General features: G+C 56.9%; 59 protein-coding genes, 3 tRNA genes and 1 pseudogene (2 of these 63 only partly in view). 28 read left to right on the top strand and 35 right to left on the bottom strand.

Annotated elements, in window-relative coordinates:
* The 4 genes in view from flgE to flgB are tightly spaced (at most 26 nt apart) and all read right to left on the bottom strand, a layout consistent with a single transcriptional unit that may run on beyond the window.
* Positions 1-335 carry the start of a flagellar hook protein FlgE gene (flgE, locus tag ACR6A7_RS09565; protein WP_434124643.1) on the bottom strand. The gene continues 883 nt to the left of window position 1, outside the view, so the window shows 335 of its 1,218 coding nt (coding positions 1-335); the start codon lies at positions 333-335; its stop codon lies beyond the left edge, outside the window.
* 26 nt (positions 336-361) lie between these two features.
* Positions 362-1,033: a flagellar hook assembly protein FlgD gene (gene flgD / locus ACR6A7_RS09560; RefSeq protein ID WP_434124642.1), complete on the bottom strand. Its 672-nt coding sequence runs from the start codon at positions 1,031-1,033 to the stop codon at positions 362-364.
* A gap of 12 nt (positions 1,034-1,045) precedes the next feature.
* Positions 1,046-1,450, bottom strand: coding sequence for a flagellar basal body rod protein FlgC (flgC, locus tag ACR6A7_RS09555; protein WP_033789486.1), 405 nt, complete (start codon positions 1,448-1,450; stop codon positions 1,046-1,048).
* Positions 1,451-1,452: 2 nt separating this feature from the next.
* Positions 1,453-1,866: a flagellar basal body rod protein FlgB gene (gene flgB / locus ACR6A7_RS09550; RefSeq protein WP_033750987.1), complete on the bottom strand. Its 414-nt coding sequence runs from the start codon at positions 1,864-1,866 to the stop codon at positions 1,453-1,455.
* A 154-nt stretch (positions 1,867-2,020) separates the two neighbouring features.
* Between flgB and flgA the strand changes: the two genes are divergently transcribed.
* The 3 genes from flgA to flgN all read left to right on the top strand — a co-directional run bounded on the left by flgA (position 2,021) and on the right by flgN (position 3,523).
* On the top strand, positions 2,021-2,680 hold the full coding sequence (gene flgA, locus ACR6A7_RS09545; RefSeq protein ID WP_434124641.1) for a flagellar basal body P-ring formation chaperone FlgA: 660 nt from the start codon (positions 2,021-2,023) through the stop codon (positions 2,678-2,680).
* 103 nt (positions 2,681-2,783) lie between these two features.
* Positions 2,784-3,086: a flagellar biosynthesis anti-sigma factor FlgM gene (gene flgM, locus ACR6A7_RS09540; RefSeq protein WP_434124640.1), complete on the top strand. Its 303-nt coding sequence runs from the start codon at positions 2,784-2,786 to the stop codon at positions 3,084-3,086.
* A gap of 5 nt (positions 3,087-3,091) precedes the next feature.
* Positions 3,092-3,523, top strand: a complete 432-nt coding sequence (gene flgN, locus ACR6A7_RS09535; RefSeq protein ID WP_434124639.1) for a flagellar export chaperone FlgN — start codon at positions 3,092-3,094, stop codon at positions 3,521-3,523.
* A gap of 85 nt (positions 3,524-3,608) precedes the next feature.
* Here the strand turns inward: flgN and ACR6A7_RS09530 are convergent, their stop codons facing one another.
* The 7 genes from ACR6A7_RS09530 to rimJ form a co-directional block, all read right to left on the bottom strand.
* Positions 3,609-4,178 carry a hypothetical protein gene (locus tag ACR6A7_RS09530; protein WP_434124638.1) on the bottom strand — a complete coding sequence of 190 codons (570 nt, stop codon included), beginning with the start codon at positions 4,176-4,178 and terminating at the stop codon, positions 3,609-3,611.
* Positions 4,175-4,483 carry a tlde1 domain-containing protein gene (locus tag ACR6A7_RS09525; RefSeq protein ID WP_434124686.1) on the bottom strand — a complete coding sequence of 103 codons (309 nt, stop codon included), beginning with the start codon at positions 4,481-4,483 and terminating at the stop codon, positions 4,175-4,177. Before ACR6A7_RS09525 ends, ACR6A7_RS09530 begins: the two co-directional genes overlap by 4 nt.
* Positions 4,484-4,553: 70 nt before the next feature.
* Positions 4,554-5,039, bottom strand: coding sequence for a type VI secretion system tube protein TssD (gene tssD / locus ACR6A7_RS09520; protein WP_434124637.1), 486 nt, complete (start codon positions 5,037-5,039; stop codon positions 4,554-4,556).
* A gap of 611 nt (positions 5,040-5,650) precedes the next feature.
* Positions 5,651-7,189: a murein biosynthesis integral membrane protein MurJ gene (gene murJ / locus ACR6A7_RS09515; RefSeq protein WP_434124636.1), complete on the bottom strand. Its 1,539-nt coding sequence runs from the start codon at positions 7,187-7,189 to the stop codon at positions 5,651-5,653.
* 120 nt (positions 7,190-7,309) lie between these two features.
* Complete coding sequence (locus tag ACR6A7_RS09510) at positions 7,310-8,230, bottom strand: Gfo/Idh/MocA family protein (protein WP_434124635.1); 921 nt, start codon at positions 8,228-8,230, stop codon at positions 7,310-7,312.
* 1 nt (position 8,231) lies between these two features.
* Positions 8,232-8,861, bottom strand: a complete 630-nt coding sequence (locus ACR6A7_RS09505) for a YceH family protein (protein WP_434124634.1) — start codon at positions 8,859-8,861, stop codon at positions 8,232-8,234.
* A 13-nt stretch (positions 8,862-8,874) separates the two neighbouring features.
* Positions 8,875-9,465: a ribosomal protein S5-alanine N-acetyltransferase gene (gene rimJ, locus ACR6A7_RS09500; protein WP_434124633.1), complete on the bottom strand. Its 591-nt coding sequence runs from the start codon at positions 9,463-9,465 to the stop codon at positions 8,875-8,877.
* Between the two features lie 242 nt (positions 9,466-9,707).
* Here rimJ and grxB point away from each other — a divergent pair, with 242 nt between their 5' ends.
* The 7 genes from grxB to solA all read left to right on the top strand — a co-directional run bounded on the left by grxB (position 9,708) and on the right by solA (position 14,769).
* Positions 9,708-10,355, top strand: a complete 648-nt coding sequence (grxB, locus tag ACR6A7_RS09495) for a glutaredoxin 2 (RefSeq protein WP_434124632.1) — start codon at positions 9,708-9,710, stop codon at positions 10,353-10,355.
* 109 nt (positions 10,356-10,464) lie between these two features.
* Positions 10,465-11,028, top strand: a complete 564-nt coding sequence (locus tag ACR6A7_RS09490; protein ID WP_434124631.1) for a lipoprotein — start codon at positions 10,465-10,467, stop codon at positions 11,026-11,028.
* A gap of 269 nt (positions 11,029-11,297) precedes the next feature.
* On the top strand, positions 11,298-12,344 hold the full coding sequence (gene pyrC / locus ACR6A7_RS09485; RefSeq protein ID WP_434124630.1) for a dihydroorotase: 1,047 nt from the start codon (positions 11,298-11,300) through the stop codon (positions 12,342-12,344).
* 68 nt (positions 12,345-12,412) lie between these two features.
* Entirely contained in the window at positions 12,413-12,658 is a 246-nt protein-coding gene (gene dinI / locus ACR6A7_RS09480) for a DNA damage-inducible protein I (protein WP_033751014.1), read from the top strand.
* A 145-nt stretch (positions 12,659-12,803) separates the two neighbouring features.
* A complete protein-coding gene (locus tag ACR6A7_RS09475) occupies positions 12,804-13,073 on the top strand; it encodes a hypothetical protein (protein ID WP_434124629.1) in 270 nt (89 codons plus the stop codon).
* Positions 13,074-13,295: 222 nt separating this feature from the next.
* Positions 13,296-13,553, top strand: coding sequence for a biofilm formation regulator BssS (gene bssS / locus ACR6A7_RS09470; protein WP_033751022.1), 258 nt, complete (start codon positions 13,296-13,298; stop codon positions 13,551-13,553).
* A 97-nt stretch (positions 13,554-13,650) separates the two neighbouring features.
* Positions 13,651-14,769, top strand: coding sequence for an N-methyl-L-tryptophan oxidase (solA, locus tag ACR6A7_RS09465; RefSeq protein WP_434124628.1), 1,119 nt, complete (start codon positions 13,651-13,653; stop codon positions 14,767-14,769).
* A gap of 40 nt (positions 14,770-14,809) precedes the next feature.
* On the opposite strand, the gene trhO is transcribed toward solA, so the two are convergent.
* On the bottom strand, positions 14,810-15,859 hold the full coding sequence (gene trhO / locus ACR6A7_RS09460; protein WP_434124627.1) for an oxygen-dependent tRNA uridine(34) hydroxylase TrhO: 1,050 nt from the start codon (positions 15,857-15,859) through the stop codon (positions 14,810-14,812).
* A 241-nt stretch (positions 15,860-16,100) separates the two neighbouring features.
* On the opposite strand from trhO, the gene ACR6A7_RS09455 reads away from it, so the two are divergent.
* The 3 genes from ACR6A7_RS09455 (at position 16,101) to ACR6A7_RS09445 (ending at position 18,363) form a co-directional block, all read left to right on the top strand.
* Positions 16,101-17,024 carry a Kdo(2)-lipid IV(A) acyltransferase gene (locus tag ACR6A7_RS09455; RefSeq protein WP_434124626.1) on the top strand — a complete coding sequence of 308 codons (924 nt, stop codon included), beginning with the start codon at positions 16,101-16,103 and terminating at the stop codon, positions 17,022-17,024.
* A 562-nt stretch (positions 17,025-17,586) separates the two neighbouring features.
* Entirely contained in the window at positions 17,587-17,853 is a 267-nt protein-coding gene (locus ACR6A7_RS09450) for a hypothetical protein (protein WP_434124625.1), read from the top strand.
* A 111-nt stretch (positions 17,854-17,964) separates the two neighbouring features.
* Positions 17,965-18,363 carry a MysB family protein gene (locus ACR6A7_RS09445; protein WP_434124624.1) on the top strand — a complete coding sequence of 133 codons (399 nt, stop codon included), beginning with the start codon at positions 17,965-17,967 and terminating at the stop codon, positions 18,361-18,363.
* On the opposite strand, the gene ACR6A7_RS09440 is transcribed toward ACR6A7_RS09445, so the two are convergent.
* The 3 genes from ACR6A7_RS09440 to ACR6A7_RS09430 form a co-directional block, all read right to left on the bottom strand.
* Positions 18,364-18,579: a YceK/YidQ family lipoprotein gene (locus tag ACR6A7_RS09440; RefSeq protein ID WP_434124685.1), complete on the bottom strand. Its 216-nt coding sequence runs from the start codon at positions 18,577-18,579 to the stop codon at positions 18,364-18,366.
* A gap of 167 nt (positions 18,580-18,746) precedes the next feature.
* A complete protein-coding gene (gene mdoH / locus ACR6A7_RS09435) occupies positions 18,747-21,302 on the bottom strand; it encodes a glucans biosynthesis glucosyltransferase MdoH (RefSeq protein WP_434124623.1) in 2,556 nt (851 codons plus the stop codon).
* Positions 21,295-22,833, bottom strand: a complete 1,539-nt coding sequence (locus ACR6A7_RS09430; RefSeq protein WP_434124684.1) for a glucan biosynthesis protein G — start codon at positions 22,831-22,833, stop codon at positions 21,295-21,297. Before ACR6A7_RS09430 ends, mdoH begins: the two co-directional genes overlap by 8 nt.
* A gap of 270 nt (positions 22,834-23,103) precedes the next feature.
* Between ACR6A7_RS09430 and mdoC the strand changes: the two genes are divergently transcribed.
* Positions 23,104-24,228, top strand: a complete 1,125-nt coding sequence (mdoC, locus tag ACR6A7_RS09425; RefSeq protein ID WP_434124622.1) for a glucans biosynthesis protein MdoC — start codon at positions 23,104-23,106, stop codon at positions 24,226-24,228.
* Positions 24,229-24,274: 46 nt separating this feature from the next.
* On the opposite strand, the gene ACR6A7_RS09420 is transcribed toward mdoC, so the two are convergent.
* On the bottom strand, positions 24,275-25,735 hold the full coding sequence (locus ACR6A7_RS09420; protein WP_434124621.1) for a phospholipase D family protein: 1,461 nt from the start codon (positions 25,733-25,735) through the stop codon (positions 24,275-24,277).
* A gap of 148 nt (positions 25,736-25,883) precedes the next feature.
* On the opposite strand from ACR6A7_RS09420, the gene ACR6A7_RS09415 reads away from it, so the two are divergent.
* Entirely contained in the window at positions 25,884-27,041 is a 1,158-nt protein-coding gene (locus ACR6A7_RS09415) for a glycoside hydrolase family 1 protein (RefSeq protein ID WP_434124620.1), read from the top strand.
* On the opposite strand, the gene ACR6A7_RS09410 is transcribed toward ACR6A7_RS09415, so the two are convergent.
* From ACR6A7_RS09410 to ACR6A7_RS09385, 6 genes are all read right to left on the bottom strand, one after another.
* Positions 27,029-27,202, bottom strand: a complete 174-nt coding sequence (locus ACR6A7_RS09410) for a hypothetical protein (protein WP_187143625.1) — start codon at positions 27,200-27,202, stop codon at positions 27,029-27,031. The genes ACR6A7_RS09415 and ACR6A7_RS09410 overlap by 13 nt on opposite strands.
* Positions 27,203-27,517: 315 nt before the next feature.
* Positions 27,518-29,722, bottom strand: a complete 2,205-nt coding sequence (locus tag ACR6A7_RS09405) for a TonB-dependent receptor (protein WP_434124619.1) — start codon at positions 29,720-29,722, stop codon at positions 27,518-27,520.
* Positions 29,723-29,914: 192 nt separating this feature from the next.
* The gene (locus tag ACR6A7_RS09400) at positions 29,915-31,288 is read right to left on the bottom strand and encodes an efflux transporter outer membrane subunit (protein WP_434124618.1); all 1,374 of its coding nucleotides are present in this window, start codon (positions 31,286-31,288) and stop codon (positions 29,915-29,917) included.
* Positions 31,288-32,382: an HlyD family secretion protein gene (locus tag ACR6A7_RS09395; protein ID WP_434124617.1), complete on the bottom strand. Its 1,095-nt coding sequence runs from the start codon at positions 32,380-32,382 to the stop codon at positions 31,288-31,290. The genes ACR6A7_RS09400 and ACR6A7_RS09395 overlap by 1 nt, the downstream gene beginning before the upstream one ends.
* Positions 32,379-34,064: an MFS transporter gene (locus tag ACR6A7_RS09390; protein ID WP_434124616.1), complete on the bottom strand. Its 1,686-nt coding sequence runs from the start codon at positions 34,062-34,064 to the stop codon at positions 32,379-32,381. Before ACR6A7_RS09390 ends, ACR6A7_RS09395 begins: the two co-directional genes overlap by 4 nt.
* Positions 34,065-34,066: 2 nt before the next feature.
* Positions 34,067-34,498: a MarR family winged helix-turn-helix transcriptional regulator gene (locus ACR6A7_RS09385; RefSeq protein ID WP_434124615.1), complete on the bottom strand. Its 432-nt coding sequence runs from the start codon at positions 34,496-34,498 to the stop codon at positions 34,067-34,069.
* A gap of 160 nt (positions 34,499-34,658) precedes the next feature.
* Here ACR6A7_RS09385 and ACR6A7_RS09380 point away from each other — a divergent pair, with 160 nt between their 5' ends.
* From ACR6A7_RS09380 to ACR6A7_RS09365, 4 genes are all read left to right on the top strand, one after another.
* Positions 34,659-35,504, top strand: coding sequence for an AraC family transcriptional regulator (locus ACR6A7_RS09380; protein ID WP_434124614.1), 846 nt, complete (start codon positions 34,659-34,661; stop codon positions 35,502-35,504).
* Between the two features lie 41 nt (positions 35,505-35,545).
* A complete protein-coding gene (locus ACR6A7_RS09375) occupies positions 35,546-35,953 on the top strand; it encodes a DUF2000 family protein (protein ID WP_434124613.1) in 408 nt (135 codons plus the stop codon).
* 370 nt (positions 35,954-36,323) lie between these two features.
* The gene (locus tag ACR6A7_RS09370; protein WP_434124612.1) at positions 36,324-36,584 is read left to right on the top strand and encodes a biofilm/acid-resistance regulator YmgB/AriR; all 261 of its coding nucleotides are present in this window, start codon (positions 36,324-36,326) and stop codon (positions 36,582-36,584) included.
* Positions 36,585-36,733: 149 nt separating this feature from the next.
* Positions 36,734-38,233: a SulP family inorganic anion transporter gene (locus ACR6A7_RS09365; protein ID WP_434124611.1), complete on the top strand. Its 1,500-nt coding sequence runs from the start codon at positions 36,734-36,736 to the stop codon at positions 38,231-38,233.
* 51 nt (positions 38,234-38,284) lie between these two features.
* Here the strand turns inward: ACR6A7_RS09365 and ACR6A7_RS09360 are convergent, their stop codons facing one another.
* The gene (locus ACR6A7_RS09360; RefSeq protein ID WP_434124610.1) at positions 38,285-38,479 is read right to left on the bottom strand and encodes a DUF6404 family protein; all 195 of its coding nucleotides are present in this window, start codon (positions 38,477-38,479) and stop codon (positions 38,285-38,287) included.
* A gap of 230 nt (positions 38,480-38,709) precedes the next feature.
* Between ACR6A7_RS09360 and ACR6A7_RS09355 the strand changes: the two genes are divergently transcribed.
* Positions 38,710-38,880, top strand: a complete 171-nt coding sequence (locus ACR6A7_RS09355; RefSeq protein WP_033751084.1) for a hypothetical protein — start codon at positions 38,710-38,712, stop codon at positions 38,878-38,880.
* Between the two features lie 104 nt (positions 38,881-38,984).
* Here ACR6A7_RS09355 and ACR6A7_RS09350 read toward each other — a convergent pair whose 3' ends face one another.
* The gene (locus ACR6A7_RS09350; RefSeq protein WP_434124609.1) at positions 38,985-39,185 is read right to left on the bottom strand and encodes a hypothetical protein; all 201 of its coding nucleotides are present in this window, start codon (positions 39,183-39,185) and stop codon (positions 38,985-38,987) included.
* A 459-nt stretch (positions 39,186-39,644) separates the two neighbouring features.
* On the opposite strand from ACR6A7_RS09350, the gene ACR6A7_RS09345 reads away from it, so the two are divergent.
* The 3 genes and pseudogenes from ACR6A7_RS09345 to ACR6A7_RS09335 all read left to right on the top strand — a co-directional run bounded on the left by ACR6A7_RS09345 (position 39,645) and on the right by ACR6A7_RS09335 (position 41,726).
* Positions 39,645-40,334, top strand: coding sequence for a hypothetical protein (locus ACR6A7_RS09345; protein ID WP_434124608.1), 690 nt, complete (start codon positions 39,645-39,647; stop codon positions 40,332-40,334).
* A 216-nt stretch (positions 40,335-40,550) separates the two neighbouring features.
* Positions 40,551-41,029: pseudogene (locus ACR6A7_RS09340) on the top strand (Hcp family type VI secretion system effector).
* A 31-nt stretch (positions 41,030-41,060) separates the two neighbouring features.
* Positions 41,061-41,726, top strand: a complete 666-nt coding sequence (locus ACR6A7_RS09335; RefSeq protein WP_434124607.1) for a site-specific integrase — start codon at positions 41,061-41,063, stop codon at positions 41,724-41,726.
* A 134-nt stretch (positions 41,727-41,860) separates the two neighbouring features.
* Here ACR6A7_RS09335 and ACR6A7_RS09330 read toward each other — a convergent pair.
* The 6 genes from ACR6A7_RS09330 to uvrY all read right to left on the bottom strand — a co-directional run bounded on the left by ACR6A7_RS09330 (position 41,861) and on the right by uvrY (position 45,401).
* Positions 41,861-41,946, bottom strand: a tRNA-Leu gene (locus tag ACR6A7_RS09330).
* Positions 41,947-41,957: 11 nt separating this feature from the next.
* Positions 41,958-42,031, bottom strand: a tRNA-Cys gene (locus tag ACR6A7_RS09325).
* A 40-nt stretch (positions 42,032-42,071) separates the two neighbouring features.
* Positions 42,072-42,147: transfer RNA gene (locus ACR6A7_RS09320), tRNA-Gly, on the bottom strand.
* A 152-nt stretch (positions 42,148-42,299) separates the two neighbouring features.
* Positions 42,300-42,848: a CDP-diacylglycerol--glycerol-3-phosphate 3-phosphatidyltransferase gene (gene pgsA / locus ACR6A7_RS09315; protein WP_033751087.1), complete on the bottom strand. Its 549-nt coding sequence runs from the start codon at positions 42,846-42,848 to the stop codon at positions 42,300-42,302.
* A 68-nt stretch (positions 42,849-42,916) separates the two neighbouring features.
* Positions 42,917-44,749 (bottom strand): excinuclease ABC subunit UvrC, encoded by a 1,833-nt coding sequence (gene uvrC, locus ACR6A7_RS09310; protein ID WP_434124606.1) that lies wholly within the window; start codon positions 44,747-44,749, stop codon positions 42,917-42,919.
* On the bottom strand, positions 44,742-45,401 hold the full coding sequence (uvrY, locus tag ACR6A7_RS09305; protein ID WP_033751092.1) for a UvrY/SirA/GacA family response regulator transcription factor: 660 nt from the start codon (positions 45,399-45,401) through the stop codon (positions 44,742-44,744). Before uvrY ends, uvrC begins: the two co-directional genes overlap by 8 nt.
* A gap of 424 nt (positions 45,402-45,825) precedes the next feature.
* On the opposite strand from uvrY, the gene ACR6A7_RS09300 reads away from it, so the two are divergent.
* Positions 45,826-46,050 (top strand): DUF2594 family protein, encoded by a 225-nt coding sequence (locus tag ACR6A7_RS09300; RefSeq protein ID WP_033751095.1) that lies wholly within the window; start codon positions 45,826-45,828, stop codon positions 46,048-46,050.
* Positions 46,051-46,084: 34 nt separating this feature from the next.
* Here the strand turns inward: ACR6A7_RS09300 and ACR6A7_RS09295 are convergent, their stop codons facing one another.
* Both ACR6A7_RS09295 and ACR6A7_RS09290 read right to left on the bottom strand, forming a co-directional pair.
* Entirely contained in the window at positions 46,085-46,696 is a 612-nt protein-coding gene (locus ACR6A7_RS09295; protein ID WP_434124605.1) for an autoinducer synthase, read from the bottom strand.
* 122 nt (positions 46,697-46,818) lie between these two features.
* On the bottom strand, positions 46,819-47,541 hold the full coding sequence (locus tag ACR6A7_RS09290; RefSeq protein ID WP_434124604.1) for an autoinducer binding domain-containing protein: 723 nt from the start codon (positions 47,539-47,541) through the stop codon (positions 46,819-46,821).
* 555 nt (positions 47,542-48,096) lie between these two features.
* Between ACR6A7_RS09290 and ACR6A7_RS09285 the strand changes: the two genes are divergently transcribed.
* Positions 48,097-48,771 carry a DUF4396 domain-containing protein gene (locus ACR6A7_RS09285; protein WP_434124603.1) on the top strand — a complete coding sequence of 225 codons (675 nt, stop codon included), beginning with the start codon at positions 48,097-48,099 and terminating at the stop codon, positions 48,769-48,771.
* 1 nt (position 48,772) lies between these two features.
* On the opposite strand, the gene ACR6A7_RS09280 is transcribed toward ACR6A7_RS09285, so the two are convergent.
* Complete coding sequence (locus ACR6A7_RS09280; RefSeq protein ID WP_434124602.1) at positions 48,773-49,465, bottom strand: extensin-like domain-containing protein; 693 nt, start codon at positions 49,463-49,465, stop codon at positions 48,773-48,775.
* Between the two features lie 283 nt (positions 49,466-49,748).
* Here ACR6A7_RS09280 and cycA point away from each other — a divergent pair, with 283 nt between their 5' ends.
* Positions 49,749-51,143, top strand: a complete 1,395-nt coding sequence (gene cycA, locus ACR6A7_RS09275; protein WP_434124601.1) for a D-serine/D-alanine/glycine transporter — start codon at positions 49,749-49,751, stop codon at positions 51,141-51,143.
* 75 nt (positions 51,144-51,218) lie between these two features.
* Here cycA and ACR6A7_RS09270 read toward each other — a convergent pair whose 3' ends face one another.
* Positions 51,219-52,193, bottom strand: coding sequence for a metal-dependent hydrolase (locus ACR6A7_RS09270; RefSeq protein ID WP_434124600.1), 975 nt, complete (start codon positions 52,191-52,193; stop codon positions 51,219-51,221).
* Positions 52,194-52,235: 42 nt separating this feature from the next.
* Complete coding sequence (gene rutR / locus ACR6A7_RS09265; RefSeq protein WP_434124599.1) at positions 52,236-52,871, bottom strand: HTH-type transcriptional regulator RutR; 636 nt, start codon at positions 52,869-52,871, stop codon at positions 52,236-52,238.
* Between the two features lie 306 nt (positions 52,872-53,177).
* On the opposite strand from rutR, the gene rutA reads away from it, so the two are divergent.
* Both rutA and rutB read left to right on the top strand, forming a co-directional pair.
* A complete protein-coding gene (rutA, locus tag ACR6A7_RS09260) occupies positions 53,178-54,266 on the top strand; it encodes a pyrimidine utilization protein A (protein ID WP_434124598.1) in 1,089 nt (362 codons plus the stop codon).
* Positions 54,266-54,770 carry the 5' portion of a pyrimidine utilization protein B gene (gene rutB, locus ACR6A7_RS09255; RefSeq protein WP_434124597.1) on the top strand. Its footprint extends 215 nt past the window's final position, so the window shows 505 of its 720 coding nt (coding positions 1-505); the start codon lies at positions 54,266-54,268; its stop codon lies off the right edge, out of view. The genes rutA and rutB overlap by 1 nt, the downstream gene beginning before the upstream one ends.

Genomic DNA, 54,770 nt, shown 5'->3' with positions numbered 1-54,770 from the left:
TGAGTGTTCACCAGGTTACGGTTCTCATCCAGCGTCAGCTGGCCGTTGCGCGAGTAGTAAACCGCGCCGCTGGTGTCAGTCATACGGAAGAAGCCGTTGCCGCTCAGCGCGACGTCGAGGCCGCGGCTGGTGGTGGTGGTGGCGCCATCGTTAAAGTTCTGGATCACCGCCGCCACCTTGGTGCCGAGGCCGACGTTTGAACCGGCGAACATATCGGCGAAGGCGATGGTGCTGGACTTAAAGCCCGCCGTCGCGGAGTTGGCGATGTTGTTGCCGATAACGTCCAGGTTGCTGGAGGCAGCGCCCAGGCCGCTCACCGCTTGGGAAAATGACATGTTTATTTCTCCTGTTTAGGGATGAATCAGAGAATCTGACGTACTTCATCAAGGGTTGCGGCGCCCATGGTGCCGAGATCCAGTTTGGTGGTGTTATTCGCCGTCGAGACGCCGTTGATGTAGGCGTAGTTGAGCGGCTGGGCCACCAGCTGCGTGCTGCCATTGCTGGCGGCGATTGAAACCGTATATTTGCCGTCCGGCGCGGTAGAGCTGTCCGCCAGGGTGCCGTCCCACGAGAAGGTATGCACGCCGGCCGAGAGCGCTCCCAGATCGATGGTGCGCACCACGTTGCCGCCGGCGTCTTTCACCGTGGCGGTGGTGGCGGTCGACGCGGTAGCCAGCTCGACGCCAAACGGCGTGGTGGTGCCTTTGCCGACCAGCACCTGCGAGCCGTTTACCATGACGCCGTGGCCGATCAGCGTCGAGCTCTGCAGCGACTGGCTGGTGCTGATCTGGCCGGAGATCGAACCCAGCGTGGTATTGAGTTTTTCAATGCCGCTCAGGGTGTTGATCTGCGCCAGCTGCGTGGTGAGCTGGCTGTTGTCCATCGGATTAGTGGGGTCCTGATTCTTTAACTGCGTGACCAGCATGGTCAGAAACTGGTTCTGCAGATCCTGCGCGCTGTTGCTGGTGCCGCTGCTGGAGGAGCTGAGGACCGTGGGGTCCAGCTTCTCATTAACGCCTACTGCAATGCCCATCTGTTATCTCCGTCAGGAACCCATCGTCAGGGTTTTCATCATCATTGATTTCACGGTGTTCAACACCTCGACGTTGGCCTGGTAGCTGCGCGACGCCGACATGGTGTTGACGGATTCCGCCACCACGTCCACGTTTGGCATCTTCACGTAGCCCTTGTCATCCGCCAGCGGATTACCCGGGTCGTACACCAGCTTTGCCGGAGAGGGATCGTCCAGCACCTGCGCCACTTTGACGCCGCCGGTCGCCGCGCCGGGCGCCGCATCGGTTTGAAACACCACCTGCTTCGCCACGTAAGGCTTGCCGTCAGGCCCGGTGACGCTGTCGGCGTTCGCCAGGTTGCTGGCGCTGACGTTGAGACGCTGGGATTGCGCGGTCATCGCTGACCCGGCAATGTCAAAAATATTCAGCAGTGCCATGTTTATTGCCCTTGTAACACGCTCATCATGCCCTTGATCTGGCTGCTGATGAGGGTGAGGTCGGTCTGGTACTTCAGACTGTTGTCCGCGAACTGGGTACGTTCGCGATCCATATCGACGGTGTTACCGTCGGCTGCAGGCTGATCGGGAATGCGATAGAGCAGGTTGGCCGACGCCGCCGAGTTGACCTGCGCTTCGATATGACGCGGCGAGGTAACCTTTAGCGACATACCGCTGCCTTCGGCGCGACCATTTTTCATTACCCGACTGAGCTCGCTGGCAAAGTCGATATCCCGCGCCTGATAGCCAGGGGTATCGGCGTTGGCAATGTTTGACGCCAGGATCTCCTGACGTTGAGCACGCAGATTGAGGGCTTCAGTGCCGAACTGCAGCGCCGCATCCAGTTTGTCGAGCATGCTTCCTCCGCTAATGAGAATTTCGAGCGGACAGCTTATGCGGAGAAAAGCAATAGCCATCGTCTGAATAACGTTAAAAACCACGGCTATTTTTCGGCTTGATTTTGTCGCGACGCGAGTACACTCGTCGCCATTAGCAGCAAGGAGTCATTTGATGCGTAACATTACCGCCCTGTTGGCCAGCCTGCTGGCGCTGTTCGCCCTGCCCGCCGACGCCGCCGATCTTTCCGCCCAGCTAACGGGTTTCTTTCAGGCTCGCGACGCGCAGCATGCGGCGGGCATGACGGTGGAGATTAAGACGCCACAGGCGCAGTGGCCGACCTGCGACGCGCCGCAGTTCAGCCTGCCTGGCAATAGCCGCCTGTGGGGCCCCATGAGCGTGGCCGCTACCTGCGGCGATACGCGACGTTTTCTTCAGGTACAGGTGCAGGTTACCGGCCAGTATCTGGTGGCGACGCGCCTGCTGGCGCGCGGCTCGACCGTCAGCGCCGACGATTTTCGTTTGCAGAGCGGCCGTCTCGATACCCTGCCGGCGCGCGCCATGCTGGACGCCGGTTCGGTCGCGGATGCGGTGGTGCTGCGCGATATTCAGCCGGGCCAGCCGGTGACGCTGTCGATGATGCGTCAGCCGTGGCGCGTGAAGGCGGGTCAGAGCGTAATGGTGATCGCCAGCGGCGAAGGCTTTAACGCCAGCGGCGAAGGCAAAGCGTTAAACAATGCGATTCTGGCGCAGTCGGTGCGCGTGCGCATGGGCAACGGTCAGGTGGTGAGCGGGAAAGTGGATGCGGATGGGAATATTCTGATATCGCTATAAGGCGCTAAAGAACACTGTTTTTCTGCCGATAGAGAAATCAATTAAGCGATTACGCTATTCTGATTCAGGTGGCAGTTTCCCCTGACCGTACAGGAGCCCGAATATGAGCATCGACAGAACGCAACCTCTGAAGCCCGTCGCGACCGTGCAGACCCGTGAAAGCAATGAGTCTGCAACCGGTAAAACGCGCCAGGCGTCGAACGCTACCGCAACCACGCCCGCCGCTGCTCAGGTCAGCCTGAGCAATGCGCAGTCACAGCTGACCCAGCCGGGCAGCCAGGACATTAACGTGGCGCGCGTCGAACAACTGAAAAACGCCATTCGCAATGGCGAACTGAAAATGGATACCGGCAAGATCGCCGATGCGCTGATTGCCGACACTAAGGCGTATTTAGAGGGTAAATAATCCCCATGATCAACCTGTTGACCACACTAGATAAGATGCAGGAAGTGCTTTCCTCGCTGTCGAACATTCTCGAAGAGGAGCAGCACCAACTGGCCGCGGGCAGGATTAACAATAATCTGCTGCAGCGCATTACCGAAGATAAAAGCGCGCTGCTGGCGACGCTCAGCTATCTTGACGAGATGCGTCGCAGCACCGAGCGGCAGCTCGGCACCCAGGCGCCTTATGCTGGTCACAGTGATATGACGCGCCGCTGGCAGAGTATCGGCCTGATGACGCGTCGCTTAAACGACGCCAATACCCACAACGGTCTGCTGCTCACTCAGCAGATCCGCTTTACCGAAGAGGCGCTGACCGTGCTTAAGCCGCATCAGACCCAGGCATTTTACGGCCCGGACGGGCTGGGTAAAGGTCAGGCGACGCTAAGCCGGAAGGCATAACATTCAAAGCCGGATAGCGCAAATCCGGCTTTTCCCTCTGAATTTAAGCATACTGCATCACCGGTTGGCGCTTCCTGACGGCCTTTCATCGTGAAATTTCATCAAAAGAGTAAGACCTGAGCCCCCATTTTATTCGACCGCGTTTTTCATCATTTAACACCTCATCGACAACGCCATTAACCAGCGAAAGGCATTGCGCGCCCTGTTGCCCTGTCGTCTTAAGACTTTTATTCGCCCTTTCAGCATACTCCAGAAACGAAGGCTTATTATAAACAACGGGGTCAGGCAACGTCGCGCAGACCGAGTTGCTGCCTATTCTGTCAGTATCACTATCCTGGTCTTGCTGGCTGATATAGCTATCAATCTTATTTAAAGTCTCAAGGGTCTCAGCAGGCGCTGACAGTAACGCACTGACCAGCGCGTCCCGCAGTGCAATACTTTGAACCGAATTAATTTTGCCGGATAGAGCAGGCGTGAATGCTATAAATACTTTTTCGCCCTCAGAAACGCCGCTAACAAACGTGTTAAAACAGTGCTGATCGGTCAAAATTATTTTCTCACCTAAAATCGCCCTGCAGCGGTTTGTATTGGCAAAATTAGCAGCTGAGTAGATAAGCAAAATGGAGGTCATGATAAACAGAGATTGTTTTTTCATCTTATCACTTCTAGCGTTCTGTCCGATGAGAGAGCTATGAGACGGCGAGTGTGATAATCCAGAATTATGCATCCCTCAGAAGCCCATCCCGCCGGAGGCGCGATGCGCTCTCCATGGATACGAAAAGCGCTACGGCCATAACTTTCGCCCGATGTTTGTATTAACGTTATAGTTAATGGTCCTTTAGAATGCGTATAACCGCCGATATGATACATTCTCTGGGGTAACGGGCCTAATCCGTGGACCTGCTGGCGATCAGGGTTATTTTTGTTAGTCATCCTTCCCGCATACCCCTGTTCAATCATTTCGCCGTTATGAAACAATTCTCCTGTGCTTTACTTATATATCCATGCCATACCTTTTCCATCTCCTTTATCAAGCCCTGACTCGCCAACTGTCAGCGTGCAATATATTCCCGTCAACATAATGTGAAGTTAACTTTTCATAGGATAAGGCAATAGATTCAACAGGCTCTATCGCTGATCCGTAGCGACTTTTAATATCGTACATTAATGTTGCGTTAGAGCAGCCCTGAACACCTTCTAAAAACAGGGTGAAATAGTGTTCCTCCTGCCCATTATCATGAATTCTGTAATAATGAAACTTAGCGGATTTTAGCTTTTCACCGTTAGTCAGCGCTTTTAATAAAGAGGGTGTAGATGAATCAATAACTTTATCAAAGTAGAGTGGCTGATGGCACCTCGCACTAGCGCTTTTCCCTGTATATGGTTCAACCGGAACCTCGGTCAGACTCATTACAGACAAGACCTCTATGCTGTTTTCTCTTCCTGAAACGTCAGCAGAACCTTTTATTAAATTACCCGCATCATCATACAGCCATGCATATACTGGTATAGCCATTCCCCTTTCCTCTTTTAACGGCCTGATTACAGACTATAAAGATAAAAAGGTGTGGGCTAAAACAGTCTCGTCAAAAATTCATGGTCGTTTGATACTGATTAACTTAACCGCATGAAAAAAATGAAAACAAAAAAACTGCGAGAGAGGCTCATTAAAATCAATATACATATTTTATTACTGGAACAGGTTAAACATAGATTTTACTTGCACTACTGCACAGGCTGCTATGTCTGCATTGTCAGATGTACAAAAAAATCGCCCTAAGACGTAATGCCAGCCAGTTAAGCATGGGATGATAACGTAGTCTGGTGCCGCTCAGGGGCGGGCGGTCCTCGCGCCGCTAACGCGATACCTTCACGCTATTCGCCTGCCTGACGGACCGGTGGGGCTGGAACGTCCCTGTTCCAGCCCCACCTTTCGCCCGCATCCCTGCGGGCTCTCCTGGCAGACTCACTCTGTTCAGCGCTGCGAAATGCCAAACCTGAGCGGCACCAGCCTGCCTGCCAGCTTCCGTGTGCGCTGTTAGAAAAGGACTATGAGAAAGGCCGCTATTTTAAAAAATAGCGGCCTTAACTGGCAAGCATAACGCCAGAAAGCGGGATTTTGCTGTTTTACGCGTGCGCCCGGCGCGCATAGTCGCGCAGCCGGAAGCCGAGCAGCCCCAGCGTCAGGAAGTAGGCGCCGCCGCCCACCGCGCAGACCGCCGCCAGACGCAGCAGACGCCAGACCATCGCGCCCTCTTCCCACGCTGGCATCACATAAAGAATGCCCACTAGCGCCGCCGCCATCACGATGACCGCAATCACCAGACGCAGAAGGAAACTCGTCCAGCCCGGCTGCGGCTGAAAAATCTTTTTCTTACGCAGCTGCCAGTAGAGCAGCGCGGCGTTGAGACAGGCCGCCAGGCCAATTGAGAGCGACAGACCGGCATGCTTCAGCGGGCCGATAAAGGCCAGGTTCATAAGCTGCGTCATCACCAGGGTAATCATGGCGATCTTCACCGGCGTTTTGATGTCCTGACGCGAGTAGAACCCCGGCGCCAGCACCTTCACCACGATCAGCCCCATCAGCCCCACCGAATAGGCGATCAGCGCGCGCTGCGTCATCAGAGCGTCGAAGGCGGTGAACTTGCCGTACTGGAACAGCGCGATGGTAAGCGGACCGGAGAGAATGCCCAGCGCCACCGCGCTCGGCAGCGCCAGCAAAAAGCAGAGGCGCAGGCCCCAGTCCATCAGGCGGGAATATTCATCGTGATTGCCGCTGGAAAAGCTTTTCGCCAGCGACGGCAGCAAAATGGTGCCGAGCGCCACGCCCAGTACGCCCGACGGAAACTCCATCAGGCGATCGGCGTAATACATCCAGGAGACCGAGCCGGAGACGAGAAACGAGGCGAAGATAGTATTGATAATCAGCGAAATCTGGCTGACGGAAACGCCGAGGATCGCCGGCCCCATCTGACGCATCACGCGCCAGACGCCCGCATCCTTCAGGTTAATGCGCGGCAGCACCAGCATGCCGATCTTCTTCAGGTGCGGCAGCTGGTAGAAAAGCTGCAGCATGCCGCCTGCCACCACCGCCCACGCCAGCGCCATCACCGGCGGATGGAAATGCGGCGCGGCAAAAAGCGCAAAGCCGATCATGCTGATGTTCAGCAGCGTCGGCGCGAAGGCGGGAACGGAAAAACGGTTCCAGGTATTGAGGATCGCGCCCGCCAGCGAGGCCAGCGAAATCAGCAAAATATAGGGAAAAGTGACCCGCAGCAGCGCGCTGGTGAGTGCGAACTTATCGGCGGTATCGGCAAAGCCGGGCGCGGTAACCAGAATCACCCAGGGCGCAGCGACCATCCCAGCGAGAGTCACCAGCGCCAGCGCCAGCGTCAGCAGGCCAGAGACGTAGGCGATAAAGAGCCGCGTCGCCTCTTCGCCCTGCTTGCTTTTATACTCGGCGAGGATCGGCACGAACGCCTGCGAAAAAGCGCCTTCGGCGAAAATACGCCGCAGCAGGTTCGGCAGCTTAAAGGCGACGAAAAAGGCGTCGGTGGCCATCCCGGCACCGAACACCCGCGCCACAATGGCGTCACGGGCAAAACCCAATACGCGGGAAAACAGGGTCATGGAACTGACCGCTGCCAGCGATTTCAACAGATTCATAATTGGCGCGCGTCCTGAAAAGAGTCGGCAAAATGAGCTACTTAGCGCGGGCGCCCAGCGGCGCCCGGCGATAGTCTACTGCCACGGCGGGAAATGACCAGCGCGGAGTGTTACAAGGCGTTATTCCTTCTCCGCCTCGCGCCACATCTTTTCCACCACGCGCTGCGCCAGCAGCGCCTGTTCGCCGCCTGTTTCAGGCATCGTCTGATTTTGCACGCACTGGATAAAATGGTGCGCCGCGCCGCTAAAGCCGCGCTGGGTCAGATGGCTTTGCCAGCCGGGCGGCGGATCGCTGCGCACGCCGTCGCCGCGCTCCTCCTGCCAGTCGCGCATCTCCAGCACGTCGATGCAGCGGCCGTCGCCGACCAGGCTTACGCGCTCGCGCTGGCTGCCCGCGCGGCGATGCATGCTGGTGGCGATCTGCACGGCGCCGGCGGTGAAGTGGTGCTCGGCATAGAGCATTTCGCCCTGCTCGTTGGTGTGGATGTAGCCATGACGCTGGACGGCGCGATCGCCCGCCAGCCAGAGCGCGGTATCCACCACGTGCAGATAGTCATCGAGCAGCGTAAAGCGCAGATCGTGCGGCCCCACGCTGTCGCTGCGGTGTTTCTCCACGCGCAGGCTGGCGGCCTGCGGCATCGCCAGCCGCAGCTGCTGATAGCGCGGCGCAAAGCGGCGGTTAAAGCCCACCATCAGCTTGCGTCCGCGCTTTTCCGCCAGCGCCACCAGCGCCTCGGCCTGGCTGAAATTATCGGCCAGCGGCTTATCCACCAGCACATCTTTTCCCGCCAGCAGCAGCGCTTTGACAACCTCGTAGTGGGTAGCGGTGCTGGTGTGAACGAACACCGCGTCGCAGGCGTCCGCCAGCGCGTTCAGCGAGGAGAAACAGGCCATACGGTAGCTGTCGCACACCCTCTGCGCCTTCTGCTGATTCGGCGAGAAGCCGCCGACCAGCGTCCAGCTTTCCGCCTGTCCCAGCACCGGCAGCCAGGCTTTCTGCGCAATCGAACCCAGTCCAACCACGCCAATTCGCAGCGTCATCTCAGCCTCCTTTATGCAGCAGCGTCTGCACCAGCGCCTGTAACGCGGCGACCGACTGCTCCAGCACGGCGACGCGCGCGCTGAGATCGCTGTTATCGTCCAGCGGCGTTTGCGCCAGGCTGACGGCCTGATTGTCGCCAAACAGATGCAGGTAGCGGCTTTCGCGTTTGCCCGGCTCGCGCGGCAGGCGCGTCACCATCTCGCGCTCGGTCAGGCCAGCCAGCACGCTTTCCACTTCCTCAACGTCGGCAAACTCGTGCAGTCTGCCGCTGCGCGTGCGCAGCTCGCCCGGCGTTTGCGCGCCGCGCAGGAACAGCAGCGTCAGAATCGCCACCTCGGCGCTGCTGAGCTGCAGGTTGCCGAAGGTCGAATTGCAGAAGCGCTGCTCATACTTCGCCACGCGCTGCCCGAAGCCGCTGTTGGCCGTCGCCAGATGCTTTTTCGTCAGCCGATCGAGCTCCTCCTGCACGTCGCTTTCGGTCAGGTTCATCACCGGCTCGCGGTTCGACTTCTGGTTGCAGGCGGTCACCACCGCATTCAGCGATAGCGGATACTGCTCCGGCGTGGTGACCTGCTTCTCCAGCAGGCAACCCAAAACACGCAACGCCAGCGGCGAAAGCGCCATTTTCATTCCGATCTCCTTATTAGCCGCGCCGATCCGGCGTCCACTCCTGACGGGTCAGCGCGGTCAACACGTGATCCTGCCAGCGGCCGTCGATTAACAGATAGTCTTTCGCATAACCCTCTTTTTCAAAGCCGAGGCGCGCCAGCAGCGCACCGCTGCGCTGATTATGCGGCATGTAGTTCGCCATAATGCGGTGGATATTCTGCTGGCGTTGCATATAGCGAATGGCGGCCTGCAGCGCTTCAAACATCAGCCCCTGTCCTTGCCACTTTTCGCCCAGCGAATAGCCGAGGTAGCAGGCGTGGAAGGAGCCGCGCAGCACGTTGCTGAAGTTGGCGACGCCGCGCACTTCAGACTCGTCGGGATCCATCAGAATGAAATAGTAGGCGGAGCCGCTTTTCTGCATATCGGCGATCAGGCTCAGGCGCGCCTGCCAGCCGGAGGGATAACAGTGGCTCTCGTCGCGCACCGGTTCCCAGGGTTTTAAGAAGGCGCGGTTTTCGGCGTAGTAATCCGCCAGTCGCCAGGCGTCGCGCTCGTGAACCAGACGCACCACCAGGCGATCGGTGGTTAATCGCACCCTGGGCGCGGCAGAACGATAGCCAAACATCATGACTCCTGAAATCTGAGGCTTAAGGAAAGCGGTGCTAATAACATAGCTTTCACTATAACCGCCGCCCCTGCTGCGGTAAAATATTCGTTAACAACCAGTATGAAACGCGTTGATTTTATTTTGCAAATCCCGGCCCGCTCGCGGCATAGGTTTGCCCTCGCCCGGAATCTCTTCCATACTTCCGACACGCCCTCAATCAGGGTGACGCCCGTCGCCCTGACTATCATAAGGAGACCGGGATGAAACTCTACATCTACGACCACTGCCCCTTTTGCGTCAAAGCGCGCATGATTTTCGGCCTGAAAAACCTGCCGGTAGAGCTTATCGTGATGCTTAATGATGACGAAGCGACGCCGAAAAAGCTGGTGGGGCAGAAGGTCGCGCCCATTCTGCAAAAAGATGACGGCAGCGCAATGCCGGAAAGCCTCGATATTGTGCGCTTTATTGATAAAAGCGACCGGGAGCCGCTGCTGAACGGCAAAATCAATCCGGCGATCGGCGACTGGCTGCGCAGCGTCAACGACTACGTTAATAAGCTGCTGCTGCCGCGCATCGCGGACGCCGCCTTCGCCGAATTCGCCACGCCAGAGGCGCGTGACTATTTCCGCCAGAAGAAAGAGGCGGCGATCGGCGATTTCGCCGAGCTGAAGAGCCATGCGCCAGGCCTGATCAAAAAGGTCAGCGACGATCTGCGCCAGCTCGACAAGCTGATTGTCAAACCCAACGCGGTCAACGGCGAGCTGTCGGAAGATGATATCCACCTCTTTCCGCTGCTGCGTTCGCTGACGCTGGTAGCCGGCATCGACTGGCCGAGCCGCGTGGCCGACTATCGCGACAACATGGCGAAGCAGACGCAGGTCAACCTGCTCTCCTCTATCGCCCTCTGATCCGGTTTGATGAGAGGCGCGCCGGCGTTTCTCATCGCCTTTTTAATGACACCTCATCTGCATTCAGGCACCCTAGGCGCTGCATGAGCATCAACTGGATGAGGACAAAATGAAAAAGGCATTTCTGGGGCTGACGGCCCTGTTTTTCGCCGTGCTGGTTAGCGGCTGCAATCAGCTGACGCAGTACACCATCAGCGAGCAGGAAGTGAATCAGGCGCTGGCGAAGCACAACAATTATGAAAAAGATATCGGTGTCGCTGGCCTGGTGAACGCCCATATCCTGCTGACCGACCTCAGCAGCCAGATTGGCCGCGAGGAGCCGGACCGCGTCACGCTGACCGGCAGGGCGAAAATCAACGTCAGTTCGCTGTTTGGCCCGCAGGAAGCGGATATGCAGCTGAAAATGAAGGCGCAGCCGGTATTCGACGCGCAGCAAGGCGCCATCTATCTGCGCGATCTGGAGATCGTCGACGCGCAGGTGCAGCCGGAAAAAATGGCCGCGGTGATGAAAAGCCTGACGCCCTATCTGAATCAGTCGCTGAAAAGCTACTTCAATCAGAAGCCGGCCTATGTCTTGAGCGTCGATCGCAGCAAAGGCGAGGCGCTGGCGAAGAAATTCGCTAAGGGCCTTCAGGTCGAGCCTGGCCAGCTGGTGATTCCGTTTACGCAGTGACAAGGTGCAGGCGTGGGTGACATGGCCCGATCGCAAAGACGCAAAAGCGCCATCCCTGGCGGCTCGTCCCGCGCAGTCCCTTGCGCGGGACGCTTTGCTCTTCGGTCCATGTCACCCGCGCTGTAAGCTCATCTGCGGTCTGGCGCCGTGCCCGCTGTTCTTTTCCCCCTCCCTGCAAGAAAAGAAGTGCAAACGGTTGCCCGACACCTTATGCTTTGTACCCGGCCAAAACGCGCCTCTACGTTTCCTGACTAGCCGGAGCTTCACTGATGACTGCACACCCTCAGCAACTTACTATCCGCCGCCCTGACGACTGGCATATTCACCTGCGCGACGACGCGATGCTGAATACGGTCCTGCCCTATACCAGCGCGGTTAACGGACGTGCCATCGTGATGCCCAACCTGGTGCCGCCGGTCACCAGCGTCGCTGCCGCCGTCGCCTACCGCGACCGCATCCTGGCCGCGCTGCCCGCGGAACATCGCTTCACCCCGCTGATGACCTGCTACCTTACCGACTCGCTCGATCCCAGTGAGATCGAACAGGGCTTCAATGCGGGCGTGTTTACCGCCGCGAAACTCTACCCGGCGCATGCCACCACCAACTCCAGCCACGGCGTCACCCATATCGCCGCCATCAGCAGCGTGCTGGAGCGGATGCAGAAGATCGGCATGCCGCTGCTGATTCATGGCGAAGTCACCCACGCCGACATCGATATTTTCGACCGTGAGGCGCGCTTTATCGACAGCGTCATGGAGCCGCTGCGCAAAACCTATCCGGAACTCAAAATCGTCTTTGAGCACATCACGACGCGCGAAGCCGCGCAGTACGTCGAGGCGGGCAATGACAAGCTGGGCGCCACTATTACGCCGCAGCACCTGATGTTCAACCGCAACCATATGCTGGTTGGCGGCGTGCGCCCGCACCTCTACTGCCTGCCGATCCTCAAGCGCAACGTCCATCAGGAGGCGCTGCGCAGAGTGGTTGCCAGCGGCCATCCGCGCTTCTTCCTCGGCACCGACACCGCGCCGCATCTGCGCCATCTTAAAGAGGCGAGCTGCGGCTGCGCGGGCGTTTTCAACGCGCCGACGTCGCTGCCCGCCTACGCTACCGTTTTCGAAGAGCTGGACGCCCTGGCGCACCTGGAAGCGTTCTGCTCGGAGAACGGCCCGCGCTTTTACGGCCTGCCGCTGAATGAAGGGAGCGTGACGCTGGTGCGCGAACCCTGGAAAGTCGAAGAGAGCATCAGCATGGGCGAGCACGCGCTGGTGCCCTTCCTCGCCGGCGAAACCCTGAACTGGCGCGTGAAAAACTGATTGCGCTTTCGCTTGCCTCCGGCCGGAATATACTGTAAATATATACAGCATCTAATCCGGAGGCTGCTATGCGTGTTGAAATTACCGTTGCGAAAACGTCCCCGCTTCCGTCCGGCGCAATGGAAGCGCTGACGGCAGAACTTTCCCGCCGTATCGATGAAGAATTTCCCGACGGCCAGAACCATGTCAAGGTGCGCTATGCCACCGCGAACCAGCTCAGCGTGCTGGGCGGCGGTAAAGAGACGCGCGATCGAATCAGCGATATTTTACAGGAAACCTGGGAAAGCGCTGACGACTGGTTCATTACCGATTAACCGCCACTGCGCAGTTTTTGCCGGGTGTCGCCATCCGGCTTTTTTATCGCTCTCTCCCCTCGCCATAACTTTTTCCTGCATCTAGACTCTGATCGATCAATCGCCTATTCTTGCGCTCGTTATGCTTAACAGGAGGTGAGATGAAATGATGACAGACAACCCGGAAGAGGCCATGACCTTCGGTGAACTGCTGGCGCTGATTGCCGATCAGCAACGTCGCCTGACGGTGCTGGAAAGCGCCTTCTCCAGCCTGACCCTCTGCCTCGACGAGCGCGCCGCTCAGCTGCTGGTGCATCATCTGACGCTTGAGGCACAAAATCAGAATCACGACGAACCGCTGCAGCAACACTTTTCTCGCCTGGCACTGACGCTGCAAAAGCCTCACAGCGTACAGCAGGCGGACCCACTGGCCTGATTTTTTACTGCTGCGCGAGCGCGTTAAAAAACTGCCTGATGCGTCAGGCATTTTATTTTTTTTAATCGTTTTTTTAACGCCGAATATTTTGCTCACTTTTTGTTCTCCGCACATTTTAATCGGATAGAACGCTTTTTCTGTTATAATTGTCTCGCTATCGGATAAAAAAGCCGCATTGAACCTCATCATGCACTTCGTTTAACGAGTAATAAGGAGGTTATAATGGACAGTAATCATAAAGACGTTATTCAAACTCACCCGCTGGTGGGCTGGGATATCAGTACCGTAGACAGCTACGACGCTATGATGATCCGTTTGCATTCGCTCTCCTCGCAGGATCAAAAAGAAGAAGAAGCAGACGTCGGACCGACCTACTGGCTGACAACAGACGTGGCAAGACAATTTATTTCTATTCTTGAAGCTGGCATTGCCAAGATCGAATCGGCCGAGCAAATGGAGCGTTACCAGTCCAAACATTAGTCTCCGCCAGATGAACGGGCACCCTCAGGGGTGCCTTTTTCATTTCTGATTCTGGTATGCTGCTGGGCGTGTTACGGCTTTCAGGAGTTATCCTTCAATGATTTATGATCTGATTGTGGTGGGCAGCGGATCCGTTGGCGCCGCCGCGGGTTTTTACGCCACCCAGGCGGGCCTGTCGGTGTTGATGATCGATTCCAGCCATCCGCCGCATACCCAGGGCGCGCATCATGGCGAAACGCGGCTGATCCGTCACGCCTACGGCGAGGGCGAACGCTATGTTCCGCTGGTACTGCGCGCGCAGGCGCTCTGGGACGAGCTGGAACAGCAGGCTGGCGAACGCATCATGCACCGTAGCGGCATTATTAACCTTGCGCCCCAACACTCTGAATTTATTCGCAACGTCATCGACAGCGCGCAGGCCTGGCAGCTGGAGATAGAGCTGCTGCAGGCGGAGGAGGTGCGCCAGCGCTGGCCGCAGATCAGCGTGCCGGATGGCTATATCGGCGTGTTCGAACCGCAGTCGGGCTACCTGAAGTGCGAGCAGGCGGTGCGCAGCTGGATCGCCCTCGCCGAGAAGGCGGGCTGCGCGCAGCTGTTTAACTGCGGCGTGTCGCAAATTGGTCGCGACGGCGATCTGCAGCAGGTGGTCACGGCAGACGGTACCTTCCGCGCGCGTAAGATGCTGATCAGTGCCGGTACCTGGGTTGGCAAGCTGGTGCCAGATTTACCGATCAAGCCGACGCGTAAAATATTCGCCTGGTATCAGGCCGATGGCCGCTATAGCGAAAACAATAAGTTTCCGGGCTTTACGGTAGAGATGGAGAACGGCAGCCACTTTTACGGCTTTCCGGCGGATAACAACGCGCTGAAAGTGGGACGTCACGACGGTGGCCAGCCAATGCGCCAGCCGGAGGACCGCAAACCCTTCGGGAGTTTTGCGGAAGATGGCAGCGACGCCTTTGCGTTTCTGCGTAAATTCCTGCCTGGCGTCGGGGTCTGTCTGCACGGCGAAGCCTGCAGCTACGACATCAGCCCGGATGAAGACTTTATTATCGATACCCTGCCGGACGAGCCGAATCGGCTGATTATCACCGGCCTGAGCGGACATGGATTCAAGTTCGCCAGCGTGCTGGGGGAGCTGGCGACAGAGTTCGCGCTTGATAAACCTTTTTCGTTTGATCTCACGCCCTTCTCACTCGCTCGCTTTACCCGCTAAGCGATAAAAAGCCTGACGCATGCGCGTCAGGCTCAGGCGGTTACTCTTTCTCCGGCATCGGGATTGCCATGGTCAGCCGGCCGCGCGACTTATTGAAGATCTTATTGCCGTTTTCACGACCGGCGCGGCGCGCGCGCTGCTCTTCCGGCGACAGCTGCGCCTCTTCCATACAGAGCGGGCTGCAGCAGTTGTGGAACTTCTCGGCGCAGCTCGGGCACTGAATAAAAAGCAGATGGCAGCCGTCGTTGACGCAGTTGGTGTGCGTATCGCATGGCGCACCGCACTGATGGCACTGCGACAGCACATCGTCGGAGATGCGCTCGCCCATGCGCTCATCGAAGACAAAATTCTTACCCCTGAAGCGCACCGGCAGGCCCTGCTCGCGCGCGCGACGCGCATACTCGATTATGCCACCTTCGATATGGTAAACATCGTCGAAACCGTTATGACGCATCCAGGCGCTCGCCTTCTCGCAGCGAATGCCGCCGGTGCAGTACATCACGATTTTTTTATCTTTCTGCTCCTGCAGCATCTCAACCGCCATCGGCAGCTGATCGCGGAAGGTGTCAGCCGGGATCTCCATCGCATTATCGAAACGGCCCACTTCATATTCGTAGTGGTTGCGCATATCGACGAATACCGCGTCGGGATCGTCCAGCATTGCGTTGACTTCTGCCGCTTTCAGGTAGGTGCCGACGTCACTGGCGTCGAAGCTCTCATCTTCAATACCGTCCGCTACGATGCGGTCACGCACCTTCAGGCGCAGCACCCAGAAAGATTTGCCGTCGTCGTCGAGCGCGATATTCATGCGCAGATTGTTCAGCGCCGGATCGAAGCCATACAGATAGTCTTTCATCTTCTCATAGAGGCTGGCGGGGACGCTGATCTGCGCGTTGATCCCCTCTTTGGCCACGTAGACGCGGCCAAAGACCTTGAGTTCGGTCAGGCCAAGATAGAGGGCGTCGCGAAAGGCTTTGGGATCGGCGATGTGAAAATATTTGTAGAACGAGACGGTCGTGCGCGGTTCGGTTTCCGCCAGCATGCGCGCCTTCAGCTCTTTATTGTTAACAAGGTTATGTAACACTGGCATGGTGTTCGTTCCTGTCTGGGATAAAAAATTGCGCGGCACATGATACAGCAATGGGCCAGGATGCAAAGAGAATTGATCTGGATCGCTTTTTATTCACCCGTTCAGGCGCGCTTCTTTTCAACTGGAGGTATGCGCAATCGCCCTGCATTTATTTCAGCGCAGAAGAAAAGCTGGCACAATAGGGGAAAATCAACGAGATATTGGCGCCATCAGGCGCATGACGCAGGATAAGCTTTTTCATATGACTCAACTGCCGCAATTTTCCCGAGCACTCCTCCATCCCCGTTACTGGCTCACCTGGCTGGGCATTGCCTTTCTTTATCTGCTGGTGCTGCTGCCCTATCCGCTGCTCTATGTGCTGGGCTGCGGGCTCGGACGTATCGCAATGCGCTTTCTGCAACGCCGCGTCGCCATCGCCCGACGCAATCTGGAGCTCTGCTTTCCCGATATGCCGACCAGCGAACGTGAAGCGATGGTAAAGCATAACTTTGAGTCGGTAGGCATGGGGCTGATTGAAACCGGCATGGCCTGGTTCTGGCCCGACTGGCGCATCAAGAAGTGGTTCGATGTCTCCGGCCTTGAGCATATCCAGAAAGCGAAAGATGAGCAGCGCGGCGTGCTGCTCATCGGTATGCATTTCCTGACGCTGGAACTGGGGGCGCGTATTTTTGGCATCTATAACCCTGGCATCGGCGTCTATCGCCCCAATGACAATAAGCTGCTTGACTGGCTGCAGACCTGGGGCCGGATGCGCTCTAATAAAGGTATGCTCGACCGTAAGGATCTGAAAGGCATGATCCGCGCGCTGAAAAATGGCGATATTATCTGGTACGCACCCGATCATGATTACGGCCCGCGCAGCAGCGTGTTTGTACCTTTCTTTGCGGTGGAAAAAGCCGCTACGACCGTCGGCACCTATCTGCTGATCCGCAGCGGCAAGCCGCACGTCATTCCCTTCGTCCCGCGCCGCCTGCCGCACGGCCGCGGCTATCAGATGCTTATTCTGCCTGACGTTAGCCAGCAGATCCCGCTCGACAGCGATGTCGCTACCGCTGCGCAGATGAACAAAGTGGTGGAAGATGGCGTCTTACTGGCGCCGGAGCAATATATGTGGCTGCACCGTCGCTTTAAGACCCGTCCTGAGGGCGAGCCTTCTCGCTACTGATCTCCTTCCGGCGGACGCGCTGTCGTCCGCCGACCTTAAGCATCATTTTTGCTTACGCTTAAAATTTCGCCCCAACCAACACAACCCGTTGTTTCATAATGAAAATTTATTTCATCCTTTCCCATGAGAGCCATTCAAAACTAAAAGGAAAGGGATAATAATTCAGTCCCTGATTTTTATTGTTCACCCGTGCTAAATTAATTGTGGCCAAAAGTGGGCTTTACCCGTTAATATAGCCTGTAAGCAGCTGAGAAATTAATGATTGCGATTTATCTTATTTGGACCTGATTGTCATTCACTCCAGGTCTTTTCTTATTTATTCGCAAGCTATTCTTTGCCTTAGCTTATGTATCCAGTAAAATTAACTTATTTTACAAGGTATTGTCTGATTAGACCTCTTGCATATAATCATTATGCTGATTATATCTTCGCCTTATACTTTTATGGAATTTGAACAATTAGAAACATATCGGTAATTTCCCTCGTGACAGTTAATTATTTAACTGCCCTTCAAAAAATATAAAAAGATTACACACAGCAAATCTCTAGCAGGAACATAAAAATGAATAAAGGCATCTATTACTACGTGACAATCAGTACCGATCAGGATAATTACCATTATTTACACCGCAAAGAGTGTAAACGTATGCCGGATAAAGAAGATGTCGTTTTTATCGGCACCTTATATAATTTAAATCAGGCGTTATCTATTGCGCGGATTAATTTTAAAAAAGTCAAACCCTGTATTAAATGCTGTATTCGCTATGCGGCGCCCGTTATGCGCGAAACGGTGCGACCGGTGCTGCACTTCCCGCAAAAGTCACTCTGATCGATGACGGCGGGAGGACTTTCTCGCCCGCCGTCTCTTTTTCATACTTTCCCCTGAAAAATTTCGTCTATCCTTCTCTGACATCCCGTTAATCAGGCAAGGAGAAGAGTAATGAGCATGTTCAGCACCTTAGAAGAAGCCATCGAGGCTGCGCGTGAAGAGTTTCTCGCCGATCATCCCGACACTGAAGAAGAGGATGTCAGCATCAGTCAGTTTGGCCTGCAGAAATATGTGATGCAGGATGGCGATATTATGTGGCAGGCAGAGTTCTTTGAAGATGAAGGCGAAAACGGCGAATGTCTGCCTGTCCGCAGCGGCGAGGCAGCGCAGGCGATATTTGACGGCGATTTCGACGAAGTCGAGCTGCGCCAGGAGTGGTTAGCCGAAAATACGCTGCACGAATGGGACGAGGGCGAGTTTCAGCTTGAGCCGCCAATCGACAGCGAAGAGGGCGAAGCGGCGGCGCAGGAGTGGGAAGATGACAACAGCGAGTCCGATCGCCTGCTCTGATTACTCATAGGGCCCGTGGTGGGCATCAACCGGCAGCAGCATGGTGTCCACCACCAGCGACAGCGGCAGATCGAGAATAGTCAGCACGCGCCATGGGCGATCACGCACATCCCACTGCACGCCGGGATAGTATTGATTGCCGTGTCCCTGTCCAGGCACAGCGCGGCTAATAATACTGCCGCATCCGCTTAATATCAGCGCCATCAGCGCGACCATCACCGTTTTCAGCAAACTTTTCACTCGCGATACTCATTTCAGTTAGCGGCTAGTGTAGACAATGGCGCAGGTAGGCTGTCGCCTTATTACGCTGTCAAAGCGTAATAGTAACGTTAAATCGCGCGCATAAAAAAAGCGGCATCGCTGCCGCTTTAGGTTGGCGAATATTAACCCGCCTGAGGCGGTAGCGCCAGCGGATTAAGCGCCAGCTTCTGATAGCTCTCAACCCACTGATGATACTTGTCGCCGTTCTCCCACAGGCGTGAGTGAACGCGTGCCAGCACCACCGGATCGCTAATCAGCTGCAGACGCTGTTCGCGGTTCAGCTTCTCGGGCGCCTCGCTCAGCGCCTGATCGACGCGGCGGTCGCGCGCGTAATCGAGCAGCTGACTCTGTCGGTGACGTGAGGTCGCCAGCGCGGTCGCCAGCGCGTTAAACGCCGGATGGAACAGCGCATGCATAAAGCCGTGCTTCAGAGCGCGCTCGCGGTTGATCTGCAGGTAGCGATCGGTGTCCACCAGCTCTTTCGGCGGCGCATACTCTTCCGGGATCAGGAACAGCTTCGCGCGCTTGCTCTTCAGCCCGACCGTCGCGCGGCTCGACATCACCGACACAAACGGCGACAGGATCAGCGAGAAGACGATCGGCGCCAGCCACCAGAGGAAGTTGAGATCCAGCACGCCCATGCCTACCGCCCAGACGATGCCGAGCAGCATCTGCGATCCGTGACGACGGAAAGCTTCGCCCCACGGCGTAGCGTCATCGTCGCGCTGCGGCGAGTTCCACACCACTTCCCAGCCCAGGAAGGCGCTGACGACAAATACGGTATGGAACAGCATGCGCACCGGCGCCAGCAGCACGGAGAAGAGCATCTCCAGCAGCAGCGAGATAAAGAGCCGGAACGCGCCGCCGTAAGGTTTCGCGCCTTTGAACCAGATTAGCACCACGCTGAGCAGCTTCGGCAGGAACAGCAGCACCAGCGTCGTCGAGAAGAGCGCGATCGCCAGCTCAGGACGCCACTGCGGCCAGACCGGGAAGAGCTGCCTCGGCTGCAGGAAGTATTGCGGCTCCATTAGCGTATGCACCACCTGCAGCGCGGTGGAGAGCGCCAGGAACATAAACCAGAGCGGCGCCGAGAGATAGGACATGACGCCGGTCAGGAACACCGCGCGGTGCACCGGGTGCATCCCTTTCACCAGGAACAGGCGGAAGTTCATCAGGTTGCCGTGACACCAGCGACGGTCGCGCTTCAGCTCGTCCAGCAGGTTCGGCGGCAGCTCCTCATAGGAGCCCGGCAGGTCATAGGCGATCCACACGCCCCAGCCGGCGCGGCGCATCAGCGCGGCCTCAACGAAGTCGTGCGACAGGATCGAGCCGGCGAATGAGCCCTCGCCCGGCAGCGGCGCCAGCGCGCAGTGCTCGATAAAGGGCTTCACGCGGATAATGGCGTTATGCCCCCAGTAGTGCGACTCGCCAAGCTGCCAGAAGTGCAGACCGGCGGTAAAGAGCGGACCGTAAACGCGCGTGGCGAACTGCTGGCAGCGCGCATAGAGCGTATCCATGCCCGACGCCTTCGGCGACGACTGGATGATCCCGGCGTTAGGGTTCGCTTCCATCATGCGCACCAGGCCGGTAAGACATTCACCGCTCATCACGCTGTCTGCGTCCAGCACCACCATGTAGCTGTAGTTGCTGCCCCAGCGACGGCAGAAGTCGTCGATGTTGCCGCTCTTACGCTTTACGCGGCGGCGGCGACGGCGGTAAAAGATCTTGCCAGCCCCGCCCACATCGCGCACCAGCTCCATCCAGGCCTTCTGCTCCGCGATGGCGATATCGGGATCGTAGCTGTCGCTCAGCACGTAGACGTCGAAATGCTCTGCGTTGCCGGTGCGCGCGACCGATTCCCAGGTGGCGCGCAGGCCCGCGAAGACGCGCTCTACGTCCTCGTTACAGATCGGCATAATCAGCGCGGTGCGATGTTCAGGATTAAGCGGCTCATCGCCTACCGTTGAGTAGGAGATGCTGTACTTGTCGCGACCGATCAGCAGCTGCAGGAAGCCCATCAGCGCGGTCCAGAAGCCGGCCGATACCCAGCAGAACAGAATGGCAAACAGGAACAGAATACCGGTCTGCAGCACGTAGGGCAGGATCTGCATCACCGACTGCTGCCAGTTCTGATTCAGCATCTCCATTGGGTCGAGCAGCGTCCAGCCCTGGTAAGGCAGGATGGTTTTCATGTACCAGGTGGCGATGACGGTCTGGAACAGGGTCAGGATCAGCAGCACATAGCGGCGAATCGAGCCGACATGACGCCATTTTTCCTCGGCGCGCTGCTCTTCCGCCGTGGCGTAGCGGTGCGTCAGCTTTTCGCCGCGCAGCGAACGCCAGGCGCGCACCAGCGGGTTGGTGCGCCAGGCTTCCGGGAACATCAGCGAGCGCTTAACCTTCGGCATCGCCTTCAGCGTGGTGCGGTCGAGATAATCTTTGCCGAACTGCTCGCCGTCGGCCAGCGAGTCCGGCCACGCCATTTTGACGCGGGCCGAGACCGACTTGAGCGGCGCATCGTCAGGACGATCGCTGGCGGCTACATCCTGGCCAAGCGTATCGTGAATGAAGTGAAACGCCTCGGCGTGCTGCAGCGAGGCGCTTAACCGGGCCTTCCCTGCCGCATCCAGCGGCAGGGCTTCCACGTAGTTTTTAGGAATAAATGTCGGATTATTCATTGGCAGGTAACTGATAGCTCCAGGTTTCCGTCAATGTCTTGTCGCCGCTAACCAGCGCGGCGCGCATTTCGGTAGGCTGTTTGTTATCTTTGACGCGCAGACGCAGCACCAGACGCCAGCCTTTGGTGACCGGATTATAGCGCACGCTCTGCTCAACCACTTCGCCGTTCTCGCCCACGCTGACCTGCGGCGCGACCTGGCTGTTAGCGGGCATCTCGCTCATCGCTTTCCCAACGAAGTCGATGGTGAAGGCGACAGACCCGTCCGGCTGACGCACCAGATTTGACTGCTTCACGTCACCCGCCGAACGCAGCGTGTTTTTCACCCAGGCGATATCGTCGGAGTGAAGCTGGCTCTCGTTGCGCGTAAAGTGCAGGCGGTAGTTGAAGCTCATCTCTTTGCCCGGATCCGGCAGATTCTCCGGTGTCCAGAAGGCGACGATATTGTCGTTGGTTTCATCCGCGGTCGGGATCTCCACCAGCTCGACGCGGCCTTTACCCCAGTCGCCCAGCGGTTCAACCCAGCCGCTCGGACGCATATCGTAACGATCGTCGAGATCCTGATAGCGGTTGAAGTCGCGGCTGCGCTGCAGCAAGCCGAAGCCTTTCGGGCTTTCAATGGTGTAGGTGCTCACCGCCAGATGGCGCGGATTATTGAGCGGTCGCCAGATCCATTCGCCGTTGCCGCTGTGAATCGACAGACCGTCGGAGTCATGCAGCTCTGGACGGAAGTTCATCACTGGCGAAGGCTGATTGGCACCAAACAGGAACATACTGGTCAGCGGCGCAACGCCAAGCTTGCCGACTTTATCGCGCAGATAGACTTTCGACTGAACGTCAACGGTGGTTTCTTTGCCCGGATGGACGGTAAAGCGATAGGCGCCTGTTGCGCGCGGCGAATCGAGCAGCGCATAGATCACCAGCTGCTTATCCTGCGGCTTAGGACGCTGGATCCAGAACTCCTTAAAGCGCGGGAACTCTTCTCCAGACGGCAGCGCCGTGTCGATGGCCAGGCCTCGAGCCGACAGGCCATAAACCTGATCGGCACCGATAACGCGGAAGTAGCTTGCGCCCAGGAAGCTGGCGATTTCATCATCTTTTTTATCGCGCGAGTTAAGCGGATAAAGCACTTTAAAACCGGCGAACCCTAAATTTTTCACCGAGTCGGCATCGTGCTTGACGTTGCCGAAGTTGAAATAGTCAGGGCTGTATTTGATTTCGCGCACCGCGTTGGCCGCCACTTCATTGATTTTTACCGGCGTGTCGAAATACATGCCCTGATGGTAAAACTCAAGCTTGAACGGCGTACGCAGTTTGCCCCAGTACGCTTTATCGTGGTTAAACTGGATCTGCTGATAGTCAGCAAATTTCATTTCACGAAACTGAGAGGGTAAATTGCTCTTAGGCGCCTCAAAACTTTTCCCTGCCAGCGTTTTGGCTTCTTTTGCGACATCATCAAGGTTAAACGCCCAGCTATTATTGGCGTACAACGCCAGCAGAACTGCCGCGCCAAGCCAGCGCATCTTCATCAGTCCGCCTTTTTTTTCTACATTAATCAGCACATCCCCCCCCTTTCGTGTGCTAAGTACAAACCCATTTATCTTAAAGGATTATTCGCTTTTCCGACAGCATATCCAAAAGAATGTTCCAGGATTTCGTCAGGACTACGCCTGCTTTTAGGACAATTAAACGTTCCAGAATCAACTGATAGTATACGCTGTTAACAGCGGGTAGAATTTCACTGCGGCATAAACCAGTTTCAGGGGGAAACTGGCCGAAACGTACTAACAAACTGGAACTTTATGGGTACAGTAAAACCTGAACGTGAATATTTCCTCGATTCGATTCGGGCGTATTTGATGTTACTGGGGGTGCCGTTTCACGTTTCCCTCATCTATTCCACTCAAAAATGGGCCGTCAATAGTCAGGAAGCGTCGCTCTGGCTGACAGTGCTGAACGATTTTATTCACGCCTTCCGCATGCAGGTCTTTTTCGTTATCTCAGGCTACTTCTCCTACATGCTCTACCTGCGCTACGACGCAAAGCGCTGGCTGAAAGTGCGCATGGAGCGCGTCGGCATTCCACTGCTGACCGCCGTGCCGCTGATTACTCTGCCGCAGTTTTTTATGCTGCGCGCGCTGTCGGATAAGATGGGCAACTGGGATCAGCTGACGCGCTATGGCAAGTTCAATAACCTGATGTGGGAGCTGATTTCACACCTCTGGTTCCTGGTAGTGCTGGTGATCCTCACCGCGCTGGGCATGCTGACCTTTAACTGGCTGCGCCGCCAGCATCGGCATACCGATTACAGCCGCATCGGCTGGGGCAAGGTGACGCTGGGGATCCTGGGCTATGCGCTGCTGTGGGACGTTTTCCGCCGCGCAATCTTTACCTTTTTCCCCGCCCTGCTGATGGATGGCCTGTTCAGCATTATGGTGATGCAGACGCTGCTGTTTTTGCCCTTCTTTATGCTGGGCGCGCTGGCGTGGAAGCACCCGGCTCTGAAGCAGCTGTTCGTGCGCTTTAACCCGGTAATGTGCTTTGGCGCGATTCTGGTTTTCATCGCCTATAGCCTTAATCAGCGCTACAGCAGCGGCGACGGCTGGCTCTATGAGCTTGATGCGTTGATTACCGCGCTGATGGGGCTCTGCATGCTCAATGTCTGCTTCAGCTTCGGCCACCGCATGCTTAATGCCCACTCGCCGCGCATTATGTATCTGGTGAACGCTTCGCTGTTTATCTACCTGGTGCACCATCCTTTGACGCTGCTCTACGGCATATTTATCACGCCGCGCATCGGCAACAACACGCTGGGCTTCTTTGTCGGCCTGGCGATGGTGTTCGGCGTGGCGTTTCTGCTCTACGAAATCCACTTGCGCATCCCGCTGCTGCGCTTTCTGTTTTCCGGCAAGCCGCAAAAGAAATAGCGGAACGACCGACCGCCGGACGCCCTGTCGTCCGCGCGGTCGACGCCTACAGCAGCCATTCGATCGGCAGACGCCACACCAGCCTTACCAGCAGGCGCTGCACCCAGGTGCAGCGCGGCTCATGCTTATGCACAATCTCCTGTGCTTCTCCCGCATACTCTACCCAGTTGACGCGCCCCCATTTGTCGAGCCGCAGCGTCCAGGCGCGATCGCGCATCGCGGCGCTGAAGCGCTGATGGGTCTGCCGCGCCAGCGCTTCGCTCTCAATGACCAGCCCCATTTCGGTGTTCAGCACCGCCGAGCGGGGATCGAAGTTGAATGAGCCGATAAACAGCGTCTCCTGATCGACGGTAAAGGTTTTGGCATGCAGGCTGGAGCCGGAGTTACCGGTGAGACCGCGGTCGTGCGGCGCGTCGGGCACGCCCGACTGCGGCTTCAGCTCATAGAGCTCGATGCCGCGCCGCAGCAGCTTTTTACGCCATTTGGCGTAGCCCGCATGCACCACCGACACATCGTTGGCGGCGAGAGAGTTGGTCAGAATCGCGATTTTCACGCCGCGCCGTTTCAGTGCCAGCAACTGGGCGACGCCCGCGCGCGTAGGCACGAAATAGGCGGAGATAATATCGAACTGCCGCTGCGGCACGCCGATCACCTCCAGCATGCGCTGCGGCAGCAGGCTCCTGCGCTTCGCCCGGCCCAGCCCTTTACGCGGATCGTCGCTCAGCAGACGTGCGTGCGCCCAGGTCATGCTCAGCGTGCCCTGCTCCAGCTGGCTGACGAAGTGTGAGCCCTCCAGCCGCGCCAGATAGCGCTGCACCGACTCGCTGTCGCGCCAGTCGGGCGGCAGCGCCACCGTGCCGTCCTGATGCTCGCTCTCATCCAGCACGCTCTTTAACGGTGCCACCGGTTTGCTCTGCCAGTAGCGCTCGAAATCTTCCGAGACCTCGTTTACCACCGGGCCGATCGCCAGCACGTCGAGGTCGGCGAACAGCGGTTCGCTGCCGGTGGCGAAATATTCATCGCCGACGTTGCGTCCCCCGACAATGGTTGCCACGCCGTCCACGGTGAAGCTCTTGTTGTGCATGCGGCGATTAAGACGGGCGAAATCGGAGAGATAGCCCAGCGCGCGCAGGGTGCGGAATGAGAATGGATTAAACAGCTTCACCGTGATATTGGGGTGACGATCGAGACGCGCCAGCGTATCGTCCAGGCCCGGCGTGTTGTTGTCGTCCAGCAGCAGCCGCACCTTCACGCCGCGTCCGGCCGCCTCCAGCAGCGCGCTGAACAGCAGGCGTCCCGACATATCGTTCTGCCAGATGTAATACTGCACATCCAGCGTGCGCTCCGCTTTGCCCATCAGCAGATAGCGGGCCGCGAACGCGTCGAGCCCGTCTGCCAGCGGATGGATGCCGCTCAGGCCGGGGTGGCGTGCACTGCGCGGGCCGATAATCTCCTCAAGCCAGCTGACGTCCGGCCGCTCAGCCAGCAGATTTAACGCTTCGGTCATTGGGGTTCCCTGAATAATCGACACGCTCTTATTATTTAACGCTTCGCCGGATATGGCTATACGCGCAGTCTGAGAGCCGCCAGACAGCGCCGTTTTTTCAGCTAGACTTAGCCAGACTATCACGACCGGCCAGTTACAGGAGCGGACCATGACGTCAGATTCATCCCTGCTTCAGCGCCATCACCCCCGGCTGTTTAAGAGTTTTTTTCAGGGCAGCTTCCCCTGCTCTACCGCCTGCCGCACTGCAGGCAAGCGGCTGGACATGGTGATCAGCAGCGGCCACGATATGCTGCTGGATAAAGATTACGCCGCGCTGGCGGCGCAGCGTCTGCATACGGCGCGCGACGGCGCGCGCTGGTATCTGATTGAGAAAGAGCCGGACCGCTACGACTGGAGCAGCTTTCTGCCGATGGTGCAGGCGGCCAGACGCCACGAGATGGAGATTATCTGGGAGCTGGCGCACTTCGGCTATCCCGATCATCTGAATATCTGGAAGGCGTCGTTTATCGAGCATTTCGCCCGTTTCGCCCGCGCCATGGCGCAGGTGATGCGCGATGAGGGCATTGAGCGTCCTTTTTTCACGCCGATTAACCAGATTTCATTCTGGTCATGGGCCGGTGCCGACGTCGCCTGGTTCAATCCCCACGTCGCCAACCGCGGCAGAGAGCTGAAGCGTCAGCTGGTGCGCGCCTCGCTGGCAGCGATCCATGCGATCCGCGAGATCTATCCCGACGCGCGCTTCGTCCTCACCGATCCGCTGGTGCAGATCGCCAGCGATCCTCATAACCCCGACAGCAAACCCTACGCCGACGTGCAGCATCAGGCGCAGTTTGAGGCCTGGGATATGCTGGCGGGCCGCATCGACAGCGAGATCGGCGGCAGCGAGGATTGTCTTGATATCCTCGGACTCAACTACTATCCCGACAATCACTGGTTCTTTCCCGGCGAGCCGATGCCGGCGACCCATCCGCTGCGCCAGCCGCTGCATCGCCTGCTGGCGCAGTGCTGGCAGCGCTACCAGCGTCCACTGCTGCTGGCGGAAACGGGCGCAGAAGGCGAGGCGCGCGCCACCTGGCTGCAGCATATCAGCGAAGAGGTCATGCTGGCGCTCGACCAGGGAGTGGGTCTGGAGGGCGTCTCCCTCTATCCGGTGGTGGAATATCCCGCCTGGGCGGACGATCGCCGTTCGCCAGGCGCGCTGTTCGGGCTGGGCGATCCCAACGGCAACCGCACGCTGCATGAGGGCCTGGCGCTGGTGTTGCGCAGTCAGCAGATCAAATTTCAGACGCGATTTCAGGAGGGGTGAACGGGCGGTTTTTTCGGCGTGCAGCTCTGCACTTCAAGCGACGGATCGGCAGGATGACGGACATCGGTGAGCCAGGTCATTGCAAAGAGAAATACCACGCCGATTAAGCAGGCGGCCAGCAAACCAATAATGGCGATCAGTTTGTCATCTCGCGATTCCATACTTTCTCCTTCTGAACCTCCCTGCCGCTTACGATACTCTTTTTAACTCATCCAGAGCGTCACCAACAGGACGAAGATTATAAGCGTAACAGAGGTCACCGCAAGCACCACGATGGCGAAGTGCGCATCGTCCATTGTCTGGCGAAGAGGCTCATCTTGTGGATCGTGCGGCGACAGTGGAAGCATAGATACTCAACGGGAATCGGTAGATTGCCGCAGGCTTACGGCGGCGACCAGTGTAATAGAAACTGGGCCGCCCGCTAGTTTTTTCCTGGACCAAAAAAAGCGGGACGCGAGGCGCGTCCCATTAACGGATCAGAAGTCGTAGCTGACGCCCACTTTCAGCGTGCGGCCGTCGCCTTGCGTCAGATAAGTCCCGGTGCTGTCGACGTTAGCCCAATATTTTTCATTGGTCACGTTTTCAACCGCCACGCGCCAGACCATATCATTCTCGTTGAGCTTCATGCGGTAGCGCATCCCCACATCGAGCGTGGTATAGCTGTCAATCTTTTTGGTATTGGCGGAGTCGGCCCACTGCGAACCGGAATGGTTTAGCAAGGCGGTCGCCGTCAGCCCTTCCAGCGGCTTGATGTCATACTCGGCGCCCAGCGCATAGTTATAGCGCGGTACGCCGATCGCCTGCTTGCCGTCATAGGTGCCGTTTTCCGTTTTTTCCATTTCGGGATTAAGCCAGGTGGCGCTGGCATTGAGTCGCAGACCCAGCACAGGCTCGCCGAAAATATTGGTCTCCATGCCGCGGTGGCGCTCTTCGCCGTCCATCGCAAAGGCGCCGGAAGCGTTGATAATGCCAGAGGGCTTGCGGATATCGAACAGCGACAGCGAGCCGCCGACGCGGCCGAAATCAGCCTTGACGCCGACTTCATTTTGTCTGGAGTGCGCGATACCGGTAATGGCGCCTGGATTGGTTACCGTGCTGTTATTTGGCGCCACTTCGCCCGGCTGCAGCGCTTCGGTGTGGTTCGCATAGAGTGAAATAGTCTGCCAGGGCTTATAGACCAGGCCATAGGTCGGCATCCAGCGGCTGTTGGTGTAGCGCGATGAGGTATCTTCGGCGCCGGTATTGTAGTTGTAGTTGCGCACCACCACTTTTTGATGGCGCGCACCCAGTGTGAGCAACACCCTGTCGTCAAAGAAGCCCAGCGTGTCGCTCAGCAGATAACCTTGCGTGCGTGAACGGGCGGTGGTTAGCGGATCGGAGAATTTACCGCCGGCAAAGTTGGCCTCAGGCGCGTCTATGTCACGGGTGTGGTAAATATTGGTCTCGCTCCCGGTCAGCGACATGTTGTAGGCGTTTTTCGCGTTGGTGGTGAGCGCAGAGTAGCCGACGTTGACCTTATGGGTGACGAAACCGGTGGTGAAATCCCCTCGCACGCCAGCCATACCGCTCATGTTGTCCTGAATGCGGTTGGTGTTGAAGGTGCTGATAGTCGCGTCGCCGTCGCTGTTCGTTAATTTCGGCGTGCCGTAGTTGCCGGTTTCATGGGCGTGCTGCGCCCCCAGTCCGGCATAGGCGGTCCAGTTATCAGTCAGGTCATACTCAGCTTTCGCGATACCGAACTCGGACGCCATATTGCTGTAAACCCATTTCTGGCTGTAGTTATGGGAGTTTGACGGCACGGCAGGAATCACGTCGATGCCGGTGATGTTGACGCCCTGCAGGCCGTCATGGAACGTTTTTTCCTGGTAGCCGACATCCAGCGAGGTGCGCAGACGATCGCCGCGATAGTCCAGGCCGACGGAGACCGCCGTGGTTCTTTTCTTCTCGCCGTCCACGCCGGTTTCGCCTTCGCGGTGGACAGCGTTCAGGCGCACGCCGAACTGGCTGTTATCGCCAAAACGGCGGCCGGTATCGATACTGGAGCCGATCTGGGAGTCAGAGGTGTAATCGACGCCGACGCGGGTCAGCGGCAGATCCTCTGCATGCTTCGGTTCCAGGTTGATCAGGCCGCCCACGCCGGAGCTGGCCGCGCCGTTAAGCAAGCTGTTCGCGCCTTTGAAAATCTCCACGCGCTCCACCAGCGAGGCATCCATCACCTGACGCGGCACCACGCCAGGCAACCCACCGAAGGTCATGTCATCGCCATCAAGCTCAAAGCCGCGAATGCGATAGCTTTCAGCAAAGTTGCCGTAGCCTTTCACACTCTGTACGCCCGCGTCGTTTTTCACCACGTCGGCGATGGTTTTCGCCTGCTGATCCTGAATCATCTTTGAGGTAAAGCCGATGATGTTAAACGGCACGTCCATGGCGTTTTGCTCGCCAAGCATGCCGAGACGGCCGCCGTGCGCGACCTGCCCTTCAAGATAAGCGGGCACCAGCTGGTCGCCGCCGGGCTTGAAATCGCTCTGCGGCGCAGCGGTGACGGTCAGCGTCTGCCCGCTGTTGTCGAGGGTTGAAGCGGTATCACTGGTGGTAGCAGCCATCACTGGCAAACAACCGGCGCTGACCAGCAGAGCGAGCAGCGTCGGTTTAAATCCGGGAGAAGAAAGCGAACGGCGCATAGTCGAGCCCTAACGTTAAGTTTACTGATAATCATTATTATTACGGTTTGCGATTATGCGCAGCCTTGCTTCTTTTGCAAGCGAATATTGACGGGAAAATGGGGGGCTTTGCCTAACGAGTTGATACGGACAGTTTTTTTGAAAGCAGGCGGCGGAAAAAGGCGGCGGCTCTCGCCCCCGCCCGTAGGTGACCTACCGCGCCTGCCAGCCGCCGCCCAGCGCACGATACAGGGCGATTTGCGCCAGCAGCAGGTTATTTTTCACCGAGACCAGGTTGAGCTGGGTGGTGAACAGCGTGCGCTGCGCGTCCAGCTCGTCAAGATAGGAGGCGTAACCGTTTTGATAGCGATTGCGGGCGATGCGCAGCGCCTCCGAAACATACTCCTCCTGCTTCTGCAGCTCCGCCAGCTGCGCCTGCCCCTGCTGAATGGCGTCCATCGCGTCGTTCACCTCCGAGAAGGCGTTGCGCACCACTTTCTCATAGCCGTAAAGCGCCTGGTTGCGCGCCGCCATCGACACATCCACCTGCGCCGTCAGCGCTTCGCGGTTTAGCAGCGGCGCCAGCACGCTGCCGCCGATGCTCCAGAGGCGGAACGGATGGTCGATCAGCTGATGCAGTTCGCTGCTTTGCAGGGTGCCGCTCGCGGTCAGGTTGAGCGAGGGCAGCAGCTTCGCCTGCGACGAGGCGAGCATGGCGTCCGCCGCCAGCAGCAGGCGCTGCGCCTCAATGATATCGGGCCGCCGGTTGAGCAGCTGCGACGGCAGTAGCTGCGGCATCTGCTGCGGCATAATCTGGTTGAACTGCGGCCGACGCGCGATCTCGCGCGGGTTCATCCCGACCAGAATGCTCAGGGCGTTCTCCTGCTGGGCGATCTGATGCCGGAGCTGCGGCACCTGCGCCTTCGCCGTCTGGAACTCGGACGCCGCCTGCATCCACTCCAGTCGCGAACTATAGCCGGTTTCGAACTGGCGCTGCGCCAGCTGCAGCGAATTGCCGCGCGACGCAAGCGTCGCCTCGGTCACGCGCAGCTGCTCATCCAGCGCCACCAGGCTCAGATAGCCCGACGCGACCGAGCTGGCGACGGTCAGCTCCGCCGCCGCCGCCGCCGCGCGCTGCGCCTCCAGCGACGCTTCGCTGGCCGCGATGCTGCTGCGGCGCGCGCCCCACAGGTCGACATCGTAGTTCGCCTGCAGCAGCCCCTGATAGACGGCGCTCTCATAGGGCTGGCCGGTAGCGGCAGAGAGCGCGCGCTGATGCGTCGCGCCGACGCCCGCGCTCAGCGTCGGGAAGTTGTCGCCCTGCGCCGCGCGCAGTTCGGCGCGATACTGTTCGACGCGCGAACGCGCCGTGAGAATATCGAGGTTATTGCGCAGCGCCTGCGTCACCAGCCGGTTAAGGTTGTCGTCGCCAAAGGCGCGCCACCACTCCGCTTCCGGCGCGGCGGCGGGTCCAGCCTGGTTACGCCACTGCGGCGGAATCGGCAGCGACGCCGGCGCTTTCTCTACCTCGGTGGCGCAGCCGGCCAGCGCGAGCGCCGCCAGGCCAGCGCACAACAGCCGCCGCATTATTTCACCGCCTTGTCGCGCGGTTGCGCGGCGGTATCGATGCTGACCTCCACCGACATGCCGGGGCGTAGCTCGCGCATATCCTCCGCGTCAATGGCGATACGCACCGGGATGCGCTGGGCAATTTTAACGAAGTTACCGGTGGCGTTATCCGGCGAAATCGCGCTGAACTCGGAGCCCGCCGCTGGGGAGATAAATTCCACATGGCCGCTAAAGCGTTTGCCGTTAAGTGCGTCAACGGTGAACGTCACCGGCAGGCCCGGTCGGATATCCGCCAGCTGCGTCTCTTTCAGGTTGGCGATAACCCACTTATGGTCCGGCACCACCGAGGTCAGTCGCGTACCCGCGGTGACATAGGCCCCTTTGCGCACCGAAAGCTGGCCGAGCTGCCCGGCGTCCGGCGCGGTAATACGCGTATTCGCAAGATCGATCTGCGCCAGCTCCAGCGCCGCCTGGGCGCTGGCCACGTCCCCTTCCAGCGAGGCGCGATTGACGATCGCCGTTTGCAGATTCTGCTGCGCCACCGCCACCTGCGCCTCCGCCTGACGCACCGCTGCCTGCGCCTGCGCGTTGGCGGCGCGCGCCGCATCGCGTTCACGCACCGAGAGCGAGCCGTCGGCGGCGAGATTTTCCACGCGCTTCAGATCGAAGCCCCCTTTCAGCGCCTGGGCTCTGGCGTTCTCCAGCGCCGCCTTGTTGCTGGCGATGGTGGCCTCCGCGCTGCGGCGCTGCTGCAGGTTGTTGCTGAGCGCCGCCTGCTTCATCGCCAGCTGCGCCTGCGCCTGATGCACACGCTGCCGATAGATGCGATCGTCGATAGTCATCAGCAGCTGCCCTTTTTGCACCGGCTGAAGATCCACCACCTCCACCGAGGTGAGATAGCCATTAACCTGCGGGCTAATAAAGGTGACCTGACCGCGCACATAGGCGTTTTCCGTACTCTGTATGGCGCTGGTAAAGGGCCAGAGCTGCCAGGCGTATAAAATGATCAGTACGCCAAGAATGGCGATGCCGCTTCCCGCCGCAATAGAAAGAATGCGCCGCCGGTTGGCGCGCTCGCGCTCCGCCGCCTGAAGTTCATCCTGCTGACTCATCGTGACTCCGTAGATGCTTGTGACGCTGCCGCCAGACGCTGCTCCATCAGATTAAAGCGCGCCTGTCGCCAGTTGAGATATCGCTGACGGGAGAGACGCCACAGCGCCCACATCAGGGTAATGAGCGCCAGCGCCGCCGTCAGTAAATAGGTGTCGTTATAGGCCAGCACGTTCGCCTGCAGCGTTGCAACGCTCTGCAGCTGGCTGGAGCTTTGCGCGCTCAGCAGCGCAGGATCGCCCAGCTGGCTGTTGAACAGCGCGCCGTACTGGCTGAGGCGCTCCGTAACGTTGGGGTCGAGCAGCGAGAGCTGATCCCCGATCAGGCTGGAGTGGTACTTCTCGCGCCAGACCTGAAAGGTGCCGAGGATGGCAGAGCCGATCAGACCGCCCAGGTTCTGGCTCATGCCGAACAGCACCACGAAGCTCACCAGATTTTTCGGCTGCGTCACCACGCTGCCGATGCCGATCAGCATCGCGGGCGCCATAAAAAAGGTGCTGCTGAAGCCGAGCAGAAACTGGCTAATATACATATTGTTAGCACGCGTGACCGGGCTGGCCTGCGCATCCATCAGCGAGGCGACGATCATCACCGCCAGCGAGGTGACGATCGGCCAGTTGAGGTGTGCGGGCCGGATGGTCAGCGCGCTGGTGGCGATGCCGAGCGTCATGCCGCCGATAATCGCCAGCGACAGGCCGCGCATCTGATCGTTAAGCAGCCCCAGCTGCTGCAAAAAGCCGACCACGCCGGTATTCTGCTCCGCCAGCACGATGCGTATCATAATCATCACGATGCCGAGACGCACCATGTTGCCGCTGCTGAGCCAGCGGGTATTGATCAGCGGATTTTTCCGGTTGTGTTCAATGACGATCGCCGCGACGATCAGCACCAGCGCGAGCGCCAGGCAGACGCCGAGCCAGGGCGTGGTAAACCACCATTCGATGCGCCCCAGAGACAGCACGCCGCAGAGCAGCGCCATGCCCGGCGCCAGCAGCATAAAGGTGACGAAGTCGAGCTTTTCAAAAGCCTTGATGCGATCGCCCGGCGGCAGCTTCACCACCAGCACGCAGCCCAGCGCGATCATCGCCAGACCCAGCTCAAACAGATAGAGCCCGCGCCACTCCTCCAGCTGCAGTAGCTCGGACGAAAAAAGCCGCGCCATCGGAATAGCGAACTGCGAGACGGTCAGACCGATCACCAGCGCCTTCAGCCGATGCTTTGCTGGCCACGCCTGCACCTGATAGTAGATCCCCAGCGAACTGAGCGCGGCGCCCGCCATGCCGTGGGCGGTGCGCACAATAATCGCCGAGCTGAGATCGTTGGCAAAGAGATGGAAAAAGGCCACCAGCACATAGAGCACCAGAAAGGCCTCGGTAAACACGCGCAGGCCAAACTGCTGGCGAAACTTCACCAGCAGCAGGTTGATAGAGATGTTGCCCATCACGTAGACGGCGGGCAGCCAGGCGATTTCACTGGACCAGGCGCCGAACGTGCCCTGAAGGTTGGTCAGATTGGCGGTAACCAGCGCGTTGCTGAGCGCCCCGGTAAGCGAGATCAGCAGGCCAATCAGGCCAAAGGCAATCCGCTTCGGCGGCGAATGAATCGGGGTTGAGGGCGATCCCGGCAGCATGGGTTTTTCATGCGGCAACCATTCGCGCTGCGCGTAGGGATTGCGTCGTGCCACCGCTACATATTTCCCATACGCGTCAGCAGCTGTTGCAGCACCAGTTCCGTGGTCGCCAGCGCCTGCGGATCGATATCGCCGAGCAGATCGGCGCGCAGTGCGTCTGCCTCGCTTTTCACTAAGGCGAATGCCTGATTGCCCTTCTCGGTCAGCACCAGGTGGCGCTTGCGGCGATCTTCCGGCGGCTGCACGCGCGTCAGCAGCTCCTGTTTCACCAGACGATCGATGAGCGGCACCATGCTGGCATCCTCAAGACCGAGCATCTGCGCCAGCTCCGTCTGGGTCAGCGGCCGCGTTTCGCTGGCGATAAGGCCGATCGCCATCCAGCTGCTCATGCTCAGGCCGCTGTGTTTAAGGTGACGATCGACGGCCAGCCGCCACGCGTGTGCGGTCTGGTAGAGAAGATGAGTAAAGGTTTTATAGTGCAGAGTCAAAGCGTAGCGACCTGATTATTAGGGTTCTAACTAAATGAATGCGTTATTATACGCTGAGCAAATTGCTAATGAAAATAGCACATGACGTTAAATAATGACGCCTGTATCGTCGGGATTTAGCGTCATATTACTCCCCGGACGGGGTAAAACTGGAGCGACTATGGCTGACTGCAACGGTAACTGGGTAGATTTGCGCCGCGACGCCTTGCACGGCATCGAGACAATCCGCGCACATTTCACCGGCCACGCCTACGATCCCCACTGGCACGACAGCTATCTGATCGGCGTGACGGAGCAAGGCGTGCAGCAGTTTCACTCGCGCCGTAAACAGCATCGCAGCCGGCCCGGCACGGTATTTATGCTGGAGCCGGAAGAGCTGCACGACGGCGACGCCGTGGATGCGCAGGGCTTTACCTATCGTATGCTCTACCTCTCGCCGCAGCAGATGGCGCAGCAGCTGTCGCCGCTCTGCACCGCTGGCCACGGCGGCGAACTCCGCTTCGCCGCCACGCTGCGCGACGACCAGGCGCTCGCCTGGGCCGTCTGGCACTGCTTCGACGCGCTGTGGCACGACCATCCGGCCTTGATCAAAGAGGCCACGCTCGACCGCCTGTTCCTGCAGCTGAGCCAGCATCCGCTCTGGCGCAGCGAGCTGCGCGCGGCGGATAACGATCGCCGGCTGGCGCAGCAGGCGCGCGACTGGCTTATCGCCCATCATGCGCTTAATCCAGGTTTACAGGCGATGGCCAAGGCGCTGCAGGTGGATCGCTTTCGCCTTTCCCGCCTGTTTCAGGCGCAGTGGGGCCTGCCGCCGCACGCCTGGCTGGTGCAGTGGCGCTTATCCCAGGCGCGCCGCCAGCTGGCGGCGGGCATCCCTGCCGCCGACGTCGCTGCGGCGCTGGGCTTCGCCGATCAAAGCCATCTGGGCCGCTGGTTTAAGCGCGCCTGCCATCTGACGCCTGCGCGCTACCAACAGGCCTGCACAAATCTTCCAGACGCGGGCTAAAGACGCGGTCACAATGCGTTTTTTCTGTCTGGAGAAGTGCTATGCAAGACCCTCGTTGCGTCATGATTTTGCAAAACGATCTCGCCCCGGGTAAAGCCGCCAACGCCGCAGCGGTTATCGCGCTGACGCTCGGCCAGCGTCACCCCGCACTGGTCGGCGAGGCGCTACAGGACGCCAATGCCTGCTGCTTTCCCGGCCTTATCCCGGTCGGCATTCCTGTGCTGGCGGCCACCCATGCCGAAATGGATGCGCTGCGTGCACGCTGTGCCGAACTGGCGTGCGATCTGGTGCTCTTTCCTGAGCAGGGTCAGACCACTACCGACTATGAGGCCTTTTGCGCACAGATGCGCCAAATCCCGGCCAGCGAGTGGCGGCTGTTGGGTTTGGCGCTGGTCGGCGAGAAAAAACAGGTTCGAAAGCTGACCTCAACGTTAAAGCTTTTTAGCTAAACAGGGGCGGGAAAGACCCTGTGCTTTTTCATATGGCTGTACACGCGTCTCATTGTACAAACAACCTGTACAGCTTTGATAGGCAAGGTACAACTATATGTTACTGATAATTAATATATAGCACAAATTGCTTAATATTAGACTTGTGTCTGTACACCTTCTTTGTATAACTTTACGCCCCATGAATCGGATAACGATTCCGTAACGAATGATGCGTTTGCGTCGCCTCTGAAGGTGTCAGTGGATTTCCACCTTCAGAGGTCTTTTTTTGATGAGCTGGCACCCTTTACATCTGTCCATGTAAGGGGATTTTCATCGTTAATTGACCTGGTATTCACTTTGAAAGCCAGAGCTAGTTTAGGGCTGACACATGCAAGACGCTGTTTCGCAAACCGATAAAGAGATGGGCGATCGCTTTAACGCAGCAAGCAACACCACCGTTAGCGAGATGGAAATGCTGGGTTTAGCCATCGCGGAAATTCTTCAGGCAGGTAATCCTGTTAGCAATAAAGCGATTATTGCAAAACTGATCCACTGGCTGGAGCTGGAGTCGGATCCGGCGATGCTCGATATCTATCGTCAGTTGCTGGAGCGGGTGGTGCATAAAACCCCCGACGATTTAACGGTATAATTCTGACTCCAGGGATGGAGTTATCCTGCCCGTTCCGCCAGTCATCGCTGGCAAAATATCCTTTCAGACAGTACTCTCTCCAGCTTAATTTTTGCTGCACGCTCCGCGTCTGTTGCGAGAGCGAATAATCCAAAAGAGCCTGCAAGTTTATGAGTCAATCGAATGACGTTGCCCCATCTGTGGACAGCGACCTGAGCATGGGACGCGTGCTGCGTTCCCCCGCCCTGCTCACCCGCGAGTGCCTGGCGGGCGTGATCACCGCGCTGGCGCTGATCCCAGAAGTGATCTCTTTTTCCGTCATCGCCGGCGTCGACCCTAAGGTCAGCCTGGTGGCGTCCGTCGTGCTCTGCCTGACGCTCTCAATACTGGGTGGACGTCCGGCGATGGTCACCGCCGCCGCCGGTTCGGTGGCGCTGGTGATCGGCCCGATGGTGCATACCCACGGCGTGGCCTATATTCTGCCCGCCGTGGTGCTGGGCGGCGTGATTCAGATCCTGTTCGGCGTAGCGGGTCTGGCGCGCATGATGCGCTATATTCCGCGCTCGGTGATGCTCGGTTTCGTTAATGCGCTCGGCGTGCTGATCTTCTTCGCGCAGGTGCCGCATGTGTGGGGGCAAAGCTCGCTGGTGTGGCTGCTGTTTGCCGTGACGCTGGCAATCGTTCTGCTGCTGCCGCGCCTGCTGAAAAGCGTGCCCTCCCCGCTGGTCGCTATCGTGGTCGTTACCGCCGTCGCGCTGCTGATGGGCTGGCGCGTGCCCAACGTGGGCGACGAAGGCCCAATGAGCGCTGGTTTGCCCGGTCTCAATGCGCTCCAGGTGCCGTTAAGCCTGCAGACGCTGCAAATCGTTTGGCCGACCGCCCTCAGCATCGCCTTTGTCGGCCTGATGGAGTCGCTGCTCACGGCTAAGCTGGTGGACGATCTGACCGATACGCTCTCCAGCAAGCGTCGCGAGTCCTGGGGATTAGGTGTCGCCAACATTTTCGCCGCCTTTTACGGCGGCATCGCCGGCTGCGCAATGATCGGCCAGACCATCGTCAACGTCGAGTTGGGCAAGGCGCGCACGCGCGTGTCGACCCTGGTCGCCGGGCTGGTGCTGCTGCTGCTGGTAACTGGCCTGAGCGCCGTCATGGCGCAGATCCCGATGGTTGTGCTGGCGGGCATTATGATGGTGGTCGCGGTGAAGACGGTGAACTGGCACAGCCTGCAGCCCGCCACGCTCAGGCGCATGCCCTGGTCGGAAACGCTGGTGATGGCGCTGACGATTGGCGTTACGGTATGGACCGGCAACCTGGCGCTGGGCGTGCTGGCGGGCGTGATCGCCGCCATGATGCTGTTTGCGCGTCGTATCGCCCACGTGATCCACGCCGAGCGCGAAGTCAGCTCTGACGGCCACTCGGTGCGCTATCGCGTGCGCGGCCCGCTTTTTTTCGCCAGCAGCAACGATCTGTTTGAACACTTCGATTACGGCCATGACCCTAAACAGGTCACTATCGATCTGACCGAGGCGCAAATCTGGGATGCCTCGTCGGTGGCCGCGCTTGATGGTATTGAATACCGCTATCAGCGCCACGGTGCGCAGGTAACGATTGTGGGTCTGGACACCCGCAGCAGCGATTTTCATCGCCGTCTGACCGGCAAATTCGAATGATTTACGGCTGATGATGGCGATGCGGCGGAGGCCGCATCGCCGTTAAAATGGTCAGGCCTGCCGACGCGCCTTGAAACGCACAATGAGCGTGGTCATCGCCTGATAGATGACGCCTGCGTAGAGGCTTTGTAAGATCGCCATCCCTGTTTCCATCCCCTCTTTTTGCCAGAAGCAAAACCACATAAACAGTCCCCACAGCAGGGCAAACAGTAGACAGCCTTTTATAAATTTCATGACGCCCTGCATCTCGCTTCCTTTTTGTCTCTGCAGCCCGTGCCGCATTGTCGAGGCGAGAAAGTAGCGCATCGCGCGGCGATTTGCATTCCTGGCTGCGTCAGATGAGAGGCGGGTCAACTTTTACCGCCATGCACTTATTTATGCGTCCAAAGCTGGTGCGCTGACGCTGGCCTGCTACGCTTTAATTTCATTGCATTTTCATGCTTTTTTTTTCAATACCGGAGAATGAGGTGGCAACGATGAACAACGTGAAAAAAGGGATCTGCATTACGCTGGCGGTGCTGGCGCTGGCGGGCTGTATGCACCGCAGCGATGCGATTAAATCAGATGGCCGTCCTCATGCGCCAAGCGGTCAGTCGTCGCCGGGCGGCACGCTGGGCTCAGGTCCGGTTGGACAGCCGCAGTCGTAATGAAAAAACCCGGCCAGCGCCGGGTTTTATTTTACCGTTACCGCACTCCTCGCGGGCGATGTCCCGGCATAAGGATGTCAGGATAGAACGGATATAGCGCATCATTAGTGCACAGAATGATTGAGCAGCTCCATCGCCGTTTTATACACCAGTTCAGGTCTACCATCGGGCAACATCACCTTAATCTTTTCTTTTAGCGCACAGTTAGTTAACGGTTGACCATCGGCCAGCAGCTCAAGCACGGCCTGCCCAAACATCAAACGACACACATGAATAGCATCTTTAGCGTATTTCGTTTCCATCATAACCTCCCCTGTTGGTGAGGAAGTAAAGTAACGCGATTTACAGGAACGCTTATATTGATTAGCTGGCGGGACAATTCCGAAACAAAAAAACCGCCCCGAAGGCGGTCACGACAATGCTTACTACTGCTTTTTCTAATTTGGTTTTTCTAAATCGACAGACAGGGCACCCGGGGCGGGACTTGAACCCGCACGACCATAAGCCGAGGGATTTTAAATTGCGTGGCAAAACATTATTTATCAGGAAGATAAGTTAATTCTGACTAACATTTTCCAAAAGTTTCTACCAGTTATGATGGGCTTTCTGGCGTGGATATAATCCCATGCCAGGCAAAATTTGGAAATATTTAATCGTAATGGCGCATAAACATTCAATTGAACGAGCCATTTAGATGTTTACATGACACACAGGCGCCATTATTGTTTAATCAGTAAAGTTACAATGGCCAAAGGGACTGGTTTATGTATTACAGCAATGAAGTGATAAGTTTTCTACAGGCAAATAATATACTTGCGTCAAAACTCGACCACGTATTAACAGGCGCTGGAAAAGAGGTATCTAATCAAATTGATATGATTGGGGCGGGCGCAAAGCGTGCTCTTTTTTACACATCCTGCTTCACTGAAGAGTATCAGGATGTCTGTATTCAACAAAAAAATGAAGATATTCGCTTCCAGCGAGGCATATTACATCTATTCCAGCACGGCAATGTTGTCTATGACATGCTAAAAATTTATTTCGCAGAAATATTCAGATATAAAACAAAAGATCAATTAGAATACATAAAAAAAGGTTTGATGGCGGTCAACGTTCACATTGCTGCCAGCTATCTAACAAGTGCGGGGATGGCCCTGGCTGTAGCCACTACAGTTGCTGTTGGATTGAATTTAAGCCTTAACATGAGCGCGTTAATCGGTGGAAAAGCTGCCGGCCTCGCTGGCATTGCTGGTATCTATGGAGTAGTCCAAAAAGCTGCGGATAGCGCACGTCGACTGCATTATACTGGGCCTGGTTATTATGACGCACTATATACTCAAGAACTGGAAATGATGTTTTTCCTGATCGAATTTTTATTTGATAGAGCGCAAGCGTTTAATACAGGAACATCAGATCGGGATGTAATCAGCATCATTCAAAAGATGACTGGGTGATTTAATAAATGAAAAAAATTCTTAAAATTTCTATAAAGGGATTTTTCAAAACCTCTCTTACTTACTATGGCCCTGCCGCATTAACGGTGATTTTTTCATTCACTCTTTTACATTTTTTTCCAGACGGCCCTTTATGGCCAATACCGGTATTTATCATATTGATAACGATTTTTGCAAAATGGTAACCTTTACAGCATATTTATAAGGAAATTATACATGGCTACTCCAGCACATTTATGGCTAGAAGATGAAAACGGCTCCCCTATAGTCGGTAGCTGCATGATGCCACTTCGGTTAGGCTCCATCGAGTAAAATCATTCTCTCATGGTGTCACTATTCCGGTAGATCCCAGCTGGGGAAAACTGACAGGTACGCGCGTTCACCAGCCTATAATGATAGTCAAAGAATTCGATCAGACTACGCCGCTTCTTTACCGTGCCGTATGTCAGGGCCGCCCTATGAATAAAGCGACAATAAAAATGTATCGTATTTTGGAATCGGGTATCGAGTCTGAATATTTCAATATCATTTTAGAAAACGTCAAAATCACAACGGTTTCCCCGTACCTTGCCCCTAACGGCATGAGCAGTACCCACCTGGAAACACTGGAATTACGTTATGAGGCTATTACATGGAAATACACGGATGGAAATATCATTTTTCGGGATTCATGGAATGACCGTTGCTGTGCATAGAAGGCCACACTAGACTAAATAGAAGAAAAAAATGCCCGGCATTAGCCGGGCTGGTGTTGGCAGATCAAAAGTAAAACTAAAACGTTTTATAAAATTTTATTATTACAAGTATCGTTATTATCCAGGCTATCACATATCCCGTTATTACCAACTTCCATCAATGCCCTGCCGCCCCGCGTTTATCGCGGGCGGACAAAATATGAGTTTTACCCTGCCGCCGGGGGCTCCATATCACTTTGCCCTCTCGATTCGCCGTTGCCTGCCGTCTGGGCAAAAAGATGTACTGGAGCTCACGCGCGGCCAGCTGCTGGAGGAAGGGATTTTTATCTGCCAGCATAAAACCAACAAAAAGCAGATTAAAGCATGGTCGGATCGACTGCGTGCGGGGATCGCCATGGCCGAAGCGTTGCCGCTTAAACCTGGACTCAGCAGCCTGTATGTCCTGCATCAAAGCACCGGCGGCAAATACACGCGCGACGCTTTCCATAGCGCCTGGGCAAAAGCGCGCTCAGCAGCATCTGCTGTACGCGCTGAACGTCAGCTTGATTTCACGTTTCACGATATCAAGGCAAAAGGCATATCGGATCGGGATGGCAAGCTGCGGAAAAAGCAGAATATTTCCGGTCATAAATCCATTTCGCAAACGGCGCGCTACGATCGCAAAGTAAAGATAGTGCCGGTAGTCGGTAATCAGTGAGAGTGAATTTTTAGTCAGTCAGCAAAAAATGATGTTAGGCGGAAACGGTAAGCACAAAAAAACCGCCCCGAAGGCGGTCACGACATTGCTTACTACTGCTTTGTTTTAATTTGGTTTTTCTAAATCGACAGATATGGTGCCCGGGGCGGGACTTGAACCCGCACGACCATAAGCCGAGGGATTTTAAATCCCTTGTGTCTACCGATTTCACCACCCGGGCAGGGTATAAAGTGGAGGCGCGTCCCGGAGTCGAACCGAGGTGGACGGATTTGCAATCCGCTGCATGGCCACTCTGCCAACGCGCCTTTATCCGCTGTGCCGTCAGGGGTTCCTGACCTGCAAATCTGGAGCGGGAAACGAGACTCGAACTCGCGACCCCGACCTTGGCAAGGTCGTGCTCTACCAACTGAGCTATTCCCGCATTGTTCAGCAATCTAATGGAACTTGCTGATTTTGCTTATCTTCTGGCAGCCTCGCTGCCGTTCGATGCGATGCATTCTACTGACCTGACGCACTGAGTCAACAGAATTATCTTCACAGTGCGTCCGTTTGCTGCTTTTTAAGTCGCTTCGATCAGCTATCGAGCAGATCGCCGCGCGCAGCGCTCAAATACTGAAACATTGACCAGAATGTCAGCACGGCGGCGATATAAAGCGCTACCACGCCCACGGCGATAACCGTGGTATCGGGACGCCACAGCAGCGCCACCAGCGAGAGCATCTGCGCTGTGGTTTTCACCTTGCCGATCCAGGAGACGGCGACGCTGCTACGCTTGCCAATCTCCGCCATCCACTCGCGCAGCGCGGAAATAATAATTTCGCGCGCAATCATGGTTGCGGCTGGCAGAGTAATCCACCATGAATGAAAGTATTCCGCGACCAGGACCAGCGCAATCGCCACCATCACCTTATCGGCCACGGGATCGAGGAAGGCGCCAAAGCGCGTGGTTTGCTTCCAGCGACGGGCGAGAAAGCCGTCGAACCAGTCGGTTACCGCAGCGACCACGAAAATCAGCGCGGTGGCGAACGGCGCCCAGTAGAATGGCAGATAGAAAGCCAGCACAAAGAAAGGAATCAGGACGACTCGAAACAGGGTGAGACACGTCGGAATGTTAAATTGCATATGCCGGTAACTGTCTGGAATGGGTAGAATTTCCCCTATGTTCCTACATTGCCTCACCTGTTTCAATGCTAGTGTTTTAGCGAATGGTATATTTTTTCCGCCAGCGCGAACGAAATGCCGGGTACATTGGCAATCTCTTCCACCGTGGCATTCATCAAGGGTTGCAGGCCGCCCATATACTTAAGCAGCTGCTGGCGACGTTTTGGGCCAATCCCTTCGATGCTCTCCAGCGCGCTGGTATTCTTTACTTTCGCCCGTTTTTTTCGGTGGCCCGAAATTGCATGATTGTGAGCATCATCACGAATATGCTGGATAACATGCAGCGCTGCAGAGTCCGGCGGCAGCGAAACGCCCTCGCCTTCCGCTTCAAAAAAGAGGGTTTCGAGGCCCGCTTTACGATCGCTCCCTTTTGCCACGCCCAGTAAAATCGGTCGCGATTTATCCCATTCAACGTCCAGCTCGGCAAACACCTGCTTTGCCTGCGCCAGCTGTCCCTTGCCGCCGTCGATTAGAATGACGTCAGGTATTTTGTCCTCTTCCAGCGCTTTACCGTAGCGGCGTCGCAGCACCTGATTCATCGCCGCATAATCATCGCCCGGAGTGATGCCTTCAATATTGTAGCGTCGATAGTCGCTGCGCAGCGGCCCGTTGGCGTCGAATACCACACAGGATGCGATGGTCTGCTCGCCCATGGTGTGGCTGATATCGAAGCACTCCATGCGGTGGATTTTGTCCAGCTCGAGAAACTGCGCCAGCGCCGCCAGCCGCTGCTGAATAGTGGAGTGCTGCGATAGCCGCGTGGTGAGCGCCGTCGCCGCGTTGGTACGCGCCAGCTTAAGGTAGCGCGCGCGGTCGCCGCGCGGTTTGCTCTGGATGGTCACGCGTCGACCCGCCAGCTCGCTCAGCGACGCGGCAAGCAGTTCGCGCTCCGGCAGGTCGAAGTCCAGCAGAATATCGCCTGGCAGGGTGCGCGCTTCGCTGCCCTGCAGGTAAAACTGGCCGACGAAGGTTTGCACTACCTCTGCCAGCTCGGTATCGGCCGGGACTTTTGGGAAGTAGCTGCGGCTGCCCAGCACTTTGCCCTGACGAATAAAGAGCACGTGCAGACAGGCCATGCCAGCGTCATAGGCGACCCCTACTACGTCCAGATCGTCGCCCTGATTAGAGACGAACTGCTTTTCCGTGATGCGGCGCACCGCCTGAATCTGGTCGCGCAGACGCGCCGCCTCTTCGAAGCGCAGCCCGAGGCTCGCCTCTTCCATGCGCTTCACCAGCATGTTCAACACCTGGTCATCTTTACCGGCGAGAAACAGCCGCACATATTCCGTCTGCTGCGCATACTCCTCTTCGCTCACCAGCCCCGCGACGCACGGCCCCAGGCAGCGTCCAATCTGATACTGCAGGCAGGGTCGGGAGCGATTACGGTAGACGCTGTTTTCACACTGGCGAATCGGAAAGACCTTTTGCATCAGCGCCAGGGTTTCACGCACCGCATAGCCATTCGGGAACGGGCCGAAATATTCGCCTTTCGCGTGTTTTGCGCCGCGATGGTAGGCCAGGCGCGGATGCGTATCGCCGCTAAGAAAGATAAACGGATAGGATTTATCATCGCGCATCAGCACGTTGTAGCGCGGCTGATAGAGCTTGATGTAATTATGCTCGAGCAGCAGCGCTTCCGTTTCAGTGTGCGTAACGGTGACGTCTATATGATGGATGTTGCTGACCAGCACCTCAGTCTTTCGACTGCCGACATGGCTGCGAAAGTAGCTGCTGAGGCGCTTCTTAAGATCTTTGGCTTTTCCTACATAGATCACGGTGTCCGAAGCGTCGTACATGCGGTACACGCCCGGCTGGCTGGTCACCGTGCTGAGAAAGGCTTTGGCGTTGAAAACTTCACTCACTACTGATTAACGGCTCCGCATTGAACAGGCCATGTCGAATGGCCAGATGCGTTAACTCTACGTCGCCGCTGATGTTCAGCTTGCTGAACATGCGATAACGATAGCTGTTAACGGTTTTAGGACTGAGATTGAGCTGCTCGGAAATTTCCGTCACCTTTTGCCCTTTGGTGATCATCAGCATAATCTGCAATTCCCTTTCCGACAAACAGCTGAAGGGCGATTCCGCTTTTTGCGGCTCAATTTGGCTCAGCGCCATCTGCTGGGCGATATCGGAAGCGATATAGCGCTGGCCTGCGTGCACGGAACGAATAGCGTTCACCACTTCCTGCGGCGCGGCGCCTTTGCTGAGATAACCCGCCGCACCCGCCTGCATCACCTTCGCGGGCAGCGGGTTTTCGGTGTGGATAGTCAGCATGATAATTTTGATATCGGGATTGAAGCGCACAATTTTGCGCGTCGCTTCCAGGCCGCCAATGCCGGGCATGTTCATATCCATCAGGATGACATCGACCTGATGTGTCCGACACCATTTCACCGCGTCCTCGCCGCAACAGGCCTCTCCCGCGACCACAAGACCTTTCATATCTTCCAGTATGCGTCGAATACCGGCGCGTACCAGTTCATGGTCATCCACAAGAAGAACACTGATCAACGGGGAGCACTCCGCAAGCTAAAATGAGGAATAATTCTGATAATGAATCCGCGCATGATACCTGCTTTTCATCCTGATGAACATCAACAGCCTGAATGTTTGACCGTATTCAATGATTTACATCAAGGCTTTCCAGACCACCTGTTAAACAGGCATGCCGTATAAATTATGATTGCCCTGTCAATTATTTTTATCGTTTAATTTCAAACATTTAAATTATACCGCAGGCAAAATATCGAGCTACGTCTAATTGTCGCACCAGCAATCGGTGAAAATTATTCACCTGCTGCTTTAAATCATCTCCTCTTGATGAATCAACCGCGCTGACGCTTCGCTTGCGCAGCTAAATAGCGTGCTGTGATATACTTTTGCACGGCTGTGCGGAACATGCCGGCACGATCGATTAACCCCCAAGGAGAACACGATGAGCGATGAAGAGTTTGTGACCTCGCACGATACGCTAAAGCTGGCTGATGAAGTCGCCTGTCTGAAAATGATGGTGACGCTGATTCTGAAAGGAATGGGCCAGGCAGACGCCGGCAAAGTAATTATTAATATGGAACGCTACGTGCAGACCCTGGGTGATAAGCCGCAGGCGGAAGTGTTTAGCAATACCATTAAACAGATTAAAACCGCTTATCGTCAGTGATGCCTTCGCCCCCGCCTGACGCGGGGGCGCGCGCTCAGGTGTGCGACTGCCAGTTAACAGAAACACCCAGTGACGGCAACACCTCCTCTGGGCTGAAGCGTCGCGTCCCGCGATACTTTTCTGCCAGCGCAGGCTGCGTCACCGGAATACGAATGGCGAACAGGTTGTCCTCCGACTGAATCAACCCCGGCGTGAGCGGCTCATAGGCGACCTGATGATCCTCAAACATCTTCTCCAGCATCGGCGTCGCCGAACTGATCAAATACTCCATGCCGTTGAGTTCGGCGAGCTGTACGGCGTGCCATAAGAGGTTGAACGGCAGCTCAGCGTCCACTTCCAGCTTCGCCGAGAAGCGCGACATCTCCCACACTTTTTCATGACTGAACGGCACGACCAGCCCTTCGCTCTGGGCGGGCTCATGCCACGGCATCAGCCGCGCGCAGCCGCTAATGCCGTCGCGCGCGCTCCATGCCAGTAGCCAGATGACATCCGAACGATCAAAACGGTCATACTCCTGACCCGGCGTGCTGAGCCGCGGTGGAATTGACCAGCCTTCTCCACGCGCAAATACGCTATAACGGTAGCTGCCCAACTCGGCCAGCAGAGAGGACGGCATATCCTTTAACTGGGTTTGAATTATTTTCATCATGCGCCCCTGACATCCTCATGTTTGCACTGATTTACGCTACGCCTGCCTGGCAAAGTCCCGGCGCAGGGTAGACAACTACCTTCGGCAACGTAACTACTAAATTTAGTAGTTGCCTTTTTCTATATCAGACCAATCGCCGCCGCATAACAGGCAATTTGGGTTTTATTGGAAACATTAAATCGCTTTTGCATATTCTTTTGGTGAAAATTTACCGTATGCTGCGAGATAGCTAAAATGAGCGAAATTTCAGCCGAGGTTTTACCCTCCGCGGTCCATTTCAAAATTTCTAGCTCGCGCTGACTAAAATCATTTTTTAGCACCATTAGCGCATCATCGGAAAAACGCTGGAGCGCACGCAAACTCAGCTCCGCGAGAAAGTGCAGTTTCACTTCCAGCTCGACGTGCTGATGCTGCGTCCTGCTTGCCAGGCGGGATGCTATAGATAATATACCAATGGCGCGATTTGATGCCATGGCGGAGCAGGAAAATCCGCTGTTCAGCCCGTGCTCCTGTGCCTCTTTCCACAAATCACCGGCATTGGTGAAAAGGTCGTGCGTCCACTCGAGGCCGCGTCCAGGCTGCTGGCATAGCGTTAACACGGGATCGAGAGCATAATAGTTTTTTTCTTCATAGCGTTTAATCCAGGCAGGCGGATAGGTGCTATGCAAAAAAATACGCGGCCGGGTAAAAGGCACAGGATGCTGAATCAAAAAGGAATAGCTGTCGAACCCTAATGACACGACCTGTGTCTGAATAAGCGTCTTCAATTCTTCTGTTGAAGTGAGAGCCTGAAATTCTTTTTCCGTCTCTCGGCGCCAGACGAAATAATTTTCGTTAGTCATATTGCCTCGGCGTTATCCTCACGCTGACGCGTCTGGTTATTGAGGTTGTGCATTTAAAAAAATTAATTTTATAAGCGAAAAAAGTTTTGTTGAGAAAGAAACAGGCATACCAGTAAAAACCACGTCACGTCCGGTTGTGCGTGTTTTACTTAAAACATAATTTCTGCGCCTGTCGAAAGAGAATCTCATTCTCAGCAGTGACGCCGCTGAAAAAACAGAATAAGATTTTTCTTAATGAGATTCAATCTGCAGCACAACAATAAATTCTTCACCCATCGGCCATCATTCAGCATCGCTATTAAGTTAAATTAGTTTAGATCCGCAATTTATTTGTAAACATAGCGTTAAGGTATTCTAAAGCGAAAACGCCGGCAGGGGTGGAAATGCGTGTTTTTTTTGCCGGTTCGCTTAAGCATCGATTGCTGACTTGTGTTGCAATTGGGCTAAGCTTAGCCATAGACGCTTTATCGACGCCTTTCGCGCGGCATGCAGGCCTCTGGCTGCCTTCGGCCGTTGTTACGGATGCGCTTTTTACCTTTGCAGGTGGGAAACACTATGTTGAATCAGCTGGCATTGCCCTTCCTGGTATTAGGAGCCTGTACCGCTCTGATGATCCTTAAGGATATATTCCGCCATCCTCATCCTGTCGGGATAATGAACATTATCTGGCCTCTGACCGGACTTTACATGCCGTTCTTTGGCTGGCTAGCCTGGTGGTATCTTGGTCGAAAACCTTCGCGTCATCTTAAACTTGCGCTATTGGTTCCGCAAAAAATTCATCAATACGCTGGCTGGCAAACCATATTTATTACCACTTCTCTCTCTGCGGCAGCCTGCCTTTTTAGCGAACTGATTACTATTCCGATTATCACCCTGCTAAACCACTCTCATTTTGCTACGCCGATCTGGATGCAGGCAATTATCTGTCTGACTATTTCTCTGATTAGCGGTCTTTTTTTACAGTTTATGGCGATCAGGCAGCGCGAAACATTTTCCATATGGCGCGCCTTGCTGATCGCCTTTCGCACCGAAACGTTCCCGCTGCTGGTTTATCAGGCGGGTATTTTCCTCTTTATGAGCCTGGCCCTAAAATTTGTGCTTCATCAGCAGATTAATCCGCTGACGGCGGCTTTCTGGTTTATGCTGCAGCTCGGGATGCTGACCGGATTTATATTCTCCTGGCCTGCCAATCATTTCCTGATTAAACGTGGGCTGAACCCGGCAGTCTAATTCAACGACAATATCCGGTTCCGCGCATACCGAAATGAAAATGGCTGGCATGCGCGGCGTTATAATCTGGTCCCAGCGCATTGCCAAAGTTATTACACCCCTCCTGCCAGAGCTGATGCAGCAGAGCCGACTTGTTCTCCGGCTGTGTCCAGTTTTTCCCCACTTCAAGACGTTGTCCATCGACCAGATGAAAGCCGGTGACGTCCCAGGCATCCGCGGTCGCATGCTCGCTTAAGCGCCCTTCGGTGCGGTGATAGATATTGCGGCAGGCGTAGCTGCCGACATGGTTGATGCGCGTCAGCGATGCGCCAGACTGCGCCAGACGCTGCTGGCTGCGCAGCACAAACATCGTGCTGGCGACGGCCATTGGGCAGCTGGCGAGAAAGCTGCTGCTCAGGCTGACCTTGCCGAACCGCTGGATGCGCAGCGGGTCAGGCAGCGGGCAGGCGCCCGTAACGGCGGGACGCGCGCTAAACGTCACCAGGCCCGCCAGCTGCGCGCGGCGCATCACGTCGAGACAGGCCGCGGGATCGCCAGCCAGCCGCTTGAGTTTGTAGCGCGTCATCCAGCCGGGCGGATCGGTGACCGCCAGCGGCGTAAAGGGATTGAACGAGGGCGGCAGATGCTGTTTTAGCCACGGCAGACTCCACCACCCAACGGCGATGAGTACCAGCAGCAGAATAATCGTACGCATTCTCCCTCTCGCAGCAGCTTGATTTAGAGAACAAAAGTGTAGAAGCTACGCGCCGGTTTAGCGTCGGAAACGACGCTTTTCGCTTAAAACAGCTGCGTTGTGCCGCAAGTTTGTGCTGCGTAAAGATTTTCTGACATGTTAATAAGACGTAAAGGTCGCATTTGTACAAAAAAATTAGCGAGCTTTTGTCTTATTCCTCTATCTTATGCCCACTTGCCTCCAGGTAAGCGATCGCAAACAGCCAGCAGAGCTGACACAACATCCAGACAGGAAGAACGATTTTATGGTTGATCAAATAAAAGAAGCCGCTGCCGGGCAGGAGAATCCTGACAAGCTGCGGCGTAATCTGCATAACCGTCATATTCAGCTTATCGCCATCGGCGGCGCCATTGGCACCGGCTTGTTTATGGGCTCCGGCAAAACCATCAGCCTTGCGGGCCCGTCGATCATTTTCGTTTATATGATCATCGGCTTTATGCTCTTTTTTGTTATGCGCGCGATGGGCGAGCTGCTGCTCTCCAATCTGGAATACAAATCGTTCAGCGATTTCGCCGCCGATCTGCTTGGCCCCTGGGCGGGCTACTTTACCGGCTGGACCTACTGGTTCTGCTGGGTGGTGACTGGCATTGCCGACGTGGTGGCGATATCCGCCTATTTCCAGCTCTGGTTCCCCGGCTTTTCCGTATGGATGAGCGCCCTGCTGTGCGTCTTCATCTTCCTTGCGCTGAATATCGCCACGGTCAAAATGTTCGGCGAGATGGAGTTCTGGTTCGCCATCATAAAGATCGTCGCCATCGTGGCGCTGATTATCACCGGCATCGTGCTGGTGACCCTGCACTATCCGTCGCCAGGCGGCGGCACCGCGTCCCTGAGCAATATCTGGGATCACGGCGGCCTGTTCCCGAAAGGGCTGAGCGGCTTTTTCGCCGGTTTCCAGATTGCGGTGTTCGCCTTTGTCGGCATTGAGCTGGTCGGCACGGCGGCGGCGGAGACGCACGATCCCCATAAGGTGCTGCCGCGCGCCATTAACGCCATTCCGCTGCGCGTGATTATGTTCTATGTGCTGGCGCTGATGGTCATCATGGCGGTGACCCCCTGGACGCAGGTGCTGGCGGATCGCAGCCCCTTTGTTGAGATGTTCGTGCTGATCGGCCTGCCGGCGGCGGCCAGCATCGTGAACTTTGTGGTGCTGACCTCAGCGGCCTCTTCCGCCAACAGCGGCATCTTTTCCACCAGCCGTATGCTCTACGGCCTGTCGCAGCAGGGCGTGGCGCACCGCGCCTTCGGTCGACTCTCCGCGCGTGCGGTGCCGACTGCCGGACTCTTTTTCTCCTGCCTCTGCCTGCTTGCAGGCGTCGCGCTGATTTATCTGATCCCGGACGTGATGACGGTGTTCACGATGGTGACCACGGTGTCGGCGATCCTGTTTATGTTCGTCTGGACCATTATCCTGTGCAGCTATCTGGCTTACCGCAAGAAATATCCGGAGCGCCACGCGGCGTCGGGCTTTAAGATGCCGCTGGGCAAGTTCATGTGCTGGGTGGTGATGGCGTTCTTCGCCTTCGTGCTGGTGCTGCTGACGCTGCAGGAGGATACCCGTCAGGCGCTGATGGTGACCCCGCTATGGTTTGTTATGCTGACCATGGGCTGGCTGCTGCGTCGTCGCGCCGCCCGATAAGCGGTTTGCCTCCTCGTTAACGCGCGGGAGGTATCGACCGGGCGTCCCCCTCCGCGATGAGGCGGACGCCCGTTTTTATAAACGCTCCCTGATATCTTTAAAACTTTGTTCCAGCGAGGGCCGCGCGGCGGGTAGCCTTTGTGGATGCGCAGCGGGCGACTGCGGCGTGCCCAGCCCGAAGGTAAAGGTATAACGCCCCGCTTCCCCCATGCGCAAATCGGCAATAATCGTCTGCCCCTCCTGCTCGCGCAGCGCATAGAAGCCGTGGCTGAACCAGGCGACGCGCTCCGCATACCAGCTCCCCTTCAGCGGCGCGAACAGCGCCGTGTGTCGCGCCTGCCAGTGGATCTGCAGCGGCCGCGTCGGCGACAGCAGCGACCACCAGGCTTCGCCATAGCGATCGCCATCAATAATCACCGCGCGCCACACCAGCGTGTTAAATGCGGTTGGCGTCACCAGTATCTTCTCGTCGGGCAGCTTCTGCTGCGCCAGCGATTGGCTGATCTGCCAGCCCGCCACGCCCTGAATCGCCACGCTCCAGGCGAGATAGAGCGTGCTCAGGGTTAATCCAGCGCGATTCCAGCGCAGACCGCTGGCGCCGCCGCGCCGCAGCGCGACCGCGAGGCAGAGGAGCAGCGGCAGCGTATAGAGCGGATCGACGATATAGATGCTGCCGATGGCAAAGGGGTGATCGGTGAGCGGCAGGCCAAGCTGCGTGCCGTACACCGTCATCAGATCCAGCAGCGGATGGGTAATCAGCGCCAGCCAAATCGCCAGCCACCACTGCTGCCAGCTTACTCCGCGCCGGAACAGGCCTGCGATCAGCCAGGCGAGCAGCGGCGAGGCCAGCGTCAGCCACAGCAGCGCATGGCTCTCGGTGCGGTGCAGCGTCATATTGCGGATAGCGTCGCCGTGATCGATAAACACATCGAGATCGGGCAGCGTGCCACAAACGGCGCCTACCGCCGCCGCCTGCCAGAGCGGCGTCCGGCGCCCCATCGCCGCGACGCTGACCGACGCGCCCAACAGCAGTTGCGAAACAGAATCCATCGATAACTCCGTGACAGAGCGACGGCACCAGCCGCCGGGAAATTAGCGCACGCGTATCCCTTCGATAATCATGCGCTGCACGTTTTCGACCGTTTCATCAAAAAACTGGGGATCGCTCAGGGTCTGCCCGGTAATCGCCTCGACCTGGCTGGCGAAATCCGCATAGTGCTGCGTCGCCGCCCACAGCATAAAAAAGAGATGCTGTGGCTGTACGCCCGCCAGCCGCCCTTCATTAATCCAGCGCTCGACAATCGCCGCCTTATCGTCCACCAGCTGTTTGAGATCGCCCGCCAGCTCTCCTTTCAGCAGCGGCGCGCCCTGCAGCATCTCCAGGCAGAAGAGGCGCGACGCCTGCGGATGATCGCGCGATACCTCAAGCTTGAGGCGGATATAGCGGCGTATGGCGCTAAGCGGATCCATATCGTGCTGCAGCGCGCGCAGCGGCGCCAGCCAGACGTCAAGGATCTCTTTCAGCACGGCGATATAGAGCGTTTCTTTTGAAGGATAATAGTAGAGCAGATTGGTTTTCGAGACGTCAGCGCGCTCGGCGACCTGCTCCAGACGCGTGCCGTGAATACCAAACTGAGAGAAAAGCGCCAGCGCGGCCTCCAGAATAGCGGCGCGTTTCGCCGCAGTGGCGCGCGAACGTCGCGTCGGTTTTTTTTCATCGGTTTTCACAGCGTTACCTCATTCCTTAAGCGTACTGGCATCATAGCAAAGCCGCTCACCCCTGCCCAACCTGAACGCTGCACCTTTTTTGTTCAGCCTGCCTGCAAAACGTGCAGAGATTTTTGACCAGCTGGTCCATAACGGACCAGCCGTTCCACTTTTCTTTGCCCTGTAATATTTAACCTTCTGTTAAATATATCTTTTTATTTTGTGGCACAACCTTTGCAAATTTGTCAGCAAGCGCCGCCATCAGGGATGACGCAGGATGCCGCGCAGCGCACCACATCATTTATCACCTGGCAAAGAGGGTTTGACATGAAAATTGGCGTTTTTATTCCGATTGGTAACAACGGCTGGCTGATTTCTACCCACGCTCCGCAGTACAAGCCGACGTTCGAGCTGAATAAGGCGATCGTACAAAAGGCAGAGCGCTACCACTTCGACTTTGCGCTCTCGATGATCAAGCTGCGCGGCTTTGGCGGCAAAACCGAATTCTGGGATCACAACCTTGAATCCTTCACCCTGATGGCAGGCCTCGCCGCCGTGACCTCGCGTATAGAGATCTACGCCACCGCCGCCACGCTAACGCTGCCGCCCGCCATCGTGGCGCGCATGGCCTCCACCATCGACTCCATCTCCGGCGGCCGCTTCGGCGTCAACCTGGTGACCGGCTGGCAGAAGCCGGAGTATGAGCAGATGGGCATCTGGCCCGGCGATGACTACTTTAGCCGCCGCTACGACTACCTGACAGAGTACGTTACCGTGCTGCGCGATCTCTGGGGCAGCGGCCAGTCCGATTTCAAAGGCGAATTTTTCACCATGAACGACTGCCGGGTCAGCCCGCAGCCGCAGAAGCCAATGAAGGTGATCTGCGCCGGTCAGAGCGACGCAGGCATGGCCTTTTCCGCACAGCATGCTGACTACAACTTCTGCTTCGGCAAAGGGGTCAACACGCCAGCGGCCTTCGCCCCCACCGCCGCGCGCATGAAGCAGGCGGCGGAGAAGGCGGGCCGCGACGTCGGCTCCTACGTGCTGTTTATGATTATCGCCGCCGACAGCGACGAGGCGGCACGCGCCAGATGGGAACATTACAAAGCGGGCGCCGACGAAGAGGCGCTTGCCTGGCTGACCACGCAGAGTCAGCAGGACAAGCGTTCCGGCAGCGACACCAACGTGCGCCAGATGGCCGATCCCACTTCCGCGGTCAATATCAATATGGGCACGCTGGTCGGCTCTTACGCTAACGTCGCGCGCATGCTGGATGAGGTGGCGCAGGTTGAAGGCGCCGAGGGTGTGCTGCTCACCTTCGACGACTTCCTGCAGGGCATCGAAGAGTTTGGTCAGCATATCCAGCCGCTGATGCAGTGTCGCAGCGAGATTAATGACAACAGAGAGGTGGCCTGATGAGTACCGTTTACTGCGCCCATACTGCCGCGCTGCCGCAGGTTGAGCTGCCTGCGCGCCCGGAAGCGATCGCTTTCCCGCCCACGCAAAGCGCGCTGATCGTGGTCGATATGCAGAACGCCTACGCCACGCCCGGCGGCTATCTCGACCTGGCTGGCTTCGACGTCTCCGCCACGACGCCGGTGATCGAGAAGATTGCGCAGGCGGTCGCCGCCGCGCGCGCGGCGGGCGTGCAGATCGTCTGGTTCCAGAACGGCTGGGACAACCAGTATGTCGAAGCGGGCGACGCCGGTTCGCCGAATTTTCATAAATCCAACGCCCTGAAAACCATGCGCAAACGTCCTGAGCTGCAGGGTTCGCTGCTGGCCAAAGGCGGCTGGGATTATCAGCTGGTGGACGCGCTGCAGCCACAGCCAGAGGATATCGTGCTGCCGAAACCGCGCTACAGCGGCTTTTTCAACACCCCGCTCGACAGCATGCTGCGCAGCCGCGGCATCCGTCATC

Source organism: Pantoea phyllosphaerae, from assembly GCF_051025595.1.
Classification (GTDB): Bacteria; Pseudomonadota; Gammaproteobacteria; order Enterobacterales; family Enterobacteriaceae; genus Pantoea.
The sequence above is the reverse complement of the archived record's forward strand: the minus strand, read 5'-3'. Positions and strand labels throughout refer to the sequence as shown.

Bases quoted from the DNA above. Each gene is read 5' to 3' on its own strand.
- flgD (WP_434124642.1), bottom strand. From the start codon at position 1,033: ATGGGCATTGCAGTAGGCGTTAATGAGAAGCTGGACCCCACGGTCCTC.
- flgC (WP_033789486.1), bottom strand. From the start codon at position 1,450: ATGGCACTGCTGAATATTTTTGACATTGCCGGGTCAGCGATGACCGCG.
- flgB (WP_033750987.1), bottom strand. From the start codon at position 1,866: ATGCTCGACAAACTGGATGCGGCGCTGCAGTTCGGCACTGAAGCCCTC.
- flgA (WP_434124641.1), top strand. From the start codon at position 2,021: ATGCGTAACATTACCGCCCTGTTGGCCAGCCTGCTGGCGCTGTTCGCC.
- flgM (WP_434124640.1), top strand. From the start codon at position 2,784: ATGAGCATCGACAGAACGCAACCTCTGAAGCCCGTCGCGACCGTGCAG.
- flgN (WP_434124639.1), top strand. From the start codon at position 3,092: ATGATCAACCTGTTGACCACACTAGATAAGATGCAGGAAGTGCTTTCC.
- ACR6A7_RS09530 (WP_434124638.1), bottom strand. From the start codon at position 4,178: ATGAAAAAACAATCTCTGTTTATCATGACCTCCATTTTGCTTATCTAC.
- ACR6A7_RS09525 (WP_434124686.1), bottom strand. From the start codon at position 4,483: ATGATTGAACAGGGGTATGCGGGAAGGATGACTAACAAAAATAACCCT.
- tssD (WP_434124637.1), bottom strand. From the start codon at position 5,039: ATGGCTATACCAGTATATGCATGGCTGTATGATGATGCGGGTAATTTA.
- murJ (WP_434124636.1), bottom strand. From the start codon at position 7,189: ATGAATCTGTTGAAATCGCTGGCAGCGGTCAGTTCCATGACCCTGTTT.
- ACR6A7_RS09510 (WP_434124635.1), bottom strand. From the start codon at position 8,230: ATGACGCTGCGAATTGGCGTGGTTGGACTGGGTTCGATTGCGCAGAAA.
- ACR6A7_RS09505 (WP_434124634.1), bottom strand. From the start codon at position 8,861: ATGAAAATGGCGCTTTCGCCGCTGGCGTTGCGTGTTTTGGGTTGCCTG.
- rimJ (WP_434124633.1), bottom strand. From the start codon at position 9,465: ATGTTTGGCTATCGTTCTGCCGCGCCCAGGGTGCGATTAACCACCGAT.
- grxB (WP_434124632.1), top strand. From the start codon at position 9,708: ATGAAACTCTACATCTACGACCACTGCCCCTTTTGCGTCAAAGCGCGC.
- ACR6A7_RS09490 (WP_434124631.1), top strand. From the start codon at position 10,465: ATGAAAAAGGCATTTCTGGGGCTGACGGCCCTGTTTTTCGCCGTGCTG.
- pyrC (WP_434124630.1), top strand. From the start codon at position 11,298: ATGACTGCACACCCTCAGCAACTTACTATCCGCCGCCCTGACGACTGG.
- dinI (WP_033751014.1), top strand. From the start codon at position 12,413: ATGCGTGTTGAAATTACCGTTGCGAAAACGTCCCCGCTTCCGTCCGGC.
- ACR6A7_RS09475 (WP_434124629.1), top strand. From the start codon at position 12,804: ATGATGACAGACAACCCGGAAGAGGCCATGACCTTCGGTGAACTGCTG.
- bssS (WP_033751022.1), top strand. From the start codon at position 13,296: ATGGACAGTAATCATAAAGACGTTATTCAAACTCACCCGCTGGTGGGC.
- solA (WP_434124628.1), top strand. From the start codon at position 13,651: ATGATTTATGATCTGATTGTGGTGGGCAGCGGATCCGTTGGCGCCGCC.
- trhO (WP_434124627.1), bottom strand. From the start codon at position 15,859: ATGCCAGTGTTACATAACCTTGTTAACAATAAAGAGCTGAAGGCGCGC.
- ACR6A7_RS09455 (WP_434124626.1), top strand. From the start codon at position 16,101: ATGACTCAACTGCCGCAATTTTCCCGAGCACTCCTCCATCCCCGTTAC.
- ACR6A7_RS09450 (WP_434124625.1), top strand. From the start codon at position 17,587: ATGAATAAAGGCATCTATTACTACGTGACAATCAGTACCGATCAGGAT.
- ACR6A7_RS09445 (WP_434124624.1), top strand. From the start codon at position 17,965: ATGAGCATGTTCAGCACCTTAGAAGAAGCCATCGAGGCTGCGCGTGAA.
- ACR6A7_RS09440 (WP_434124685.1), bottom strand. From the start codon at position 18,579: ATGGTCGCGCTGATGGCGCTGATATTAAGCGGATGCGGCAGTATTATT.
- mdoH (WP_434124623.1), bottom strand. From the start codon at position 21,302: ATGAATAATCCGACATTTATTCCTAAAAACTACGTGGAAGCCCTGCCG.
- mdoC (WP_434124622.1), top strand. From the start codon at position 23,104: ATGGGTACAGTAAAACCTGAACGTGAATATTTCCTCGATTCGATTCGG.
- ACR6A7_RS09420 (WP_434124621.1), bottom strand. From the start codon at position 25,735: ATGACCGAAGCGTTAAATCTGCTGGCTGAGCGGCCGGACGTCAGCTGG.
- ACR6A7_RS09415 (WP_434124620.1), top strand. From the start codon at position 25,884: ATGACGTCAGATTCATCCCTGCTTCAGCGCCATCACCCCCGGCTGTTT.
- ACR6A7_RS09410 (WP_187143625.1), bottom strand. From the start codon at position 27,202: ATGGAATCGCGAGATGACAAACTGATCGCCATTATTGGTTTGCTGGCC.
- ACR6A7_RS09405 (WP_434124619.1), bottom strand. From the start codon at position 29,722: ATGCGCCGTTCGCTTTCTTCTCCCGGATTTAAACCGACGCTGCTCGCT.
- ACR6A7_RS09400 (WP_434124618.1), bottom strand. From the start codon at position 31,288: ATGCGGCGGCTGTTGTGCGCTGGCCTGGCGGCGCTCGCGCTGGCCGGC.
- ACR6A7_RS09395 (WP_434124617.1), bottom strand. From the start codon at position 32,382: ATGAGTCAGCAGGATGAACTTCAGGCGGCGGAGCGCGAGCGCGCCAAC.
- ACR6A7_RS09380 (WP_434124614.1), top strand. From the start codon at position 34,659: ATGGCTGACTGCAACGGTAACTGGGTAGATTTGCGCCGCGACGCCTTG.
- ACR6A7_RS09375 (WP_434124613.1), top strand. From the start codon at position 35,546: ATGCAAGACCCTCGTTGCGTCATGATTTTGCAAAACGATCTCGCCCCG.
- ACR6A7_RS09370 (WP_434124612.1), top strand. From the start codon at position 36,324: ATGCAAGACGCTGTTTCGCAAACCGATAAAGAGATGGGCGATCGCTTT.
- ACR6A7_RS09365 (WP_434124611.1), top strand. From the start codon at position 36,734: ATGAGTCAATCGAATGACGTTGCCCCATCTGTGGACAGCGACCTGAGC.
- ACR6A7_RS09360 (WP_434124610.1), bottom strand. From the start codon at position 38,479: ATGCAGGGCGTCATGAAATTTATAAAAGGCTGTCTACTGTTTGCCCTG.
- ACR6A7_RS09355 (WP_033751084.1), top strand. From the start codon at position 38,710: ATGAACAACGTGAAAAAAGGGATCTGCATTACGCTGGCGGTGCTGGCG.
- ACR6A7_RS09350 (WP_434124609.1), bottom strand. From the start codon at position 39,185: ATGATGGAAACGAAATACGCTAAAGATGCTATTCATGTGTGTCGTTTG.
- ACR6A7_RS09345 (WP_434124608.1), top strand. From the start codon at position 39,645: ATGTATTACAGCAATGAAGTGATAAGTTTTCTACAGGCAAATAATATA.
- ACR6A7_RS09335 (WP_434124607.1), top strand. From the start codon at position 41,061: ATGCCCGGCATTAGCCGGGCTGGTGTTGGCAGATCAAAAGTAAAACTA.
- pgsA (WP_033751087.1), bottom strand. From the start codon at position 42,848: ATGCAATTTAACATTCCGACGTGTCTCACCCTGTTTCGAGTCGTCCTG.
- ACR6A7_RS09300 (WP_033751095.1), top strand. From the start codon at position 45,826: ATGAGCGATGAAGAGTTTGTGACCTCGCACGATACGCTAAAGCTGGCT.
- ACR6A7_RS09295 (WP_434124605.1), bottom strand. From the start codon at position 46,696: ATGAAAATAATTCAAACCCAGTTAAAGGATATGCCGTCCTCTCTGCTG.
- ACR6A7_RS09290 (WP_434124604.1), bottom strand. From the start codon at position 47,541: ATGACTAACGAAAATTATTTCGTCTGGCGCCGAGAGACGGAAAAAGAA.
- ACR6A7_RS09285 (WP_434124603.1), top strand. From the start codon at position 48,097: ATGTTGAATCAGCTGGCATTGCCCTTCCTGGTATTAGGAGCCTGTACC.
- ACR6A7_RS09280 (WP_434124602.1), bottom strand. From the start codon at position 49,465: ATGCGTACGATTATTCTGCTGCTGGTACTCATCGCCGTTGGGTGGTGG.
- cycA (WP_434124601.1), top strand. From the start codon at position 49,749: ATGGTTGATCAAATAAAAGAAGCCGCTGCCGGGCAGGAGAATCCTGAC.
- ACR6A7_RS09270 (WP_434124600.1), bottom strand. From the start codon at position 52,193: ATGGATTCTGTTTCGCAACTGCTGTTGGGCGCGTCGGTCAGCGTCGCG.
- rutA (WP_434124598.1), top strand. From the start codon at position 53,178: ATGAAAATTGGCGTTTTTATTCCGATTGGTAACAACGGCTGGCTGATT.